The 57,671-nt window shown below is 42.2% G+C and carries 55 protein-coding genes and 1 pseudogene (1 of these 56 running past the window's edge); 53 read left to right on the top strand and 3 right to left on the bottom strand.

The window, feature by feature from the left end; translation table 11 throughout:
• From ACYQ5K_RS03860 to ACYQ5K_RS03955, 20 genes and pseudogenes are all read left to right on the top strand, one after another.
• Positions 1 to 1,157 (top strand): sugar transferase (locus ACYQ5K_RS03860; protein WP_459777273.1); only part of this gene is annotated, 1,157 nt, incomplete at its 5' end.
• A 320-nt stretch (positions 1,158 to 1,477) separates the two neighbouring features.
• Positions 1,478 to 3,151: a phospho-sugar mutase gene (locus tag ACYQ5K_RS03865; protein ID WP_173689594.1), complete on the top strand. Its 1,674-nt coding sequence runs from the start codon at positions 1,478 to 1,480 to the stop codon at positions 3,149 to 3,151.
• Between the two features lie 20 nt (positions 3,152 to 3,171).
• Positions 3,172 to 4,482 carry a sugar phosphate nucleotidyltransferase gene (locus ACYQ5K_RS03870; protein WP_173689595.1) on the top strand — a complete coding sequence of 437 codons (1,311 nt, stop codon included), beginning with the start codon at positions 3,172 to 3,174 and terminating at the stop codon, positions 4,480 to 4,482.
• Positions 4,483 to 4,503: 21 nt separating this feature from the next.
• Complete coding sequence (locus tag ACYQ5K_RS03875; protein WP_173689596.1) at positions 4,504 to 5,469, top strand: type I phosphomannose isomerase catalytic subunit; 966 nt, start codon at positions 4,504 to 4,506, stop codon at positions 5,467 to 5,469.
• Between the two features lie 28 nt (positions 5,470 to 5,497).
• Positions 5,498 to 6,622 (top strand): glycosyltransferase, encoded by a 1,125-nt coding sequence (locus tag ACYQ5K_RS03880; protein ID WP_173689597.1) that lies wholly within the window; start codon positions 5,498 to 5,500, stop codon positions 6,620 to 6,622.
• Entirely contained in the window at positions 6,623 to 7,066 is a 444-nt protein-coding gene (locus tag ACYQ5K_RS03885) for an LbetaH domain-containing protein (RefSeq protein ID WP_201856691.1), read from the top strand.
• A gap of 2 nt (positions 7,067 to 7,068) precedes the next feature.
• Positions 7,069 to 8,115, top strand: a complete 1,047-nt coding sequence (locus tag ACYQ5K_RS03890) for a glycosyltransferase family 4 protein (RefSeq protein WP_173689598.1) — start codon at positions 7,069 to 7,071, stop codon at positions 8,113 to 8,115.
• Positions 8,112 to 9,203: a glycosyltransferase family 4 protein gene (locus ACYQ5K_RS03895; protein ID WP_195231378.1), complete on the top strand. Its 1,092-nt coding sequence runs from the start codon at positions 8,112 to 8,114 to the stop codon at positions 9,201 to 9,203. The genes ACYQ5K_RS03890 and ACYQ5K_RS03895 overlap by 4 nt, the downstream gene beginning before the upstream one ends.
• A 4-nt stretch (positions 9,204 to 9,207) precedes the next feature.
• Entirely contained in the window at positions 9,208 to 10,290 is a 1,083-nt protein-coding gene (locus ACYQ5K_RS03900; RefSeq protein WP_459777274.1) for an EpsG family protein, read from the top strand.
• 12 nt (positions 10,291 to 10,302) lie between these two features.
• On the top strand, positions 10,303 to 11,316 hold the full coding sequence (locus ACYQ5K_RS03905; RefSeq protein WP_173689641.1) for a hypothetical protein: 1,014 nt from the start codon (positions 10,303 to 10,305) through the stop codon (positions 11,314 to 11,316).
• The gene (locus ACYQ5K_RS03910; RefSeq protein WP_195231377.1) at positions 11,306 to 12,745 is read left to right on the top strand and encodes a lipopolysaccharide biosynthesis protein; all 1,440 of its coding nucleotides are present in this window, start codon (positions 11,306 to 11,308) and stop codon (positions 12,743 to 12,745) included. The genes ACYQ5K_RS03905 and ACYQ5K_RS03910 overlap by 11 nt, the downstream gene beginning before the upstream one ends.
• A 50-nt stretch (positions 12,746 to 12,795) precedes the next feature.
• A complete protein-coding gene (locus ACYQ5K_RS03915) occupies positions 12,796 to 14,043 on the top strand; it encodes an ATP-grasp domain-containing protein (RefSeq protein ID WP_459777275.1) in 1,248 nt (415 codons plus the stop codon).
• A 14-nt stretch (positions 14,044 to 14,057) separates the two neighbouring features.
• Positions 14,058 to 15,104, top strand: a complete 1,047-nt coding sequence (locus ACYQ5K_RS03920; protein WP_201856669.1) for an ornithine cyclodeaminase family protein — start codon at positions 14,058 to 14,060, stop codon at positions 15,102 to 15,104.
• A 2-nt stretch (positions 15,105 to 15,106) separates the two neighbouring features.
• Positions 15,107 to 16,225 carry a DegT/DnrJ/EryC1/StrS family aminotransferase gene (locus ACYQ5K_RS03925; RefSeq protein WP_459777276.1) on the top strand — a complete coding sequence of 373 codons (1,119 nt, stop codon included), beginning with the start codon at positions 15,107 to 15,109 and terminating at the stop codon, positions 16,223 to 16,225.
• A 181-nt stretch (positions 16,226 to 16,406) separates the two neighbouring features.
• Complete coding sequence (gene rfbA / locus ACYQ5K_RS03930; protein WP_173688662.1) at positions 16,407 to 17,291, top strand: glucose-1-phosphate thymidylyltransferase RfbA; 885 nt, start codon at positions 16,407 to 16,409, stop codon at positions 17,289 to 17,291.
• An 18-nt stretch (positions 17,292 to 17,309) separates the two neighbouring features.
• Entirely contained in the window at positions 17,310 to 18,329 is a 1,020-nt protein-coding gene (gene rfbB, locus ACYQ5K_RS03935) for a dTDP-glucose 4,6-dehydratase (RefSeq protein WP_195231374.1), read from the top strand.
• Positions 18,330 to 18,383: 54 nt separating this feature from the next.
• Positions 18,384 to 19,400: an acyltransferase family protein gene (locus tag ACYQ5K_RS03940; RefSeq protein WP_459777277.1), complete on the top strand. Its 1,017-nt coding sequence runs from the start codon at positions 18,384 to 18,386 to the stop codon at positions 19,398 to 19,400.
• Between the two features lie 92 nt (positions 19,401 to 19,492).
• Entirely contained in the window at positions 19,493 to 20,566 is a 1,074-nt protein-coding gene (locus ACYQ5K_RS03945; RefSeq protein ID WP_173688659.1) for an acyltransferase family protein, read from the top strand.
• A 162-nt stretch (positions 20,567 to 20,728) separates the two neighbouring features.
• Positions 20,729 to 20,998, top strand: a pseudogene (locus ACYQ5K_RS03950) (VOC family protein); the annotation flags it as partial.
• A gap of 2 nt (positions 20,999 to 21,000) precedes the next feature.
• Positions 21,001 to 21,810, top strand: coding sequence for a hypothetical protein (locus tag ACYQ5K_RS03955; RefSeq protein ID WP_459777278.1), 810 nt, complete (start codon positions 21,001 to 21,003; stop codon positions 21,808 to 21,810).
• Between the two features lie 116 nt (positions 21,811 to 21,926).
• Here the strand turns inward: ACYQ5K_RS03955 and ACYQ5K_RS03960 are convergent, their stop codons facing one another.
• The gene (locus ACYQ5K_RS03960) at positions 21,927 to 22,469 is read right to left on the bottom strand and encodes a Uma2 family endonuclease (protein WP_173688658.1); all 543 of its coding nucleotides are present in this window, start codon (positions 22,467 to 22,469) and stop codon (positions 21,927 to 21,929) included.
• A 377-nt stretch (positions 22,470 to 22,846) separates the two neighbouring features.
• Positions 22,847 to 25,195, bottom strand: a complete 2,349-nt coding sequence (locus tag ACYQ5K_RS03965; RefSeq protein WP_459777279.1) for an NUDIX hydrolase — start codon at positions 25,193 to 25,195, stop codon at positions 22,847 to 22,849.
• Positions 25,196 to 25,570: 375 nt separating this feature from the next.
• On the opposite strand from ACYQ5K_RS03965, the gene ACYQ5K_RS03970 reads away from it, so the two are divergent.
• From ACYQ5K_RS03970 to ACYQ5K_RS04075, 22 genes are all read left to right on the top strand, one after another.
• Positions 25,571 to 26,314, top strand: coding sequence for an IS1096 element passenger TnpR family protein (locus tag ACYQ5K_RS03970; RefSeq protein ID WP_173688655.1), 744 nt, complete (start codon positions 25,571 to 25,573; stop codon positions 26,312 to 26,314).
• 43 nt (positions 26,315 to 26,357) lie between these two features.
• Positions 26,358 to 27,020, top strand: a complete 663-nt coding sequence (locus ACYQ5K_RS03975; RefSeq protein ID WP_173688654.1) for a hypothetical protein — start codon at positions 26,358 to 26,360, stop codon at positions 27,018 to 27,020.
• Positions 27,021 to 27,180: 160 nt separating this feature from the next.
• The gene (locus ACYQ5K_RS03980; RefSeq protein WP_195231380.1) at positions 27,181 to 28,767 is read left to right on the top strand and encodes an AAA family ATPase; all 1,587 of its coding nucleotides are present in this window, start codon (positions 27,181 to 27,183) and stop codon (positions 28,765 to 28,767) included.
• A 96-nt stretch (positions 28,768 to 28,863) separates the two neighbouring features.
• A complete protein-coding gene (locus tag ACYQ5K_RS03985; RefSeq protein WP_173688653.1) occupies positions 28,864 to 29,700 on the top strand; it encodes a glycoside hydrolase family 25 protein in 837 nt (278 codons plus the stop codon).
• 275 nt (positions 29,701 to 29,975) lie between these two features.
• Positions 29,976 to 31,022, top strand: a complete 1,047-nt coding sequence (gene hydE / locus ACYQ5K_RS03990) for a [FeFe] hydrogenase H-cluster radical SAM maturase HydE (protein ID WP_173688652.1) — start codon at positions 29,976 to 29,978, stop codon at positions 31,020 to 31,022.
• 661 nt (positions 31,023 to 31,683) lie between these two features.
• Positions 31,684 to 33,114, top strand: a complete 1,431-nt coding sequence (locus ACYQ5K_RS03995; protein ID WP_173688651.1) for a DUF512 domain-containing protein — start codon at positions 31,684 to 31,686, stop codon at positions 33,112 to 33,114.
• A 1-nt stretch (position 33,115) separates the two neighbouring features.
• Positions 33,116 to 33,790 carry a YoaK family protein gene (locus tag ACYQ5K_RS04000; RefSeq protein WP_201856667.1) on the top strand — a complete coding sequence of 225 codons (675 nt, stop codon included), beginning with the start codon at positions 33,116 to 33,118 and terminating at the stop codon, positions 33,788 to 33,790.
• Positions 33,781 to 34,455 (top strand): tRNA (N6-threonylcarbamoyladenosine(37)-N6)-methyltransferase TrmO, encoded by a 675-nt coding sequence (gene tsaA / locus ACYQ5K_RS04005; RefSeq protein WP_173688649.1) that lies wholly within the window; start codon positions 33,781 to 33,783, stop codon positions 34,453 to 34,455. The genes ACYQ5K_RS04000 and tsaA overlap by 10 nt, the downstream gene beginning before the upstream one ends.
• Positions 34,452 to 35,390, top strand: coding sequence for a tRNA dihydrouridine synthase (locus ACYQ5K_RS04010; RefSeq protein WP_173688648.1), 939 nt, complete (start codon positions 34,452 to 34,454; stop codon positions 35,388 to 35,390). Before tsaA ends, ACYQ5K_RS04010 begins: the two co-directional genes overlap by 4 nt.
• 344 nt (positions 35,391 to 35,734) lie before the next feature.
• A complete protein-coding gene (locus ACYQ5K_RS04015) occupies positions 35,735 to 36,256 on the top strand; it encodes a CarD family transcriptional regulator (RefSeq protein ID WP_173688647.1) in 522 nt (173 codons plus the stop codon).
• Between the two features lie 175 nt (positions 36,257 to 36,431).
• Positions 36,432 to 37,160, top strand: coding sequence for an amino acid kinase family protein (locus ACYQ5K_RS04020; RefSeq protein WP_173688646.1), 729 nt, complete (start codon positions 36,432 to 36,434; stop codon positions 37,158 to 37,160).
• 12 nt (positions 37,161 to 37,172) lie between these two features.
• The gene (locus tag ACYQ5K_RS04025; RefSeq protein WP_173688645.1) at positions 37,173 to 38,093 is read left to right on the top strand and encodes a DMT family transporter; all 921 of its coding nucleotides are present in this window, start codon (positions 37,173 to 37,175) and stop codon (positions 38,091 to 38,093) included.
• A gap of 419 nt (positions 38,094 to 38,512) precedes the next feature.
• Positions 38,513 to 39,208 (top strand): UMP kinase, encoded by a 696-nt coding sequence (pyrH, locus tag ACYQ5K_RS04030; protein ID WP_022220574.1) that lies wholly within the window; start codon positions 38,513 to 38,515, stop codon positions 39,206 to 39,208.
• A 27-nt stretch (positions 39,209 to 39,235) separates the two neighbouring features.
• A complete protein-coding gene (frr, locus tag ACYQ5K_RS04035; RefSeq protein WP_173688644.1) occupies positions 39,236 to 39,787 on the top strand; it encodes a ribosome recycling factor in 552 nt (183 codons plus the stop codon).
• A gap of 91 nt (positions 39,788 to 39,878) precedes the next feature.
• Positions 39,879 to 40,598, top strand: coding sequence for an isoprenyl transferase (locus ACYQ5K_RS04040; protein WP_173688643.1), 720 nt, complete (start codon positions 39,879 to 39,881; stop codon positions 40,596 to 40,598).
• On the top strand, positions 40,591 to 41,388 hold the full coding sequence (locus tag ACYQ5K_RS04045) for a phosphatidate cytidylyltransferase (protein WP_173688642.1): 798 nt from the start codon (positions 40,591 to 40,593) through the stop codon (positions 41,386 to 41,388). Before ACYQ5K_RS04040 ends, ACYQ5K_RS04045 begins: the two co-directional genes overlap by 8 nt.
• Positions 41,389 to 41,486: 98 nt before the next feature.
• Complete coding sequence (locus tag ACYQ5K_RS04050) at positions 41,487 to 42,632, top strand: 1-deoxy-D-xylulose-5-phosphate reductoisomerase (RefSeq protein WP_173688641.1); 1,146 nt, start codon at positions 41,487 to 41,489, stop codon at positions 42,630 to 42,632.
• 3 nt (positions 42,633 to 42,635) lie between these two features.
• Positions 42,636 to 43,664 (top strand): RIP metalloprotease RseP, encoded by a 1,029-nt coding sequence (gene rseP / locus ACYQ5K_RS04055; RefSeq protein WP_195231371.1) that lies wholly within the window; start codon positions 42,636 to 42,638, stop codon positions 43,662 to 43,664.
• A gap of 212 nt (positions 43,665 to 43,876) precedes the next feature.
• Positions 43,877 to 44,380 carry a transcription elongation factor GreA gene (greA, locus tag ACYQ5K_RS04060; RefSeq protein ID WP_008372359.1) on the top strand — a complete coding sequence of 168 codons (504 nt, stop codon included), beginning with the start codon at positions 43,877 to 43,879 and terminating at the stop codon, positions 44,378 to 44,380.
• A 22-nt stretch (positions 44,381 to 44,402) separates the two neighbouring features.
• The gene (locus tag ACYQ5K_RS04065) at positions 44,403 to 44,621 is read left to right on the top strand and encodes a DUF3791 domain-containing protein (RefSeq protein ID WP_173688639.1); all 219 of its coding nucleotides are present in this window, start codon (positions 44,403 to 44,405) and stop codon (positions 44,619 to 44,621) included.
• Positions 44,621 to 45,190 (top strand): DUF3990 domain-containing protein, encoded by a 570-nt coding sequence (locus tag ACYQ5K_RS04070; RefSeq protein WP_173688638.1) that lies wholly within the window; start codon positions 44,621 to 44,623, stop codon positions 45,188 to 45,190. Before ACYQ5K_RS04065 ends, ACYQ5K_RS04070 begins: the two co-directional genes overlap by 1 nt.
• Positions 45,175 to 45,405, top strand: a complete 231-nt coding sequence (locus ACYQ5K_RS04075; protein ID WP_173688637.1) for a hypothetical protein — start codon at positions 45,175 to 45,177, stop codon at positions 45,403 to 45,405. The genes ACYQ5K_RS04070 and ACYQ5K_RS04075 overlap by 16 nt, the downstream gene beginning before the upstream one ends.
• A gap of 2 nt (positions 45,406 to 45,407) precedes the next feature.
• Here ACYQ5K_RS04075 and ACYQ5K_RS04080 read toward each other — a convergent pair whose 3' ends face one another.
• A complete protein-coding gene (locus ACYQ5K_RS04080) occupies positions 45,408 to 46,130 on the bottom strand; it encodes a hypothetical protein (RefSeq protein WP_173688636.1) in 723 nt (240 codons plus the stop codon).
• A gap of 378 nt (positions 46,131 to 46,508) precedes the next feature.
• Here ACYQ5K_RS04080 and ACYQ5K_RS04085 point away from each other — a divergent pair, with 378 nt between their 5' ends.
• The 11 genes from ACYQ5K_RS04085 to ACYQ5K_RS04135 form a co-directional block, all read left to right on the top strand.
• Complete coding sequence (locus tag ACYQ5K_RS04085) at positions 46,509 to 47,264, top strand: nucleotide-binding protein (RefSeq protein WP_173688635.1); 756 nt, start codon at positions 46,509 to 46,511, stop codon at positions 47,262 to 47,264.
• 5 nt (positions 47,265 to 47,269) lie between these two features.
• Positions 47,270 to 48,550: a nitrogenase component 1 gene (locus ACYQ5K_RS04090; protein ID WP_173688634.1), complete on the top strand. Its 1,281-nt coding sequence runs from the start codon at positions 47,270 to 47,272 to the stop codon at positions 48,548 to 48,550.
• A 1-nt stretch (position 48,551) separates the two neighbouring features.
• The gene (locus ACYQ5K_RS04095) at positions 48,552 to 49,592 is read left to right on the top strand and encodes a nitrogenase component 1 (protein WP_173688633.1); all 1,041 of its coding nucleotides are present in this window, start codon (positions 48,552 to 48,554) and stop codon (positions 49,590 to 49,592) included.
• Complete coding sequence (gene hypF / locus ACYQ5K_RS04100; protein WP_173688632.1) at positions 49,593 to 51,923, top strand: carbamoyltransferase HypF; 2,331 nt, start codon at positions 49,593 to 49,595, stop codon at positions 51,921 to 51,923.
• Positions 51,924 to 52,242: 319 nt separating this feature from the next.
• Entirely contained in the window at positions 52,243 to 52,452 is a 210-nt protein-coding gene (locus tag ACYQ5K_RS04105) for a HypC/HybG/HupF family hydrogenase formation chaperone (protein WP_173688631.1), read from the top strand.
• Complete coding sequence (gene hypD, locus ACYQ5K_RS04110) at positions 52,452 to 53,504, top strand: hydrogenase formation protein HypD (RefSeq protein WP_173688630.1); 1,053 nt, start codon at positions 52,452 to 52,454, stop codon at positions 53,502 to 53,504. The genes ACYQ5K_RS04105 and hypD overlap by 1 nt, the downstream gene beginning before the upstream one ends.
• A gap of 99 nt (positions 53,505 to 53,603) precedes the next feature.
• Positions 53,604 to 54,623: a hydrogenase expression/formation protein HypE gene (gene hypE, locus ACYQ5K_RS04115; protein WP_173688629.1), complete on the top strand. Its 1,020-nt coding sequence runs from the start codon at positions 53,604 to 53,606 to the stop codon at positions 54,621 to 54,623.
• Between the two features lie 98 nt (positions 54,624 to 54,721).
• On the top strand, positions 54,722 to 54,994 hold the full coding sequence (locus tag ACYQ5K_RS04120) for a TM1266 family iron-only hydrogenase system putative regulator (protein ID WP_173688628.1): 273 nt from the start codon (positions 54,722 to 54,724) through the stop codon (positions 54,992 to 54,994).
• A complete protein-coding gene (locus tag ACYQ5K_RS04125; protein ID WP_459777280.1) occupies positions 54,991 to 55,758 on the top strand; it encodes a nucleotide-binding protein in 768 nt (255 codons plus the stop codon). The genes ACYQ5K_RS04120 and ACYQ5K_RS04125 overlap by 4 nt, the downstream gene beginning before the upstream one ends.
• The gene (locus tag ACYQ5K_RS04130; protein ID WP_173688626.1) at positions 55,752 to 57,092 is read left to right on the top strand and encodes a nitrogenase component 1; all 1,341 of its coding nucleotides are present in this window, start codon (positions 55,752 to 55,754) and stop codon (positions 57,090 to 57,092) included. The genes ACYQ5K_RS04125 and ACYQ5K_RS04130 overlap by 7 nt, the downstream gene beginning before the upstream one ends.
• On the top strand, positions 57,089 to 57,671 hold the 5' portion of the coding sequence (locus tag ACYQ5K_RS04135; RefSeq protein WP_173688625.1) for a nitrogenase component 1. Its footprint extends 533 nt past the window's final position; the window shows 583 of its 1,116 coding nt (coding positions 1-583); the start codon lies at positions 57,089 to 57,091; its stop codon lies off the right edge, out of view. The genes ACYQ5K_RS04130 and ACYQ5K_RS04135 overlap by 4 nt, the downstream gene beginning before the upstream one ends.

A 57,671-nucleotide genomic window follows, 5' to 3' on the forward strand; every position in this document is an offset into this window, starting at 1 on the left:
TCAAAAACTTTGATTACCCCTATTTGTTTGCAATGAAAGAGTCAAGCAATTACTCGCGAATTGTCACATTTGCATTCCTGATCATATCGATCTGCGTATTATATATAGGAAGGATTTTGTTGAAAAAATGGCTTTCCAAGCACAGAGGCCCTGCATCAGGGAAAAGAGCGATCCTTCTGATCGGTGGAAAAAAGAATTATAAAGAAATTGTGGAGGCATTTACCGGCAATCCCTACAGTGAGTTTCATGTAATGGGAATTGGAATTATTGATGCAAAAGAAAATGAAATTCCAAATTATCATGGATTCCCGGTATTTTGTGGAGAGAGTGCGATTGAAGATTTTGCACAGCTGAACTGGGTGGATGAAGCACTTTTCAGTATTCCGACAGAGCTTGCGCTTCCGGATAAACTGATTGGAAATTTCGGTATCATGGGAATTACCGTACATATCAAGCTGGCAAGAGTTGCAGATGATTCTTCCAACCAGATTGTAGAAAAGCTGGAAGGATATACGGTGCTTTCGACAAGCATCAATATGGTAAGCACTGCTCAGCTGATCTTCAAAAGGACGATGGATATCTGCGGAGGACTGGTTGGAATGCTGCTGACAGGGATTATCTTTATCTTTGTAGCACCGATCATTTATATCAAGTCGCCGGGACCGATTTTCTTCAAACAGGTGCGAATCGGTAAAAATGGTAAGAAGTTCAATATTTACAAATTCCGAAGCATGTATATGGATGCGGAAGAGCGGAAGAAAGAACTGATAGCGCAGAACAACATCAAAGATGGTATGATGTTCAAGATGGATAATGATCCACGTATCATCAAGGGAATCGGTAATTTTATCCGTGATTACTCTCTGGATGAATTTCCACAGTTCTGGAATGTACTCAAAGGCGATATGAGCCTTGTGGGAACCAGACCGCCGACAGTGGACGAGTGGGAGAAGTATGAGATGCATCACCGTTCCAGACTGGCATTCAAGCCGGGACTTACCGGTATGTGGCAGGTCAGCGGAAGAAGTAATATCACAGACTTTGAAGAGGTTGTAAGACTGGATACCGAATATATTAAGAAGTGGAGTCCGGGGTTGGATATTAAGATTCTGTTTAAGACCGTGGCAGTTGTGCTGGGGAAGGTTGGATCGAAGTAGAGAAGAAATGAAATAGATGTCAAAGAATAAATGACGAGTGCTAAACATGTGGTTTATTCTTTGACGTAAAGTACAAAATAGATAAGTTATAAATTTAAAGTTAGAGTGTGGCGAATAAATATACGCCAGAGAAATGCGGAAAAAGATGCGACTGATTTTATTGAGTAAACCAGTCTTAATAATGATGAGTGGGAAAAGACTGGGTGATGAACGCACTAGGAATTAGAGAGAAATACTATCTGTAAAGAGCAGATGCGTACATAGATATAAAGATTCTTTTAAGGGTTTGGTTCGAGAAGGACCGAAGGAGTAAATAAATTATGGATATTAAAAAGGAATACGAGCGGTGGCTGGTGAATGCAACTGCGGATGCAGATGTTGCCGTTGAACTGAAAACGCTGGATGATACAAAAATTGAGGATGCTTTTTATCGTGATCTTACTTTTGGCACCGGTGGGTTGCGTGGTGTAATTGGTGCAGGCACCAATCGGATGAACGTCTACACCGTAGCGAAGGCTTCTCAGGGTCTGGCTGATTATCTGAAAAAGAACTTCACAGAGCCGTCTGTGACCATCGGCTATGACAGCCGTATCAAGAGCGATGTGTTTGCAAAGGTGGCTGCGGGCGTGTTCGCAGCCAATGGTGTTAAGGTCAATATCTGGCCTGCCCTGATGCCGGTTCCGACCGTGTCCTTTGCGACCCGTTATCTGCACACCTCTGCCGGTGTCATGGTGACGGCTTCTCACAACCCCAGCAAGTATAACGGCTACAAGGTCTATGGTGCTGACGGCTGCCAGATCACCACTGAGGCCGCTGCTAAGATTTTAGCTGAGATTGAAAAGCTGGATGTTTTTGCAGATGTCAAGAACAGTGACTTTGAAGCAGGTATGGCAAACGGCAACATTCAGTACATTTCGGACGAGGTCTACACGGCCTTCGTGGAGCAGGTCAAGAGCCAGTCTGTTCTCTTTGGCGAAGAAGTCAATAAGGATGTGGCTATCGTATACAGCCCGCTGAATGGCACCGGTCTGAAGCCCGTGACCCGCACCCTGAAGGAGATGGGCTACACCAACATCACGGTGGTCAAGGAGCAGGAGCAGCCGGACGGAAACTTCCCGACTTGCCCATATCCCAACCCGGAAATCAAGGAAGCCATGGTACTTGGCATGGAGTATGCCAAGAAGTGTAATGCTGACTTGTTGCTGGCGACCGATCCCGACTGCGACCGTGTGGGCATTGCCGTCAAGAACAAGGCAGGAGAGTATGAGCTGCTGACCGGCAACCAGACGGGTATGCTTTTGTTTGACTACATTTGCAACCAGCGCGTAAAACACGGCAAGATGCCTGCTGATCCGGTTATGGTCAAGACAATTGTTACCATGGATATGGGCGAGCAGATTGCTACCCATTATGGCCTGCGTACCATCAACGTGCTGACCGGCTTCAAGTTCATCGGTGAGCAGATCGGCAAGCTGGAACAGCAGGGCAGGGCCCACAGCTATGTGTTCGGCTTTGAGGAGAGCTACGGCTACCTGACCGGCTCCTACGTCCGGGACAAGGACGGTGTGGACGGTGCCTACATGATTTGCGAGATGTTCAGCTACTATGCAACCAAGGGAATCAGCCTGCTGGATAAGCTGAACGAGCTGTACAAGGCCTACGGCTACTGCCTGAACACCCTGCACAGCTACGAGTTCGACGGCAGCGCCGGTTTTGCCAAGATGCAGAGCATCATGCAGGCATTCCGTGGCAATATCAAGGAGTTCGGCGGCAGGAAGGTCGTCAAGCTGCTGGACTACGCACCGGGTCTGGACGGTCTGCCCAAGTCCGATGTGCTCAAGTTCCTGCTGGAAGACAACTGCTCCATCGTGGTGCGCCCCTCCGGCACTGAGCCGAAGCTCAAGACCTATATCTCTGTCAGTGCAGAGAACAAGGAAGCCGCCGAGAAGGTGGAAGCAGAAATTCGTAAGAGTGCTGAAGAATTCTTGAAGTAAAGATAGAGGAGAAAAACAAAATGAATATTATTTTACTTTCTGGTGGTTCAGGTAAGCGTCTCTGGCCTCTTTCTAATGATGTGCGCAGTAAGCAGTTCATCAAGCTGTTCAAGAATGATGACGAGTATGAATCTATGGTGCAGCGTGTCTATCGTCAGATTACTACGGTAGATGCTGACGCAAAAATCACCATTGCAACGAGTAAATCGCAGGCAAGTGCAATCAAGAACCAGCTGGGTGAGAAGGCTTCTATTTGTGTAGAGCCTTGCCGCCGCGATACATTCCCTGCCATTGCACTGGCGGCAGCCTATCTCCACGATGAGCTGGGCGTTGATGAGAATGAAGCAGTTGTTGTCTGCCCGGTTGACCCGTATGTGGATAACACCTATTACGAAGCTGTCAAGACTCTGCAGGTGCTTGCGGAGCAGGATGGCGCAAATCTGACCCTGATGGGCATTGAGCCGACCTATCCTAGCGAGAAGTATGGTTACATTATCCCGGAAAGCGGCGAAAATGTCAGCAAGGTTAAGGAATTCAAGGAAAAGCCGGATGTGGAAACAGCTAAGAAATATCTGGCTCAGAGTGCGCTGTGGAATGCGGGTATCTTTGCGTTCAAGCTGGGCTATCTGCTGGACAAAGCACACAGCATGATCGACTTTGAGGATTATCGCGATTTGTTCAATAAATATGATACCCTAACCAAGATCAGTTTCGACTATGCTGTGGTCGAGAAAGAGTCCAGCATTCAGGTTTTGCGTTATAGTGGCGACTGGAAAGATGTCGGCACTTGGAACATGATGTCGGAGGTCATGGCAGATAAGACTAAGGGTAAAGCTATCTTGGATGAAACCTGCGAGAACACCAATGTGGTGAACGAGCTGAATATCCCGATTCTCTGTATGGGTTGCAAGGATATGATTGTTGCCGCCAGCGGCGATGGTATCTTGATTGCTGATAAAGAACGTAGCGGTTATATGAAGCCTTATGTGGAAAAAATCGAGACTGAGGCAATGTATGCTGAGAAGTCTTGGGGTACTTATACGGTTATTGATGTGCAACCGGGTTCCATGACGGTCAAGGTTTCCATGAGAGCTGGCGAACGCATGACGTATCACATGCATAACTACCGTGAGGAAGTGTGGACGGTTGTTTCTGGTAAAGGTAAGGCAATTGTTGACGGTATGGAACAGGTATTGCGCACTGGCGATGTAATTACCATTGCAGCAGGTTGTAAGCATACAGCCGAAGCTATTACGACACTGGATATGATTGAAGTTCAGCTTGGTGAAGAAATCAGCGTCGCAGATAAGATTAAATTTCCGATGGAATAAAAAACAGTGGGAGACAGAGTAATGGAAATCATGAAATTGATTCCGACGGGTAAAGATTATTTGTGGGGTGGTACTCGACTTCGGGAAGAATATGGTAAAAAGATTGATCTAACACCATTAGCAGAAACTTGGGAGTGTTCGGTTCATCCGGACGGTCCAAGTTATGTGGCAAATGGTACATATAAAGGAAAAACACTGGCTGAAGTGCTGAAAGCCCATCCGGAATACCTTGGCACAAAAGTAGAAAACGGGGAGCTTCCGGTTCTGGTTAAGTTTATCGATGCCAAGAAAGACCTCTCAGTACAAGTTCATCCTAGTGATGAGTATGCAAGAGAGCACGAAGGCGACAACGGCAAGACTGAAATGTGGTATGTCATTAATGCTGACGAAGGAGCCAGTCTGATTTATGGTTTCCAGCATGAGATGACGGAAGGAATTCTCCGGAAAGCAGTTGAAACCGGAACGTTGGATAAACATCTGCAAAAGGTTCCAGTTCACAAGGGCGATACTTACTTTGTTCCGGCTGGTACAGTACACGGCATTGGGAAGGGAATTCTTGTAGCTGAAATACAGGAAAGCTCCAATGTAACTTACCGTGTCTACGACTATGACCGTGTGGATAAGAATGGCAAAAAGCGTGAACTGCATTTTGACAAAGCTGTGCAGGTCATGAACATGAAGGTTGCACCGGATGTGAGCCAGAAACCGAGAATGGTGAAGTACTATTCTGGCTGTTCCCGCGAATTGCTCTGCCGCTGCAAATATTTTGAAATAGAAAGAATACAAGTAACGAAAGGCTTTGCATTCTCTGTTATGGATGCATCTTTTCAGGTGTTAATGTGCTTGGATGGATATGGTGAAGTGCAGACGATGGATGCGGAACAGAAGCCGATGCGGTTCAGCAAAGGTGAAACACTGTTTTTACCTGCAGGACTGGGCAGATGTTTGACCGTTGGTGATGCAGAGTTGATTAAAGTTCGATGCTGATAATTTGCGGTGAGAGGAATAGAAAATAATGAAGAAAATTTTACATATATCAAAATATTATTATCCCTTTTCAGGTGGCACTGAGCAAATTGCAAGAGATGTAATTTTAGCACTTAAGGGTGAGCATGAGCAAAAGGTTATTGCGTTTAATGATGGTAAAGAAGACAAACTCGATATTGTTGATGAAATTGAAGTAATAAAATGCGGCTGTTTTACAAAGATTGCAGCACAGTCGCTGTCAGCATCGTATGGAAAGCACTTACATAAAGTTATGAAGGAATTTAATCCTGATATTGTAGTTTTTCACTATCCAAACCCATTTGTTGCAGCTTTATTGCTGAGAGAACTGAAAAACTCGAAAGCCAAACTCGTAGTGTATTGGCATCTTGATATTGTTCGGCAGAAGTACTTGAAGTTGTTGTTTGCTCCACAAAATAGAAGTTTACTTACTCGTGCAGATAAAGTTATAGCGACATCTCCGAATTATATAGAGGGAAGCAAATGGCTTCAGTCAGTAAAAGAGAAGTGCATTGTTGTGCCGAACTGCATTAATGTAGAACGAATGACAATCACATCAGAAATAGAAAAACGTGCGGCAGAGATTCGGGAAGAAAACAAGGATAAGACGATATGCGTCGCAGTTGGACGTCACACTGAATATAAGGGGTTCACTTACTTGGTTCAAGCTAGTAAGCTTTTGGACGATAAATTCCGAATTTTTATTACTGGAAAAGGTGAATTAACGGAAAAGCTTCATGAAGAAGCGAAAGGTGACGCCAAAATTGTTTTTACAGGTCGCATTGATGATGTGGAGTTAAAAGCGTTAATTTTAGCGTCTGATATATTTTGTTTTCCTTCTATTACAAAGAATGAAGCATTTGGCTTGGCACTGGCAGAGGGAATGTACTACAAAAAACCGGTAGTTACATTTACCATTCCGGGCTCTGGTGTCAACTATGTTAGTTTGAATAAAGTGACAGGAATCGAAGTTGAAAATCGTAATGTAGAAAAGTATGCAGATGCTATGAAGACACTCGCTCAAAATAAAGAATTAAGCTTGAAATATGGCAAGGCAGGAAAAGAGCGAGTTGAAAACAACTTTTTGTCAACACAGTTTTGTAACAATATTAAGAAGCTGTTTGCAACTTTTTAAATGCAGGAGAATGATATAACGGTATTTTGGAAAATAGCGCATTCCCTTTATAAAGTGGGGGGACTGACTCCGCTTGTGCGTATGTTCGAATTTTTAAATTATTGGATATGCGCAAATGCTGTTTCAGCTAAAGCTGAGATTGGATCCGGTACAAAGTTCTGGCATAGAGGACTTGGCTACACAGTTCATTATAAGGTGAAGATTGGTGAAAGTTGCAAGATTCTCCATAATGTGATGATTGGTGCGAAGTTTAAAAATGGATTGCCAGATGAGGATGTTCCGACAATTGGAAATAATGTGTTTATTGGAACAGGTGCGGTGATAGTTGGAAAAATAGGAAACAATGTAATTGTTGCTGCAAATTCTGTTGTAACGAAGGATGTGCCAGATGATTGTTATGCACTGGGGACTCCAGCAGAAATAAAGAAGATAAGGAATATATAGCGATGAAAGTAATAATCAATGGACGTTTTTTGATTCATAGAGTTACTGGTGTAGAGCGATATGCAAGAGAAATATTATCAGAACTGGATAAAATAATTGAGCCAGAGGGTATTGAAATGGCTGTTCCACCAGAGGTTAAAGATATCCCAACTTATAAAAATATCAAAGTAGTAAAACTAGGAAAACTACACAACAGATTATGGGAACATCTCTCTTTTCCATGGTATGTTCATAAAAATAAAGGCATTTCATTGAACTTATGTAATGTTGCACCACTTCCGGCACCGGGGATTGTATGCATTCATGATGTCAAAGTAAAAGCAACCCCGCAGTATTTTTCAAAAAAATTTTTGCTGTGGTATGATTTATTGCTTGGCAATGCAACAAAAAGGGCTAGGAAAATTATTACGGTGTCAGAGTTTTCTAAGTCTGAAATTGTGAAGTATTTCCAAATAAATCCAGATAAAATTACGGTGATTCCTAATGCATGGCAGCATTATAAAAAAATCGAATATGATGAAGATGCACTTAATAAGTATGATCTGAAAAAAAATAACTACTATTTCTCTATGTGCAGCTTAGAGCCTAATAAAAACTTTAGGTGGATTGCGGAAGAAGCAAAAAGAAATCCTAACTGTGTATTTGCAGTTGCAGGATCAATTAATAAAAAAGTATTTGCAGATGGTATGGGATTTGAATGTCCCAATAATATGAAGCTACTTGGTTATGTTTCTGATGAAGAAGCAAAAACTTTAATGAGGGACTGCAAGGCGTTTTTATTCCCAACTTTTTATGAAGGGTTTGGAATTCCACCGTTAGAAGCAATGAGTGCAGGAGCAAAAAATGTTTATGTGTCTGATGCAGCTGTAATGCATGAAGTATTTGAGGATAGTGTGCACTATATTAATCCATATAAATATAATGACGTTTTTGATGACAATGTGGTAGATACGGAAGAATGCATCAGGAAAGTGTTATCAAAATATAGTTGGAAGAAATCAGCGGAGATTTTGTCTGCTGTAATTAGCACAATGAGAGGCGGACAATGAAAAAAGTAATATTTGTTATTTTAGGTCTGGATTTTTCAGGAGCTGAAAATGTCCTTATACAGTACCTTGATGGAAATAGTGAGATTGATCCATATTTTGTTTTTATATATGAAGGAAATGCAGCTCAACACTTTAGCGAAAGATTTGGAGCAAGCAAGGTTTTCCAGTTGAAGATATGTTATATCAAAAATGAATTGCGTTTTCTGCCGAAAGTCACGCAATATAGATTAAAGCATGCTTTGATGACAGTTATTGAGCAGTTGAGGCCTGACGCTTTTTATTTTAATAATACACATGAAGTGATTCTTTCTCGAAAAATTGTGAGAGAATTAAAAGTTCCCTGTATTGGACATGTACATGATATGCAGGCTTCAATCGGAACAGTTTGTAAGAGGTATGAAGCAAAAAGAGCTTTTGATGAATTAGATGTGGTTTTAACTGTATCAGAAGCGTGTAAAAAATCGTGGAATTGTAACCGAATGAAAGTTGTTTATAATGGCGTTTCAGATGATTATTTTACAACAGATAAATTAATTAAGAAAAATGATCCAATCGTAGTGGGATATGTTGGCATGATATCTAAACGAAAAGGATTTGATATATTAGTAAAAGTCATTGAATCTATGGGAGATAATATAAAGTGGAAAATTGCGTACAACCTTATAGAAGATAGTTGCCAAGATTTATTAAATTGTATCAAAGATAAAAAAAATGTGCAGTTTTTTTTAAGGCTCAATAGCTCTGAGATGAAGGCTTTTTATGATGCAATCGATATTTTGCTTGTTCCAAGCAGGCAGGATCCATTACCTACGGTAGCTATTGAAGCAATGGCACGAAAAAAACTCGTATTGGGTTCTAATACGGGTGGTATTCCAGAGCTTCTTGGTTCAAAAAGATATTTATTTAAAGTTGAAGATTCAAGTTCAATAGAAACTATGCTGTCTGAATATTGTAACAAAGATACATATGAATTCAGTAGCTATGTAGAAGAACAGTGGCAACGGGCATATGGATTGTTTAGAAGTTTTAGTAAAAGAACATATGTTAATTCAATTATTTCTGGACAATTAAAGGAGGATAGAGTATAGAACAATGATTTATTGGATATTTGCTTTTATAGCAACTGGTTTCGCTTATTTATCAGTTCATGTAAAAGGCAGAAAACTAAAAATAATAGAGGGGCAAACAATTGTTTATCCGGATAAGATTTCATTTGGATTATCTTTTTTAGTGTACTTTATCCCAGCAGCAATTCGGTATGGAATCGGACAGGATTATTTTTATACATATGCTCCTACTTTTAGGTGGATTGCGAATAAAGTCATAAATTCAGAAACTCACTCCTTAATCAGATATAATGAATGGGGGTTTACGGCACTTAATAAAATAATTGCATGTTTTACATCGGATTATCAATGGATCTTTGTAATTACTGCTTTGATTTCGCTTATCCTTGTATATCAAAGTATAAAAAAAGATTCTGTAAACATTCCATTTAGCGTTTTGATGCTAGTACTGGGTTCGTATTACTTGGCTAGTTATAATTTTGTCCGACAATGTATTGCAATTGCAATATTTGCGTATTCTTTGAGGTATGTTGAAGAACGAAAACCTATGCAATATTTTATTTGTGCAGCTCTTGCAACGACTATGCATACAATTTCAATTATATATTTTCCGTTCTATTTTCTTGGAAATATAAAGTTGAAAAAGAAAATCTATTACATATTGCCAATAGCAGTTATTGGCATTCTAGCAATCTCTCAGCCATTTGTAATAAGAATTATTTCGTTAACAAGATTCTCAAGGAATATTAGATTGGGACAACATTACAATTTATTTTTATCAGCAGTTGTATTAATAGTATATTATGCCACGATTGTTGGATTTAATGAAAAAGATAAGAGATATAGAATATATGCAAATGATTTGCTGATAGCGACGTGTTGTATCGGTATAAGTTCATTTACAGGTGCGACAGATCGTTTGATATATGCATATTATTATATAAATTTTTTAAGTATTCCATATGTTTTTAAATATGCTAAGTGGGGGAAAAATGCAAAGTTGATAAAACTGGCAATTATTATAGTGCTAATCGGTTTATGGATATTTGAACATATATATTATGACCAGTTTTCGGTGCTTCCGTATGAAAGCATAATTAAATGGTAAGGGAGAATTTATATGAAACCATATTTGATAGATGTACCGGTAAAAGTTAACATTTGGACACGTCCGGAGTGTCAGCGCAAGCAGTTTGAAGTTATTAAACAGGCGAGGCCAAGTATTCTCTTTGTAACATCAGATGGCGGTAGAAATGAAAGAGAGTGGCAGTTGATTTATCAAAACAGAAAGATTTATGATGAGGAAATTGACTGGGAATGTATAGTATACAAATTATATATGGATAAAAATTTAGGCCTTTATGCAATGGGTCAGAAACGTGAAGAGTTAATTTGGAACACTGTAGATAGATGTATCATGTTGGAGGATGATATATTACCATCCGTTAGTTTTTTTAAGTATTGTGCAGAACTTCTTGAAAAGTATAAAGACGACGAAAGAATTGAATGTATTTGTGGCATGAATCACTTGGGTAAAAGCGAAAATGTTACAGCGGATTACTTCTTTTCTAGACAAGGTTCCATTTGGGGGACAGCAGTGTGGAGAAGATCTATTATTAATAGGGGGGGATTTTCCTATTACGAAGACCCATATGTCATGAGTCTATTAAAGCAGCGAACAAAGAAAAATCCTATTGCTTGGAAGCGTCTGTGCGCATATGGACAGAATGAGAAATATGAGGGTCATGTGGCTGGATCAGAGTTTTGGTATGAATTTGATATGTACGCTCAAAATAGACTTCAAATAATTCCTAAATACAATTTAGTGAGTAATATTGGTTGCAACAAAGAGTCAATGCATATGGATGAAATTAAGCAAATGCCGAAGGGCTTTAGAAGGGTACTTAATATGGAAACACATGAAATTGAGTTTCCAATGAAACATCCACACTATATTATACCTGATGTAGATTATGAACAAAAAAGAAATAGAATAATGGCCTACAATAAACCATTGATTTCTTTGTATAGAAGAATTGAAAGAGTATATCTAAAGCTTGTTAATGGTGAAACGGATTATATAAAGAATAAGATAATTAGTAAAATTAAGAGGAAACAAATTGATGAAAAATAAAGGTGGACATATCGAAAAATCAAAATATTCATATTTGTTACAGAATACAATTTTGTTGTCTTTAGCATCTTTTGGATCAAAATTTTTATCTTTCTTCTTAGTTCCTTTATATACTAATGTTTTATCTACGGCTGAATATGGGATGGCAGATATTATTACTACGAGTTCTACTCTTTTAGTGTATGTATTGACAATTAATATTGGCTCTTCAGTGTTACGATTTGGTATTGATAAAAATGAAAAATCTGATAGGGTTTTTTTATACGGAGCAAGGATTGACAGTTTTGCCTGTGTAATATTAGCGTTTGGCTTAGTACTGATATATTTATTGCATTTATTTAATTGGGAAGGATATTATTATATATTTCTTTGGCTTGTTTTTGCAGCAGAAACATTTGAAACATTGGCAAACCAATTCCTGCGCGCAATAGATAAAGTCCGAGTGATGGCAGTCTCATCCTTGCTCGGAACAATAGTACGATTAGCATCTAATCTTCTCTTTCTTTTAGTCTTGAAATGGGGAATGTTTGGATATTTGTTGTCACTAGTGATAGGTCCAAGTCTTGCAACTGCTTATGCATTGATTCATATTTTGCCATTGAAAATTGAAAAAGTTTCGCATGAATATAAAAAGAATCTACATTCTGAAATGCGAAAGTATGCAATACCAACAATGTTTGGACAACTAGGATGGTGGATTAATAATAGTTTAGACAAGTATTTTGTTATATGGTTAAAGGGTGCGGCAATAAATGGACTGTACTCTATTTCTTATAAATTGCCAAGTATTATGTCCATGGTATGCAACATTTTTGGTCAAGCGTGGGGAATATCAGCCATAAGAGATTTTGATAAAGAAGATAAGGATGGTTTCTTTAGCAATACCTATGAATTATTTAATTTTGTGTTGGTGCTTTGTTGTTCAGGATTGATACTGAGTAATATACTTATTTCTAAGATTTTGTTTGCAAAAGAGTTTTTTATCGCATGGAAGTATGCACCAGTTTTAATTTTGGCAATGTTGTTTAGTGGATTGAGTAGTTTTTGGGGTGGTATTTTTAATGCAGTTAAGAAAAACGAAGTTATTGCATGGACAACGGTATCAGCAGGTGTTATTAATGCGATTTTTAATGCGGTCTTAATACCAACCTTTGGAGCAATGGGGGCTGCTATTGCAACGTTGCTATCATTCTATTCGATGTGGGGGTTGCGATATCTTGCATCTAAAAAATACATTAGTTGCCATAACAATATTTTAAAACATCATTTAATGTATTCGCTAATAGTAGTACAGATTATATTTGGTTATCAGGAAAATCATTTTTATATGGGGCAAATTTTAATTATTGTATTTATGGTATTACTAAACAGAACAGTAGCCACAAAAGTTTTCAAAGCTGTTTTACAGAAGTTAAAATGGATACGCTAGATGAAATAAGAGCATAACTGATTAAGTACTAATGGAAAGAGAGGAAATTTATGAAGCAAAAGCTTTTAATTCTTGGTGGAACCGCCCAACAGATAAAGTTGGTTGAGGCAGCTAAAAAGATGGGTGTATACACAATTGTTACAGATTATCTTGTAGATTCTCCTGCAAAGAAAGTCGCAGATGAAGCATGGATGCTTAATATTAAAGATGTAGATCAGATTGTTGAACGATGTAAAAAAGAGCAAATGAATGGTGTCATTTGCGGATACATTGACCCGTGTCAAAGACCTTATCAACAAATCTGTGAGGCACTTAATTTGCCGTGTTATGGAACAAAAGATCAGTTTTTCTATATGACTGATAAGCACGCATTCAAAAAAATGTGTGTGGAGAACGGCGTTGATGTTATTCCTGAGTACACGGAAGAAGAAGCCTTATCTGGACGAGCAATCTTTCCATTGTTTGTTAAGCCGGTTGATAGTAGAGGATCGCGTGGACAGTCCGTGTGCTACACGGTAGAACAACTCAAAAATGCAATTAGCTTTGCAAAAAGCGAATCTTCAAATGGGGATATCCTTATCGAAAAATATATGAAGGCTGCTCATGAGTTTCAGGTTACATATTTCTTTGTGGATGGTGAAGCTTATTTGATCAGAACGGTAGACAGTTACTGTGGTTCTGAGGAAAATCACCTTGAAAAAGTTGTGGCATGCGCTGTTTCTCCATCAAGATTTACAGATGAATATTTGAAAACGGCACATCAAAATGTCGTGAAAATGTTTAAAACAATGGGATACAAGAACGGTCCGATTTTTATGCAAGGGTTTGAAGACAATGGTAAATTTAGGTTTTTTGATCCAGGCCTGAGATTTCCGGGTGTTGATTACGAAAGAGTGTATACCAAAGAATTTGGCATTGATTTGATGGAAGCAATGGTTCATTACGCATTAGAAGGTAATTGCGGTTATGTAAAGCCGTTGGATGACGGTGTTAATCTGAATGGTAAGCGTGCAGCGGTTTTGTTCCCTACGTTAAAAGCAGGTAAAGTTGCAAAAATGCAGGGCTTCGACCGGACTGATAATTGTAAAGTGGTTTCGCTGATTCCAAGATGTGAGATTGGAAGTGAAATTTCTTGGAGTTACGACGTAAATCAAAGAATGGCCGAAGTGGATATTTTGTGCGCTGATACGGAAGATCTTAAAAGTGAGATTTCAAAGTTGCAGGATAGTATGCTGGTATTTGATGAGCTTGGTAATAATATGCAATACGAAAAGTTTTCAGTAGATAGGATTTTATGAGGGGAGGGGTTTTCTTGAAAAACGATTTAAATGTCAAGCTGATATCCATGGAAGATATTATGGAAGCAAAATGCTGTGATATTCAGGAAGTTATTAGGGTAATTGAAGAAGTTCTTGTTGATTATAAAAATGGTGGAGTTATGCTTCCAGATAAAATTTCGCAAATCTTTAATCTGGAAACGCAGGATAGAATTAACTGCATGCCATCAACATTGATGAAGGACGGTGTTTGTGGAATTAAATGGGTATCCGTTTTTCCAGAAAACCCACATAAGTTTTCATCTCAGAATGTTTCCGGCGTAATTATTTTATCAGAATTGGAGCAGGGATTTCCGATTGCGGTAATGGATGGCACGCTGATTACTGCATTACGCACGGCTTGTATGGGGGCAATTGGGGCAAAATATTTAGCTCGTAAAGATAGCCATATATATGGAACGATTGGCTCTGGAGAACAAGCAAAGGCTCACTTTGTTGCGATTAAACAGATGTTCCCGCAAATAGATACTTGTTATGTGGCATCCAGAAGTGGAAAAGGGGAAAATCAATTTATTGATATAATGAAAAAAAAGTATCCTGATGTCGATTTTATACCGTGTAATTCTGATTATGACAAGACCGCCCAAAACGCCGATATAATTGTTACAGCGGTTAGTTGCCAAGAACCTCTTCTAAAAGCAGATGCTGTAAAAAATGGAACCTATTACTGCCATGTAGGTGGATGGGAAGATGAATACGCTGTACCGCAAAAAGCAACAAAAATTGTATGTGATGATTGGCATTCTTTAAAGCATAGGGGTTCACCAACCATTGCCCGGATGTATAAAGACGGATTGCTAAAAGATAGCGATATATATGCTAATATAGCCGACATTATAGACGGAACAAAGCCTGGTCGGGAAAATGATGATGAAATTTGCTATTTCAATTCCATCGGTCTTTCTTTTGTTGATGTTAGCGTTGCATACAGTTTCTATAAGAAAGTGCTGAATAGTAATCTAGGAAAAGACTGGAAGATTCAGGAAACAGATGTTACAGATGCATTGTTAAAGAGTATCTGATTGTGGAGGGAAATATGGATAATAAAATTTTAGTTACTCGTTCATCTATGCCGACTCTTGACGAATATGTTGAAGAGATTCGTTCTATTTGGGACAGCCATTGGCTAACCAACATGGGGGTAAAACACAGACAGTTGCAGTCCGAATTAGAGGAATACTTAGGAATACCGCATGTGGCTCTTTATACAAATGGCCATTTGGCATTGGAGAATGTTATCGCAGCGCTGAACCTGCCAGAAGGCGGTGAAGTGATTACTACACCGTTTACTTTTGCATCTACTACACACGCAATTGTTCGAAATGGCTTGGTTCCAGTTTTCTGTGACGTTTATGAGAAAGATTATACTATTGATGTCACAAAGATTGAGAGCCTTATTACGGATCGTACGGTTGCTATTGTGCCTGTACATGTTTACGGAAATCTTTGTGATGTAGAGGAAATTGATAGAATTGCAAAGAAGTATGGCCTGAAAGTCATCTATGATGCTGCTCATGCTTTCGCTGTAAAATTCAAAGGTGTATCTTCTGCATGCTTTGGTGATGCATCAATGTTCAGCTTCCATGCTACAAAAGTATTCAATACCATTGAAGGCGGTGCAGTCTGCTTCAAAAATGATAGCTGGGTTCAATTGCTGAATGATCAGAAGAACTTTGGTATTCATGGACCTGAATCAGTGTGCTTTGTTGGTGGTAATGCCAAGATGAATGAGTTTCAGGCAGCAATGGGGATTTGCAATCTGCGCCATCTGAGCGATGAAATTGTAAAGAGAAGGAAAGTAGTAGAGCGTTATCGCGAGCGTCTGTCTTGTGTAGAAGGCATTCAGCTTAGTGTTATTCAGGAAAATGTGGAAAGTAACTATGCGTACTTCCCAGTTGTTTTCGACGGCTATAAGTATACTCGTAATGAAGTCTTTGCGATGTTGGAAGAGCAGGGCATCACGGCGAGAAAGTATTTCTATCCGCTAACCAATAGTTTTGAGTGCTATCGTAATTATCCGACTGCTGGAACGGAGAAAACTCCTGTGGCACAGCATTTGGCACTGCGTGTGCTGACCTTGCCGTTGTATGCAGATCTTGCACTGGAAGATGTTGATCGTATCTGCGATATCATTCTCGGTTAAGAGAAACCATAAAACACAAACAAAAATAGATGAGAACGCCTGTACGCTTTTAGATACAGGCGATGCTGCTCGAATTACATACCTCTTCGTTGTGAGCAGTAGGCAACGTAATGTCTATTACGGCAGAAATGTATTAAAGCTTAATAACAATTTGTGATTAATATAGAAAGTGGGAAAACTAATGAAGGGAATTATTTTAGCGGGGGGTTCAGGTACACGTCTTTATCCATTAACTAGGGTGACAAGCAAACAGTTGTTACCTGTGTATGATAAACCGATGATTTACTACCCGTTGTCAACATTGATGCTTGCCGGAATTCGAGATATCTTGATTATTTCTTCACCGCAAGATACACCGAGATTTCAGGAGTTGCTGGGAGATGGAAAACATTTCGGAACTAATTTATCATATGCTGTACAACCAAGCCCTGATGGTTTAGCGCAGGCGTTCATCATTGGAAAAGAGTTTATTGAAAATGATGCTTGCGCAATGGTACTTGGAGATAATATTTTCTATGGTGGATGGTTTAGAAAAAACTTGTCTGATGCAGTACATAATGCAGAAAATGGATATGCAACTATTTTTGGCTACTATGTCAAAGACCCTGAGCGGTTTGGCATCATGGAATTTGATAAGAATAAAAATGTGATTTCTGTTGAAGAAAAGCCGAAGAATCCGAAATCAAACTATTGCATTACAGGCTTATATTTCTATCCTGCTGGTGTGTCTGAAATGGCAGAGCAGGTTGTTCCTTCAGCACGTGGAGAGCTTGAAATAACCACATTGAATGACATGTATCTTAAGCAGGAAAAGCTGAAAGCACAGATTTTGGGTCGTGGGTTTGCTTGGCTGGATACTGGTACGATGGACAGCTTGATGGAAGCGTCCACCTTTGTTCAGACGGTTCAGAATCGACAGGATATGGTAATTTCTGCACCAGAAGAAATTGCTTACCATGAGAAATGGATTGATAAAGAAAAATTGCTCGAATCTGCGAATGCTTATGGAAAGTCTCCTTATGGCGAACATCTGAGAAGAGTGGCAGAAGATAGAATTATTTTTTGAAAGACGAGGAAAAAGAGAATGAATATTATTGTTACCGGCGGCGCTGGTTTTATTGGTAGTAACTTTGTGTTCCATATGCTGAAAAAATACCCGGATTACCGGATCATCTGTTTGGATAAGCTGACCTATGCAGGCAATCTGTCCACACTGGCACCTGTTATGGATAACCCGAATTTCCGCTTCGTGAAGGCAGACATCTGCGACCGTGAGGCTGTGGATAAACTGTTTGAAGAAGAGCATCCGGACATTGTGGTAAACTTCGCGGCGGAGTCCCATGTTGACCGTTCCATCGAGGATCCGGGCATCTTCCTCCAGACCAATATCATTGGTACCAGTGTGCTGATGGACATTTGCCGCAAGTATGGTATCCAGCGTTATCATCAGGTTTCTACCGATGAGGTTTATGGCGACCTGCCGCTGGATCGTCCTGACCTGTTCTTTACTGAGGAGACTCCTATTCACACCAGTTCTCCGTACAGCAGTTCCAAGGCTGCCGCTGACCTGCTGGTTCTGGCTTACCACCGTACATACGGCCTACCGGTGACCATTTCTCGTTGCTCTAACAACTATGGACCGTATCACTTCCCGGAGAAGCTGATTCCGCTGATGATTGCTAATGCTCTGGCTGACAAGCCGCTGCCTGTTTATGGCGAGGGCCTGAACGTCCGTGACTGGCTGTATGTGGAAGATCACTGCAAGGCCATTGATCTGATTATTCACAAGGGTCGTGTTGGTGAAGTCTACAACGTCGGTGGTCACAATGAGAAGCAGAACATCGAGATTGTAAAGATCATCTGCAAGGAACTGGGCAAGCCGGAAAGCCTGATTACCCATGTAGGTGATCGTAAGGGTCACGATATGCGGTATGCCATTGACCCGACTAAGATCCACAATGAGCTGGGCTGGCTGCCGGAGACTAAGTTTGAAGATGGAATCAAGAAGACCATTCAGTGGTATCTCGATAACCGTGAGTGGTGGGAGACCATCATCAGCGGTGAGTACCAGAATTACTATGAGAAAATGTACAGCAACCGCTAATTGAGGAAATGAAAATAATAATATATTGACGAAAGAAACAGGAGAGATATAATCTTGAGAGCAGAGCAGAGCAGAGCAGAGCAGAGCAGAGCAGAGCAGAGCAGAGCAGAGCAGAGCAGAGCAGAGTGGTTAGCAACGCTTAGAGGGATTGCTGCATTGCTTGTTTACATATCACATCTTAAACTGATGGTTACGCAGAACTTGTTGTTTACAATTGGTAGAGTTGGTGTAACGATTTTCTTCTTGATAACGGGATATTTAACCTATACATCCTATAAAAAAAGAACTGGAATGCAATATTTGGTAAATAGGCTATTTCGCATGTATCCGGAGTATTGGGTGCTTTTAATGGCTGCATTTATATTTCAGATAAAGAATGTTTCTGCACCGTGTTGGATGGCAAACATAACATTATTTAATGAGTTTATGGGATACGGAAACATTCTTGGAGCAAGCTGGATGATGCCGATACAAATTTGCTTTTTTGTTTTTATTTTTTTCTTTAAAAAATATGTGGTGAAAAGCAATGCTCCAAAATATTGGATTCTTTTTTGGGGGATGGTATCGTTGGGAGCAGGCTATTTAAGGTATGCTACGGGAAAACCTATACCAACAGCGTTTCCATTGCTATTCTTAGTTGCTTTATTGGGAATTGAATTCTTCATTCAAGAGAATGGTAAGAAGCAGAAAGCGGATAGTATGTGTTGTCTGGTGATATTTGAAGCTGTTTTAATTATGTCAACAAAGCTATCTTATGACAATTGGTTATATTATGTGGTTGCATATAATATAGGAATTGTACTTTTTGTATTTATGAGGAAACGAGAATGGAAGAGCAAGCTTTTAATCATGCTTGGAGAAATAGGATTTCCTTTTTTTCTTTGCTTTGACATTATATTTTCAATTATGGTTCGGTTTGGAGTATGTGAAGAAAATCAATATATGTCGGTTAGTGCATGCATAATACATTTTGTTTTGTCTCTTGCCTTTGCTGTGATCGTGACAAAATGGGTTGAAAAGCCTATATTAAGATATGGCAAAGCCTTAGAAAGAAAAATGGCATCAAAATAATAGATTGCGCAAATAAAACGAAAAGTGACATTTTGATAGAATAAAATTATTCGAGCAATATACGGTGTCAACTACAATGTGAGGAAGATTAAATGGAAACAAAATTGATTAAAGACAAAAATTTGAGGGGGGGAGTACGGAGTTCTAATATTGAACTTTTCAGAATCCTTTCAATGCTGATGATCGTAGCCCACCATTATCTTGTGAATTCAGGGTTACTTGATTGCATTGATGCACAGGCAAGTTTGCATTTTCAGGATTATTTTCTTTTGCTATTCGGATGGGCAGGAAAAACAGGTATTAATTGCTTTGTTTTGATTACTGGATACTTTATGTGTACATCGCATATTACCAAAAAGAAGTTTGGTAAATTATTGGCCGAAAGATATTTTTATGCCATTGCATTGTGGTGTATATTCTTCTTTACTGGATATGAAGCATTTTCAGCCAAAGGTTTCTTGAAGATGATATTTCCATTTTTCACGGTGGCAGATAACTTTACCAGTTGCTTTTTACTGTTTTACTTATTGATTCCGTTCTTGAATAAGTTGATTCATGCTCTAACAGAAAAAGAACATTTCTGGTTAATGGTGTGGTGTCTGGGAGTTTATGTGGTTCTGCCGTCTTTTGCAAAAGCAAATGTTGTATTCAACTATGTAACATGGTTTAGTATCCTCTTCATAATTGCATCGTATATTCGTCTTTATCCGAAAGACTGGTTTAGTAATACGAAGATTACGGGAACGCTGATGATTGCGTCGTTGATTATATCATGGGGAAGTGTTGCGGTGTTAGCTACGCTTAGTCGCATGGTAGGGAAAAACATCGGGTTCAGCTATTTCTTTGTATCTGACTCTAATAAGGTCTTAGCTTTAGCGACAGGTGTTAGTGCCTTCCTATTTTTCAAAAATATAAAAATTGGATATGACAAGATTATCAATACAATTGCTGCCTCTACATTTGGAGTATTATTGATTCACGCTAATAGTAATACCATGCGGCGATGGTTGTGGCAAGATACGTTTAACAATGTTGGTGCTTATGAGGCTGGAAATGCGGTGATTCACGCTGTTGTGAGTGTGATACTGATTTATGTGGTATGTACAGTAATTGATATATGCAGAATCAAACTGCTTGAAGCACCACTCATGAAAAAATTGAAATAATCGGAAGACACCTGGTACGGCATGAGCTACCACGAGGATGTCGCAGCAGTAAAGGATAGCTTCAAGAAGATGCTGGAGAATGGTGTGTACAAGACTGATTTATTTGCAGACTTGTGATATACTTAAACAACTATAAAAGGAAAAATATTATCACCATGCTCAGAACGAAAGGACTGGAAGCTGGATCTTCGTGTTAATGAATATACAGAGCTGGAGATTTTCGCTGAGAAAAATTCTCCGAAGCGTGTGAACTGTCCAGAGGCCTGTGGACTGCGTCATCTTGCATTTTGCGTAGACAGCGTGAAGCAGATAGTGAATGAGCTGGCGGAGATAGGCATTGAATGTGAGCCGATCCGAGTTGACGATTTTACCGGCAAGAAGATGACTTTTTTTTATGACCCAGACGGATTGCCGCTGGAACTGCACGAATAATCATGGGAGAGAAAAGAACACATAAATCTCGGAAGCCCGGTGGAGGCCGGAAGAAGCTGAAGCCAGAATACGATGCAGGAAAGAATTTGAAAGAGCAGATGGATGGTGCTATGGTTCTCTATAATTCAAATGACTCCCTGCAGGTCATCGCCGACGCTTTGAACTTGAATCCTATCAAGGTGAGGAAGCTCCTCATCACGGCTGGTGTGTATGAATCAGAAATGGCGGAGAAGGTACGGGATACCTTTGAGGAGTACCGAGAAACAGAGTGCTATAAAGAAGCAATCCTCTCAACCGCAAATACTCTTCAGCTTTCCAAAGCCTCCGTTACCTCGTACTTACCATATCAGAAAGGTGTGTACTTCTCAAGTACAGCAGCCAAAGAGCAGATCAGTGTTGGAGCTGAGCGGCAGCGGAGATACAGAGCAATGAAGCGGTGGAGGGCTGATCCGACAGAAGAAAACTTCTGGGGAGTGGTTCTGGCTTATGCCGGGGTAAAATTTAAAACCTACTCAGGATTGCCATTTTCTTATGAAATTAGAAAAGGCAGAAATGGACAATACACGAAAGAACTGTGGATTGACAGGCGGGAGAAGAGTAAAAGTCTGGCATGGAGTTCGGTGTTATTGGCACTACGGAATATTAAAAAGGTGGGGAAAGTGGTTGATCGTCCTAAAGCTCTGGGCGATATCCGAGGCGTGACTTACATATACGGAATGTTCTACCGGTTTGGTCTGATTGATGTACCGGATGAAGTGAAGAGAAGATTTTCTTGCAGGACTGTTGACGGGAAATACAGATTGGGTGGTTAAGTCAAACATGGAAGCCAGCGAGGGATTCACGGATATTATCATTGAACCACAAAGAAAAAAATAGCACTCGGAAATCAGTCACAAAGTATTGTTGATTTCCAGGTGCTATTTAAGGATTAAAGTTGAATTTGAGAGAAGTCAATAACTAAATCAGAATAAAGACCAGCTTTTACCTGATCGGAAAAAGTAAATTCGTTGTTATCATCTGTTTCAAAGTTCCAGACAGTGATCCGGTTCTTTATTGGATCCACAATCCAGTATTCTCGGACACCAGCAGATCGATATTTGAATAGTTTTATAGAATAGTCCATGCGTCTGCTGCCAGGGGATACAATCTCCATAATCCAATCCGGTGCACCTGTGCACCCATTATCTGTAAGTTTGTTTTTATCACAAATTATGCTGATATCCGGCTCAACATAGTTTTTATCATTCTCATTTAGAAAAACAGCAAATGGAGCAATATAAATTTTACAGGATCCCTTCTTTGAATCAATATAGTCTGCAATCTTACGGTATAACGTTCCGGTAATTTCCTGATGTAGTCTGCTCGGCGGTGCCATGTAATAAATATGACCGTCAATCAGTTCGGCTCTGGTTCCTTCTGGAAGCTTGTAAATATCGTCGGTTGTATAAATCTGCTCTTTTGGTAATGGCATAGAAGAATACTCCTTTCTTGAACGTATAAAATGTAAAGAATATGGCTACTCAGATTCGCGAAGAATTCTTTGCTTAATAGCTTCTTTAATATAGCCGTTAGCTGATTCGCCGGCTATTGCTGCAACCGTTTTGATTTTGTTATATAATATAAGTATAACATTTAATCAATGCTGTGTACATAGTCAAAAGCGACAAAAACTACGTATTGAAAATGTGGTAACAAATACAGTTGGAATGTTTGTTGGATGGCTGATATGGAAGATAGTATGTAAGTGCCTCAAAACATGGCAGAGTGCAAAATAGCAGTTCGTCTGCTACAATGTACCCAACATGAATTGAGGCAATTTTTTATAGATGATATTTAGAGTTAAATACTTTAGTTTATATGTGATTGATATAATGCATATGCGCTCAAAGAAAATCTATCATCAATTTTCCCCTGACGAATCCAATCATCCATTTTATTGACAGGAATTTCTATAATCTGTTTAATTCCTTCGTGAATTTGCTGGTTCTGTTGAAAAGATTCGATTTCTACCAAATATACATCAACCCTGTTGCCTGTAAGTCCGCTGTCAGAAATTACGTTTCCGAGCAGAATTGGCTCATTGACGATGGTTGCGCCTATTTCTTCTTTTAGCTCTCTTGCCGCATTTTCAGATGAAGTTAAATTATCTTCTGAAAATCCTCTTGGAAAACTATACTGCATTTTTCTTGGTGCGTGTCGATACTGATTTAGCAATAAGAAGTTATTTTTGTATTTCGGTATCATAACAACCCCGTTTTTTCCGTTTGGTGAAACAATTCGTTCGTAAGGGAAGAACTTTTTCGGAGTCTCGGAATTACTGTTTTTTATAGGATCTACAATCAGTGTATTGAAATTACTCTGATATACGACTCCGAATTTATAGCCATATAATTCTTCTAACTGCATCAGATATTTTGTTATTGATTCATCATTCACATCTGCAATCGGATATATCGAAGAATTTTTAAATAAATCTTCATGAGCCCCATTCTTTTGGTATTTGATGTATTTTTTTAGTTCAGGTGAAAGGACTAATGAAATAGGAACCGATTTATTTCTTTTTTCACCGGCCGCAATGTCTCCCATGCAGTTATTGTTGTAAATAGCTGGTTTGGCAAAAGAAATATCGATAGCATCTTTGATTAGTTTGCCTATATCTCCAAGTGCATCTGACAGAGAAGATAGTACTGGAAACACATGGGCAAGCCCAGAGGTGACCGCTTCACTGACGATCAAAAGAAACAACCATTCCAGTGCCTGACCGGCGACTGATTTTAGACCGGCAGGAATATGGATCCATTTTATGCATGGCAGTAGAGCCAGTTTCTTTGTGGTAGAAAATGCTGTCATATATATCTGAAGCTGATCCTGAAACAGATCTAAGCAACGATCAATGGCAAAAGCCAGAAACAGACATATGATTGCAAGTAACAGGTGTTTTCTTATTGAGGCATGAATTTCTTTTTTATGGTGTTGAACTTTCTTGTTGAAATTGTATTCATATCGATAAATAATGCTTTCATTTTCCGCTGTTGTTTTATATGACACGTATCCTGTGTAGCGAGCCGCTATTTTGAACCTGGGTAAAGCTTTCAGCTGTTCAAATTCTTTAAAATACATTGTTTCATCTAATAAATATTTTTCATCAGCAAGATTTCCATCATGCCAGTCCTGGTTTAAACGATTAAAAAAGTCAGAACGAAAAGTTATTTTTTCACCGCTGAAATTCTCGGACAATTCATTTACATCATAATGCTTTGTAACATTACATATACTTAGCTCGCAGGCGTAATTATAGCAGATATTGATAATTGCCTCTGCATATTGATATGGAGTTTTGCATTTGGATGCATCTTCTTTGAATTTTTGCTTTATTTTATGTAAATAAACAGATCGGTCATTATTACCATTTTGATAACATGAGAGATTCTTTATAATATGGATTGCTTTATCCCATAATGGATCTTGCGGATTTTCAAATTCAGTTACAAATGTAATAATATTTTGCATTTTTAGTTTTTTATATTCTTCGGGAGCTTTCGGAGGAATATAAATATCGTGTAATGCGCTCAAACGTAGTACGGTTGAGAGCAGCCAATATAATTTTTGCAATATATTACGCATTTCCTGTACGACAGACTCTTTTGAATGGTTGACAGTTTTTTCATCGAATAAAGAACTTTGTTTTAAAATTTTCTTTTTTTTCTGAGTTTCTTCTGAGTTTTCCGGGCTTATGGTTTCATCGTATACAAGCTCTTCAAATAGTTTGATCAGCTCATGTTCGGAGCGATTTGTACCTGTAGAATACTCAAATATTTCAGAAAGATCTGAATATAATAAACTTCGTTTGATTAAGGACAAAAGTCTTCTTTGAGAAGATTTTACAGGCAGTGCAGAATAGATAAATTGTTTTTCTGATTCAACAGAGTTGATTAAATACTGGGATAAACTTCGTATATCACCATACTGGGATATGCGGATTGCGCCATTTTCAAAAAGTCTGATAAAATATTTCTGGTATTCGGAATCTTTTAATAAACTAAAAAATCCTCTGGAATCCACTAATTGATTATAGGTTAGCACGACAATATTTCCGTTGTTGACAATTTCATTATATAAAGCTTTTTGTCCGGCTATTATTTCTTCATCTGTTTTTCTTACTGAATCGAGTTCAAATAAATATACGTATTCCCTCATAGAGTAGTCCTTTCTGCTTATCAGTTATTTTTAAGTATCTGATATACATAATTTTCGGCTATAATCTTCGGTGTGTCAACTACTTAAATATTGTTGGGATGGATATTCTGCTTGGAAAATGAGAAAATGGGATTAGTAAAAAAGAAAATTTTAAGAAAAAAGTAGTGGTTTTACGTATTTAGGGCTAGCCGACGCGCTAGCGTCTTGGTACAATCTAAGTATAACTATGGTGGAAGGCTTGGAGGCACTAAATGAAAAAGTATGCCTGCCGGACGGCGATGATACTTGCTTTTCTACCGTATAAAACGCCGTAGATGCCGACCAAGAAGGAAGATTGGATGGATCAGATTATAAAGTTGTGAAGGAGAACGTCAAATGAGAAAAAGTACGAGAGGCTATTGTAAATATTGCAGTAAAGAATACACCAGAACAGGCATGGTAAAACATTTGCAAACGTGTAAGAGAAGAATTGATTTATATGAAAAGACAACAGAAACCGAAAAATATTTTGAACTGCTGTTATATGGAGCGTACAATAAAGATTACTGGCTTATTATACAGATCAAAGAGAATGCAACATTGGATGATCTGGATCAGTTTATCCGTGATATCTGGGTAGAATGCTGTGGACATTTAAGCGCGTTTGAGATTAATGGCGTAAGCTATGAAAAGGAACCAGATGATGATTTTTGCTGGGATGAGCCGGCAGAAAGCACGGAACACAAATTAAAAGAAATACTTGAATCGGATATGTTGTTTGGATATGAGTATGATTTTGGATCTACTACGGAACTTGCGATCAAAGTATTGAATTATTATAATGCACCAAAGCAGAGTAAAAAAGTGGTGATATTATCCAGAAACAATCCACCGGAATTTCAGTGTTCGATTTGCGGGGAACACAGAGCATCCTGGATAAATGCCGTGGATATTTATGGTGAAGAACCATTTTGGTGTGACGAGTGCGCAGACAAGCTTGAAGAGGGCGAATTTGATGAAGAAATTGACAGTGAAGAGGTGTGGCTACTTCCGGTTACGAATTCTCCAAGGATGGGAGTCTGCGGATATGAAGGAAGCAGTGTGTATCCGGAGCAGTTTGAACCGGATGAAATTTGTTAGATAAATACAGATATAATTAGTTCACAAAGAGAAGGAAAAAGCTATGTCGATTAAAGAACGAGAGGAGCTTTTATTTCAAAAATTAAGAGAAAAAGATACCAGTATTGTAGCCGATGGAGTGATTTGCGAGCAGGAATTTTTAAATGCCAGATATAAGATCGTATATATCCTGAAAGAAGTAAATGGTGGAAAAAGCTGGGATCTGCGAGATTTTGTTTATGAGGGTGGAAGATCACAGACTTGGGATAATATTGCACGCTGGACGGAAGGAATTCTGTCCTGGGAAAAAGAATTTTTGTGGTCTGAGATGGAGACAGACAATGAACAAAGACGCTTGCGGGAGTTGAAGAAAATAGCAGCGGTCAATTTGAAGAAAACTTCTGGTGGACGTACTTCAAATAATGGTGAAATTTACAGGGCAGCAGTTGATCATCATGACATTATCAAGAAGCAGATTGATTTGTATAAAGCAGACTTTATTATTTGCTGTGGCACGGAGTATGTTTTTATGGATGCATGTTATAAGGACAGAGAGGTTGAATGGAAAATGACTTCAAGGGGAATCTGGTATTTCAGAGATGGCAAATCTGTTGTCATCTCATTTTCGCATCCGGAAGCAAGAGTGAAAGATGCGTATTTGTTTTATGCATTGACGGATGCGGTGAAGGAGATTATGCGCTGTGAAGAGTTTGAAGAACAACTATAGGGATTATAAGGAAAAAGTTTTGTAAAATCTGCAAGTGAAAGCAGAAGTATCATATATTGTAATTAGAATATGACAGGATACGGGCAATGATGGAGGTTTGCCATTTTAGATGGCAGATGATAATATAATCTGTATAGAGGCAGAAAGGAAGTGGATACAGATGGGGATTTTCGTAAATCCAGATAATTCGGCGTTTCAGGTTGCGTTGAATTCAGAAATATATGTTGATAAAACAGGTTTGTTGGAATATACCAACAAAGTAATGAATACATTGCAGGGATATATTTGCAATAGCCGTCCACGCCGATTTGGAAAATCTGTCACGGCAAATATGCTTACAGCCTATTACAGCAGGGGATGTGATTCGGAAAAAATGTTTTCCGGATTTGAAATTAGTAAGTACTTGGATTTTAGAACACATTTGAATCAATACGATGTAATTCATTTGGACATTCAATGGTGTATGGAGCCGGCAGGCGGCGCGGAAAAAATTGTTTCGTATATTACGGGAAAAACGCTTGCGGAATTACGGACATATTATTCAAATGAATTGCCGGAAAAGATAAATTCTTTGTCAGAAGCGCTGGCTGTAATTAACAATAAAACGGGAAATAAATTCATTATTATTATAGACGAATGGGATGTACTGATCCGCGATGCGGCTGCGGATAAAAAGGTTCAGGAAGAGTATATTAACTTTTTAAGAGGGTTATTTAAAGGAACGGAACCAACAAAGTACATTCAACTTGCATTCCTGACGGGTATTTTGCCTGTTAAAAAAGAGATATCACAATCTGCATTAAATAATTTTAAATTATATTCTATGCTTAGTGCAGGACCACTTTCTTCTTATATTGGATTTACTGAAGATGAAGTGAAAGCTTTGTGCGAGAATTATGATCGAGATTTTGAAGAAGTAAAAAGATGGTATGATGGATATCAACTTGGTCAATATCATGTCTATAATCCGAATGCGGTTGTAAATCTGATGATGGAAGGGGAATTTCAGAGTTACTGGTCTGGAACAGCTTCATATGATGGAATCGTTCCGTTGATCAATATGAATTTTGACGGTTTAAAGACTGCGATTATTGAAATGGTGTCAGGAGCAGCTGTAAAAGTGGATGTTGGATCTTTTCAAAATGATATTGTCAGTATTGTGAACAAAGATGATGTTCTGACTTATTTGATCCATTTAGGGTATCTGGCATATCTTAGTAAAACGGAAGCGGCATTTGTGCCGAATGAAGAGATAAGACAAGAGCTGATTCGCGCCACACGTAGGAAAAAGTGGAATGAATTCCTTGATTTTCAACAGACATCCGAAACATTATTAGATGCTACATTAGATATGGATGGGGATGCGGTAGCAGCGCAGATTGAAAAAATCCACAGTGATTATTGTTCTATGCTACAGTATAACGACGAAAATTCTCTGAGCAGTGTTCTGGCAATTGCATATTTGAATTCGATGCAGTATTATTTTAAACCGATTCGGGAATTGCCAACGGGACGGGGATTTGCTGATTTCATTTATATTCCTAAACCAGAATACAGGGATGATTACCCGGCACTTGTGGTTGAATTGAAGTGGAATAAGAATGCGCAAACTGCGTTAGGACAAATTAAAGATAAAAAGTATCCGGAATCTGTATTGAATTATACGGGGAATATTTTGCTGGTGGGAATTAATTACGATAAGGAAAGTAAGGAACATCAATGCTTGATTGAACAGTATGTGAAATAAAAGGATGTAGTTTTACCAGGCGATATTTTTGTGGAGCAATACACAGTTTACATTTTAGAATCTGTGGAAAATATAACGAAGAAAAATGGAAAATAGATGAAAAAAGTAAGATGGATTATTTTCGGAATGTTAGTAGCTTTGCTTACAGGATGTTCTGGAAAAAAAGCTGCAGAAACTTCTGCGGATGCAAAAAATGTGAAAAATACGCTTGATTTTGTAGATGCACACGGCGAGTGTTATACGGTGGAAATCAATGAAGCAGTTGCAAAAAATCCGTATGATAATGCACTTTTTGCAAAAACTGAAAATAAAATTAGCTATGAAGATGACAAATACACTTCGAGGCTGGGTGTGGATGTATCTGTTTTTCAGGGAGATATTGACTGGGAGCAGGTGAAAGCAGCAGGCTATGAATTTGCAATTCTACGAATCGGATATCGTGGCTATGGCGAAGAAGGTACGTTAAATGCAGACGAGAAGTTTGAACAGAATCTGAAAAATGCCCGAAAAGCTGGAATGGATGTTGGTGTTTATTTTTTCTCGCAGGCGGTAAATGAAGAAGAGGCTGATTTTGTTCTGGAACATTTGAAAGGGCAGGAGCTTCAGATGCCGGTTGTGTATGATCCGGAGCATATTCTGGAGGACGAAGCACGGACGGATGGTGTAACGGGAGAACAATTTACCCAAAATGCGAAGGTATTTTGTAAAGCAATAGAAGAAGCAGGATATGATGCCATGATTTACAGCAATATGCTGTGGGAAGCGTATGAACTGGATCTGGAGAAGCTGTCAGATTATCCGGTCTGGTATGCAGATTACGAAGAACTTCCGCAGACGCCGTATAGGTTCAGTATGTGGCAGTATTCCAGTACAGGAAGCGTGCCTGGGATTGACGGAAATGTGGATTTGGATATCCAGTTTGTAAAAAGATAAAAATTTACTGATTTCTGAAAAAGTATTTGTTGCGATTTGCAGGAAAATGTAGTACCAAATCGTAGACATTGATGGAGTGATTGCCGCGGCTGATGAAGTGTGATAGAATAAATTTTATGATGTTATAGACTGAGCATAGTATCGCTGATACTTGTATGACGAAATGTCTGATTTTAACTTTATGCAAGTTGTGTATGGATAATTGAGCACAGAGATAAACAGATTGCATAAAGTTAGAAAAATTCAGAAAAGGCACAGAAAACCAGGCAGGGAGAATGGAAAGAATGAAACCAGTTTACGAAAGATTTATCGAGAATCCGGATTTTACGAAACCGGAATTTGTCGAATTGATAAAATGTGCAGAAGATCCGGAGGCAGTCCGGAGACTGAAAGAAGAAGCAGTCCGTATTCGGGAGATTTATTACGGGAAAAAGGTATTTACCAGAGGACTGATCGAATATACCAACTATTGTAAGAATGACTGTTATTACTGTGGAATCCGCAAAAGTAATGCGAATGCAAAGCGCTACCGTCTGACAGAAGAAGAGATCATGGCATGTTGTGAGAATGGCTATGAGCTTGGATTCCGGACGTTTGTCCTTCAGGGCGGGGAAGATGCTTATTATACAGATGACCGGATGGTAGAGATTATTAAAAAAATCAAGGAAGCATATCCGGAATGTGCGCTGACGCTGTCGATTGGTGAGAAGTCTTATGAAAGTTATAAAAGGTTCCGGGAAGCCGGAGCGGATCGTTACCTGCTTCGTCATGAGACGGCGAATGAAGAGCATTACCGGAAGCTGCATCCGGAGAAAATGAGTCTCGAAGTCCGGAAAAACTGTCTGTATGATCTGAAGAAGCTTGGTTATCAGGTGGGGGCTGGCATGATGGTTGGTTCACCTTATCAGACGACAGAGGATCTTGCAGAGGATCTGGTATTTCTGAAAAAATTGCAGCCGGAGATGGTGGGGATTGGACCGTTCATCCCACACCACGACACGCAGTTTGCAAAAGAACCGGCAGGAAGTGTGGAGATGACACTGTTTCTGCTCGCTGTGATCCGGATCCTGCTGCCGAAGGTACTTCTTCCGGCAACGACAGCACTTGGGACGATGGATCCGCTTGGCAGAGAGAAAGGGCTGCAGGCAGGAGCCAATGTTGTGATGCCGAATCTTTCACCGATAAAGAACCGGAAGCAGTATGAGCTGTATGATAACAAGATCTGTACCGGAGAAGAAGCGGCAGAATGCCGTGGATGCATGGGAAGACGAGTGGCAAGTGTCGGATACGAACTGGTGACAGAGCGTGGAGATGCAGTGTAAAAAAAGTATGATGGATGGAATCGAACAGATTTTCTGTAAAAACTTGCTAAAATTATGCTTTTGATTTTAAACAGATATCACAAAGAAGAAAAATTATTTTTGCAAGAATCAAAAGAATCTGTAGAAAGAAAACACTTTTCGATACATTTCGATGGATTTCACAAGCTATCGAACCGGCATTTTCAGCGGTAAAAGAATCTCCCTTTTTACCACTAGGAAAATATACGCAGGATATGCTACTATATAGAAGTCGACAATACTTATACGCGTAAGAACAGGAGGAACTTGATTTAGCTGTTTTCTAATGAGAACCCGCAGACCTTTCTTGTACAATGCGGTATCATAAATAAAATATTTTATTTTAAAGCAAATTGAAATTGTATATAGAGAACCATATATACAAGCCGGACACAGGGGAATGGGACCGTAAAAAGTTTCGTTCCCCTGTGTTTGGTTGGAGAATGAAAGGTATCGTTTGAATTTATGTTTCAGGCTTCTGCATTTTATCCCTACCGAAACTTACAGTTTTATGGTATGATGAAAAAGTATGTAATCATCGCAGAAAAAGTCGTTTATGATAAAAATATGAGGATTACACGAAAGAGGAAGCCAGCCTGGAAAAGGTCTTGTTTCCGATTCCGAATTTTGGGAGGAATATAATTTGAGTAAGAAAAATGAGTATCAGGGACATCTGATCCGTGAGGTTTACCCGGATTCCATTGCCGAGGCGATGGAGATCGAGCCGGGAGATGTCCTTCTGCGAATAAATAACCAGAAAATAGAGGACGTTTTTGATTATCGTTATATGATCAAGGATGAGTATGTAGAAGTACTGATCCGCAAGCCGGATGGGGAAGAATGGCTTCTGGAGATCGAGAAAGAATATGACGATGATCTGGGGGTTGAATTTGAAAATGGTCTGATGAGTGATTACCGTTCCTGCAGTAACAAGTGCATTTTCTGTTTTATCGATCAGATGCCGCCGGGAATGCGTGAGACCTTGTATTTTAAAGATGATGATTCACGTCTGTCTTTCCTGCAGGGCAATTATATTACCTTGACGAATATGAAACAGAAGGACGTGGACCGTATCATTGAGATGCAGCTTGCACCGATCAATATTTCCATTCAGACCACTAATCCGGAGCTTCGCTGCAAGATGCTGCACAACCGTTTCGCCGGGGAAAAGCTGAAATTTGTGGATGATCTGTACGCCGGACATGTGGAGATGAACGGGCAGATCGTACTCTGTAAAGGAGTCAATGACAAGGACGAGCTGCGCAGGTCTATCGAAGACCTGATGAAATATCTGCCATTTATGCGGAGTGTGTCGGTGGTTCCGGCAGGACTTTCCAAATACAGAGAGGGACTTTATCCGTTGGAACTTTTCACGAAAGAAGAAGCAGAAGAGACTATTGACCTGATCGAGAGTTATCAGAAGAAAGCATATGATGAATACGGGCTTCATTTTATCCATGCAAGTGATGAGTGGTATATCCTTGCAGAGAGGGATTTCCCGGAGGAAGGACGCTATGACGGGTATATCCAGCTGGAAAATGGTGTTGGCATGATGCGGCTTCTGCGGGATGAATTTTATCATGCATTGGAGGAGTTTCTGGCAAGTGAAGAGTATCCAAAGTTAAAAGAAGAGACCGCACGGACATTTACCATTGCGACCGCAAAGCTTGCTTATCCGACCATTCAGGAATTCGCAGACCGGATCATGGAAGCATTTCCGAAGGTAAAGATCACCGTTGTCTGTATCCGCAATGATTTCTTCGGCGAGACGATCACCGTATCCGGGCTGATCACAGGACAGGATCTGGTGGCGCAGATCAAAGAGCGGCAGGAAGCAGGAGAGGATCTGGGAGACACGCTTCAGATCCCGATCAATATGCTGCGAAGCGGAGAAGAGGTCTTTCTGGATGATATGACCGTACAGGATGTGGAAGCGGCACTTGGCATGAAGTTAAAAGCCGTGGAGTCCGGTGGAAAGGATTTCCTTGACGCGGCACTGAATTTGGATTATCATACAGAACGGAACAATGAGAACTTTGTATACATCAAAGCATACGACAGAGAGGATGAGTAACTTGAAATTTTCAAAACAGATGTCTGAATCGATCAAACTCGGTGTGATCCTTGCAATCGCAGGCGGATTTATGGACGCCTATTCTTATATGTGCAGAGGAAAAGTATTTGCCAATGCGCAGACTGGAAATATTCTGCTTCTTGGAATCAATATTTCAGAGAGAAACTGGCAGATGGCACTTCATTATCTGGTACCGGTGCTGGCATTTGCCATTGGAATCGCCCTTGCAGATCTGGTGAAAATACGGACGAAAAATCTGACACTTCTGCACTGGAGACAGATTTCGGTATTCTGTGAGGCAGTGATCTTACTGAGTGTCAGCTTTATCCCACAGAATTTTAATCTGGCGGCGAATGCACTCACATCCCTTGCGTGTGGGATTCAGGTGGAAAGCTTCCGCAAAATCCATGGAAACGGAATTGCAACCACCATGTGTATCGGAAACTTACGAAGTGCGACCCAGCATATGTGCAGTTATGCGAACACGAAGGATAAAGAGTATATCAAGAAAGGACTTTTGTACTATGGAATCATCTTCTTCTTTGTGATCGGTGCAGTTATCGGAAATGCCTGTGTGGAAATGTTTGCTGAAAAGGCACTTCTGATTGCTTCTGCAATTCTGGCAATTGCTTTTGTGATGATGTTTGTTGATGGAGAAAAAGAACAATGCAAATAAAGCAGATCGCGTATATAAGATCCGATTTTGTGGAAAAATTCGGGATTCCGCGACAGAGTAATCTTGTGGATACCCGGGCAGAAATCCATTTTCTGCCGGAATATCAGAATGCGGATGCGCTGCGGGAAATAGAGACGTATGATTATCTGTGGCTGATCTGGGAATTTTCGGAGTCGATCCGGGATACCTGGAGCCCGACGGTACGTCCACCGCGGCTTGGTGGTAACAGACGGGTGGGAGTCTTTGCCACCCGTTCTCCATTTCGTCCGAATCCGATCGGACTTTCATCGGTTAAACTTACGGGTGTGGAATTTCGGGAAAAAGAAGGACCGGTGCTGATCGTAGAGGGAGCGGACCTTCTGGACGGAACCCCGATTTACGATATCAAGCCTTACCTTCCGTATGTGGACAGTCATCCGGAGGCAAGGGGCGGTTTTGCAGAAGAAAAAAAGGATTACAGACTGGAAGTGAGTTTCCCGGAGCAGTGTCTGGAACTGATCCCGGCAGAAAAAAGGACGGCGCTGATCCAGATCCTGGAACAGGATCCAAGACCTTCTTACCAGAAGGATCCATCCCGGATTTACGGTATGGACTATGCAGGGATGGGAATCCATTTCCGGGTAGAAGAAGGAACACTTATTGTGACGGAGGTAGAAAGATTATGAAAATCTATCTTGCACCGATGGAAGGCATTACAGGTGAGGTATACCGCAGGGCGTACCACACCTTTTTTGAACCCATGGATAAATATTTCACCCCTTTCCTGAACCCGAATCCTAAAGGAAAATTCAGCAGACAGGAATGGAATGAGATCCTTCCGGAAAATAATGAGGGCATGTATACCGTACCGCAGATCCTGACCAACCGCGCCGAAGATTTCATCCGCCTGGCCCGGCAGCTGAAAGGATTCGGCTATGAAGAAGTCAATCTGAATCTCGGCTGCCCTTCTAAAACAGTTGTAAACCGGAAAAGGGGATCCGGCTTTTTGTTTTATCCTGATGAACTGAACCACTTCCTTGATGAAATCTTTGATAAACTCGATATGAAGATTTCTATCAAAACAAGAAGTGGCAAATATGAACAGGATGAGTTCGAAGAACTTCTGGATATTTACAATCATTATCCCCTGGAAGAACTGATCCTTCACTCAAGAGTCCAACAGGATTATTACAAAAACAGACCCGACTGGACGACCTTCGCCTACGCCTTCCGGAACAGCAAAAATCCTCTGGTCTATAATGGAGACATTTTTTGTGTGGAAGATTACCAAACCTTCCACCAGAAATTCCCCGAAACAGAATGCATCATGCTCGGAAGAGGAATTCTGATGAACCCATTTCTTCCGGCAGTTATAAAAGGGGAATCTACATTTGACACCAAGAAGATTGCTACATTCTGCGATCATCTTCTTGATGCCTATATCGAAAAATCTCCAGAAGAAAAAAATGCAGTAGTCAAAATGAAAGAACTCTGGTGGTATCTCGGCAAAAATTTTCAAAACAGCGAAGAATATCTGACACAAATCCGCAAAAGCCAGACCATCCGGGAATACCGGATGGCGGTAGAAGGTTTATACAGAAACTGTACGTATTTACAATAATAAAAATGCAGTTTGATGAAACAGCCAAAATACTAAAGAAGAAACCTGTCCCATTCCGATGATTGTGCAATGGAGAGAAGACTCAAAAATCATTGAAGCCTCTGCTGAAAATGATTTTCGCTTTCAGAGGCTTCTCGGAATGGTTTGCACAATGGAATGGGACAGGATTCTTTTTGGGACGCATCTTGCGACAAAATCCCCTATTTTCTAGTAAAATTGCATAAAAATCCAGGCGTTAGCTTTGACTAAGATTCACAAAAATCTGAAAAACATTAGAAACTTCTACAATTATCTGATAAAATAAAGAGGTAGGGATTCGGCAAGTCTAAGAAAGAAGGAAGAAAATGTACGAAGTAGGAGATTTAATTGTTTATGGCCGGACAGGGATTTGTGAAGTGACCGAAATTACGACGCTGAAAATGGATGGAGTACCGAAGGACAAACTGTATTACATTTTGAGACCGGTACATGAGAAACACGGAAAAGTATTTACACCGGTAGACAATGAAAAAATTGTCATGCGAAGAGTCATTTCAAAAGAAGAAGCAGAAAAACTGATCCGTGAGATCCCGCAGATCGAGGGACTCTGGATCGGAAACGAGAAGCAAAGGGAAGAAAAGTACAGAGAATGCATGAAAAGCTGTAAATGCGCAGAGTGGGTGCGGATCATCAAGACACTGTATGAACGGAAAGTATCCCGCCTGAAGCAGGGAAAGAAGATCACGGCGACCGATGAACGTTATCTCCGGATGGCAGAAGGCAACCTGTATTCGGAGCTTTCCATAGCACTTGGAATTCCGGAAAGCGGAATGGAAGCATATATATCGAATAAAATAAATGAGACAGAAGAACCGGTACTTTGCTAATGCAGAGGACCGGTTCTTCCGGGTATAACGGGAGCGAAAAATGGTAACGACAGCACAGAGGGATGATTTTGCAGAATATTTGGCATTTCCGGCTGTTTTCTGAAAAATGGGTTCTTCAAATAGAAGCCATTCTATGCTATACTGTTTTGGATAAGATTGAAAATGAGGTGAAATCATGGATAAAGAATTAGAACTTGTGGAGCATAAAGCTTCGATCCTGATAGATGCGTTACCATATATCAGAGACTTTAACCAGAAAACGGTGGTCATTGAGTACGGATGTGCCGAGTGGCTCAGCGGAGTGGAAGAGCAGAGACTGATGCAGGATATCGTCCTCTTAAAGAGTGTTGGTATGCGCCCGATCGTAGTACATGATACCCGTATGGGACTGGACAAATTCCGTGAGAATAAGCGGATCGCCAAGCTCCTTGAACTCTGTGGAGTTAAGGCGATCGGTATCTGTGGTGTAGATACAGAGACTATTGGTCTGATGCTGGATAATGATTATATTCCGGTCATCGTGCCAAATGATATCGACAACGAAAGCGAATATATCGATCCGAAAGAGACTGCACTTGAGATTGCAGAGAAAATGCAGGCGGACAAGCTGGTTTATCTGTCAAAATATCCTGGAATCTACAAAGATGAAGAGAGAAAAGATATTTATTATAAGATTACCGTCCCGGAAGTAGAAAAACTGCGCAAAGAACGTAATTTCCCGAAAGAATTTGACGAGATCATCGGTTATGGCCTTCAGGCATCGAAAAATGGTGTCAACCGTGTGCATATTTTGGACGGAAGAATCCGTCACGTTCTTCTGATCGAATTCTTCAGTGTAAACGGAGCAGGAACGATCTTCATTGAAACAGAAGCAAAATTATATCTTCATGAGCTTGGCAAATAGGAGACCGGCTCGATGAAGAAAATGACAGGAAAAAATACACTGATGCTCTTTTTGACGGCATTCATCTGGGGATCTGCATTTGTAGCACAGAGCGTAGGGATGGACTATGTAGGACCATTTACATTCAGTTGTGTGCGTTCCTTTATCGGAGGAATCTTTCTGATCCCGTGTATCTGGTTCCTGGATCAATGGCGCGCCAAAAATGACGGGACAGAGGGAGGAAAAAAGGCAGTTTCCAAAGAAGAAAAAAAGATGGAACTGCTCGGTGGAATCTGTTGTGGTCTTGCACTATGCGTGGCAACCAATCTGCAGCAGATCGGAATGCAGTACACAACGGTAGGAAAAGCCGGATTCATCACAGCTCTTTACATTGTGCTTGTGCCGATCTTTGGAATTTTTCTGAAAAAGAAAGTAGAAGCAAGAATCTGGGTAAGTGTCATGATTTCTGTTGTGGGCTTATATCTGCTCTGTATCACCGACAAGCTGGTGCTTGGAAAAGGGGACACACTGGTTCTTCTGTGTGCGGTCGTATTTACGATCCACATTCTGGTGATCGATTATTTTTCACCAAAAGCAGACGGTGTGCGGATCGCCTGCATCCAGTTCTTCATAACCGGAATTCTGTCGGCAATCCCAATGTTTTTATTTGAAACACCACGTCTGTCAGATATTTTCGCAGCAGCAGTACCGGTACTTTATGCCGGAGTCCTCTCAAGCGGTGTAGCCTACACCCTCCAGATCGTAGCCCAGAAAGATGCCGACCCAACCGTGGCATCTCTCATCCTCAGCCTGGAATCCGTCTTCTCCGTCCTCGGAGGCTGGATGATTCTCGGTCAGAAACTAAGTATCCGAGAAATAGCAGGATGCATTCTGATGTTCAGCGCCATCATCCTCGCCCAACTGCCCGGAAAGCCGGAAAATAAAGAAGCATAGCTCCTCAATTGGTTGAAATTGTGGTGTCAAAACCAAACCACTCAGTGAGCCAAAGCTACCGCTTTCCGTTCATTACATTGAACACACACCAAAACATATAAATCAGGGAAAACCAGCAGAATGTACAAATGATTTTGTTTCAATTCCAATTGTTGTGCAATGGAGAGAAGACGCAGGGAATTGTGGAAGCCATTGCTGACACAATCCCCGCATTCAGCGGCTTCTCGGAATGGTTTGCACAACGGAAGTGAAACAAAATCATTTGTACATTCTGCGTCAATTCCTCCAATTCTACAAAATTTTGCGCTACCCACCCTCAATGTAACAAACTTAGAACTTCCATTTTAAACCCAGGTATGCTATACTAAACCCAGGTATGCGAAAGTATCTTAAAAACCAAGAGACAGGAGCAAAGACAGATGAAAAGAGTTCTTTTAAAATTAAGCGGAGAAGCACTTGCAGGAGACAAAAAGACAGGTTTTGATGAGGCAACATGTATTGGCGTTGCAAAGCAGGTAAAGCAGATCGTAGATCAGGGAATCCAGGTTGCAATCGTAACCGGAGGCGGTAATTTCTGGAGAGGAAGAACCAGCGAGACGATCGACCGTACCAAAGCGGACCAGATCGGAATGCTTGCAACAGTGATGAACTGCATCTATGTATCCGATATTTTCAGACATGTAGGTATGAAGACAGAGGTTTTCACTCCATTTGTCTGCGGAGCATTCACTTCCCTGTTTTCAAAAGATGCAGCAGTGGAAGCACTGAACGAAGGAAAAGTAATCTTTTTCGCAGGTGGCACAGGACACCCGTATTTCTCAACGGATACAGGAGCTGTTCTCCGTGCAATTGAGATTGAAGCAGATGCAATGCTTCTTGCAAAAGCGATTGACGGAATCTATGACAGCGATCCGAAGGTGAATCCGGAAGCGAAGAAGTATGATGAGATTTCTATTCAGGAAATCATCGATAAGAAGCTTATGGCAGTAGATCTGACCGCATCGATCATGTGCCTTGAGAATAAGATGCCGATGCTGGTATTCGGACTGAACGAAGAGAACAGTATCGTAGAGACAATGAGCGGTAATTTCAACGGAACAAAGGTGACTGTATAAGCAGCACCCATTAAGGGAGGATAACATATGAACGAAAAATTAAAAATATACGATGAAAAGATGCAGAAAACCATCCATGCACTGGATACAGAGCTTGCTTCTATCCGTGCAGGACGTGCAAACCCGAATATTCTGAACAAATTAACTGTAGAATATTATGGAACACCGACACCGATCCAGCAGGTGGCAAACATTTCTGTTCCGGAAGCACGTATGATCCAGATCCAGCCATGGGAAAAGAAGATCATCAAAGATATTGAGAAAGCAATCCTGATGTCTGATATCGGAATCAATCCAACCAACGATGGTACAGTAATCCGTCTGGTATTCCCGGAACTGACTGAGGAACGAAGAAAAGAACTGGTGAAAGATGTTAAGAAAAAAGGAGAAGCATCCAAGGTTGCAATCCGTAACATCCGCCGTGATGGAAATGATGCATTCAAGAAGCTGAAAGGAACAGACGTTTCGGAGGATGAAATTCAGGACCTTGAAGATCAGATCCAGAAGATGACTGACAAATACATCAAAGAAGTTGATGCAGCAGTCGATGCAAAGTCAAAAGAAGTTATGACAGTATAAGAAGGAAAGATAAGGGGCGGCGAGATGTTTGGCGCCTCTTTTCCTTTTTTATATCAGCAAATTTAGTATCAATGCAAGAGAGGGTTAAAAGATGAATGTACCGCAGCATATAGCCATCATCCTTGACGGTAACGGACGATGGGCGAAAGCAAAGGGGATGCCGAGAAACTACGGGCATGCGCAGGGCAGCAAGAATGTGGAAAAGATCTGTGAGGCTGCTTATAAGATGGGTGTCAAATATCTGACGGTCTATGCGTTTTCCACAGAGAACTGGAGCCGTCCGCAGAGTGAAGTGGATGCACTGATGAAGCTTCTTCGTAACTATATGAAAACCTGTCTGAAGACGGCGGAAAAGAACCGGATGCGTGTCCGCGTGATCGGAGACAAGACAGGTCTGGATGAAGATATCCGTACCAGAATTAAGGAACTGGAAGAGGCATCAAAAAATAATGACGGACTGAATTTCCAGATTGCGATCAATTATGGAAGCAGAGATGAGATGGTCCGTGCCATGCGCAAGATGACAAAAGACTGTGCAGATGGTAAATTTGCACCGGAAGAGATTACAGAAGAACTGTTTGAAGGATATCTGGATACACATGGGATTCCGGATCCGGATCTTCTGATCCGTACCAGCGGGGAACTCAGGCTTTCCAATTATTTGTTATGGCAGCTTGCTTATACAGAATTTTATTTTACAGATGTTCCGTGGCCGGATTTTTCAAAAGAAGAATTAGAAAAGGCAATTGGGCAATATAATAGCAGAGACAGAAGATATGGCGGAATCAAGGAGGACGAAGAAAATGTTTAAGACGAGATTACTCAGCGGAATTGTACTGGTTATCATTGCATTTGCAACGATCTTCCTTGGCGGGGATGTCCTGTTTGCAACACTTCTGATCATCAGCCTGATCGGAGTTTCCGAGCTTTACAAGGTTGTAAAGATTGAGAAAGCACCACTTGGAATCGTAGGGTATGCAGGCGTGATCGCGTATTATTTTCTGATACGTGCACAGAAAAAAGAAGATTTGATGATGTTTGCGATCATTTTACTGGTTCTTATGATGGCAGTTTATGTATTTGCCTTCCCGAAATATGTGTCCGAACAGGTCATGACCGCATATTTTGGCGTATTTTATGTGGCAATTATGTTATCCTATATTTATCAGACACGTCTGCTAAAAGATGGACTTTTCCTTGTGGGACTGGTATTTTTATGTTCCTGGGGATGTGATACCTGTGCGTACTGTGTGGGTGTGCTGATCGGAAAGCACAAGATGGCACCGAAGCTCAGCCCGAAGAAATCCGTGGAAGGCGGAGTTGGCGGACTGGCTGGAGCAGCACTTCTTGGCGCGCTTTATGCCCTTGCGATCAACAAATGGGGCGGTGCTTCGGCAGGAGTCGGCGAATATGCGCTGATCTGCTTTGTCGGTGGTATCATTTCCATGATCGGGGATCTTGCGGCATCTGCGATCAAGAGAAATCATGAGATCAAGGATTACGGAAAACTGATTCCGGGACACGGTGGGATCCTGGACCGTTTTGACAGTGTGATCTTTACCGCACCGGTGATCTATTATCTGGCAGTTGCACTGATTTAATTTACAAACCAGCAGGAGTGTGTTTTACAGGGATGCACTTTGGTTGTAAGACAGATTGAAAATGCGTCAGTGAAAATTTTGCTGACAGGAGGTTTCAAATGAAAAAAATAGCAATATTAGGTTCAACAGGTTCGATCGGAACCCAGACTCTGGAGGTTGTCCGTGAGAACAAAGATATCGAAGTGACAGGGCTTGCGGCAGGAACAAATGTGGAGCTTTTAGAAAAGCAGATCCGTGAATTTCAGCCGAAGCTGGTTGCAATGTGGACAGAGGAAAAGGCGAAAGAACTGAGAGACCGGATCCGGGATCTGGATGTAAAAGTAGTTGCAGGGATGGATGGACTTCTGGAGATCGCAACGATGGAAGAAAGCGAAATCCTTGTTACTGCAATTGTCGGAATGATCGGGATCCGTCCGACGATCGCTGCGATCAAAGCAGGGAAGGACATTGCCCTTGCAAATAAAGAGACACTGGTAACAGCAGGACATATCATTATGCCACTTGCAAAAGAATGTGGTGTGAAGATCCTTCCGGTGGACAGTGAGCACAGTGCCATTTTCCAGTCTCTGCAGGGAAGCCATGGAAAGAAAGAACTGAAGAAGATCCTGCTTACGGCATCCGGTGGTCCGTTCCGTGGAAAGAAGCAGGAGGATCTTCTGAACATCCGTGTGGAAGATGCTTTAAAGCATCCGAACTGGGCGATGGGACGTAAGATTACCATTGATTCTTCGACCATGGTCAATAAAGGTCTGGAAGTTATGGAAGCCAGATGGCTTTTTGATGTGGATATTGATGATGTGCAGGTGGTTGTGCAGCCACAGAGTGTGATCCATTCTATGGTAGAGTATGTGGATGGAGCCGTGATCGCACAGCTTGGTACTCCGGATATGAAGCTGCCAATCCAGTATGCACTCTATTATCCGGAAAGAAGATTTCTTCCGGGAGAACGTGTGGATTTCTGGAGTATTGGACATCTTGATTTTGAAAAGCCGGATATGGATACCTTCTACGGACTTGCACTTGCTTACGAGGCAGGGCGGTGCGGTGGAACACTTCCGACGGTATTTAACGCAGCAAATGAACTTGCAGTCAGCCAGTTCCTGAACCGGGAGATCAAATATCTGGAAATTACAGAGATTATCGAAGACTGCATGAAAGCACATAAGACAATCGCGAATCCGACTGTGGAACAGATTCTGGACACAGAGCAGGAAACGTATGACAGAATCAGAAGCAGGAGGTAGCAAATGGGAATCGTACTGGCGATTTTACTTTTTGGATTCATCGTGTTTTTCCATGAACTGGGACATTTTCTTCTGGCGCGGATTAATGGAATCAATGTGTATGAATTCTGGATCGGAATGGGACCGACACTGGCACATAAAAAGATCGGAGAGACAGACTACTGTCTGAAAATACTGCCGATCGGCGGTGCGTGTGTGATGGGGGAAGATGAAAAAGACGATCTGTCAGAGGGAAGCTTCAACAGCAAATCGCCGTGGCGCAGGATCTCGGTCATTGCCGCAGGTCCGGTATTTAACTTTATTCTTGCCTTTATCGGAGCATTTATCATCATCTGTTTTGTGGGTGTGGATAAGCCGGTTATTGGAGCCGTGAATGCAGGAACACCGGCAGCAGAAGCAGGACTTCAGGCAGGCGATGAGATTGTGAAGATCAATGACAAAAGCATTCACATTTTCAAGGATATTTCCACGTACAACCAGTTCCATCAGGGAGAGACGATGGAGATCGTGTACAAAAGGGATGGAGAAAAGAATACGGTTTCCGTAACTCCGGAGAAGAATGAAAATGGATACTATCTGATTGGAATTACAAGCAGTAATTATGTGAAGACCAATGTGTTTGAAACTGCTGCGTACAGTGCGTATAATGTGAAATACTGGATCGATCTGACGGTTGACAGCCTGAAACAGCTTGTGACAGGACGGATCGGAGTGGATCAGTTATCCGGACCGGTGGGCGTTGTGAGTGCAGTTGATACAACCTATAAAGAAAGCAAGTCGGGAGGAGCGCTTCTGATATTCCTGAACTTGTTGCAGATGACGATCCTGCTTTCAGCCAACCTTGGAGTGATGAATTTACTTCCGCTTCCCGCACTGGATGGAGGCCGGCTGGTATTTCTGATCGTGGAAGTGATCCGTGGAAAGCGGGTGCCGCCGGAAAAAGAAGGGTATGTGCATCTGGCAGGAATGGCACTTCTGCTTTGTCTGATGGTATTTGTGATGTATAATGATATCCGGAGGATTTTCTTTTAGCTTCAGGTTGGTACAGCAGATTAGAGTAAATAAAAGATGAAAAGCATCTCGGTTGGGTTCAATTGAGGTGCTTTGTGTTAAGTGCAAAGAAACAGTCTATAGAAAATGTCTGGCAAGAGTGACATTATTTCATACAGGGAAAAAGCCGCAGGGACAGGCATTTAACCATGTTATGGATATGAAAATAAGTTTACAGAAAGAAGGATGGAAAGATGCGAGAGCAGCTTACAGAAAGTGATGTAAAGAAGATCGAAGAGGAGATCCAGCACCGCAAGCATGTCATCCGTAAGGAAGCGATTGAAGCGGTCAAGGAAGCGCGTGCACAGGGAGACTTAAGTGAGAACTTTGAATATCACGCAGCAAAAAAATATAAAAATCAGAATGAAAGCCGGATCCGGTATCTGGAAAGAATGCTGAAAAATGCGGAGATCGTATCCGATACTTCTGAAGAAGGTGTTGCCGGGATCAATAACCGTGTAACCGTATATTTCCCGGAGGATGATGAAGAAGAGACTTATAAACTGGTGACTTCTATCCGCGGAAATTCAATTCACAATTATATCAGTACCGAATCTCCGATCGGGAAGGCAATCTTTGGACATAAGGCAGGGGAGACTGTGAAGGTGAAGGTCAGCGATGATTATTCGTATGAGCTTGTGATCCGGAAGATTGAAGATACGACGGATGATGAGGAGGATAAGATCCGGGCGTTTTAGTTTGAAGAAGGGGGCTGTGGATGTGAGTGAAAAAGCAGAAATTACATTCATGCAGACAAGGCTGATAAGGCTTGCGTCAGAAGAATGGAAGATGCCATTAGAAAGAGTTCTTGAAATATTTAAGGAAACAGATGTATTTGGTTACATCGAAAAAGGTTATGGGATTTTTCATTGCGAGGGTGATGAAGCAGTGCTGGAAGATATTGAGGAATTTCTTGAAAGTAAAGGGGGGAAGGTCTGATGCTGGAATTAGCTGATGGAATGATATTATATCATGGGAGCTATTGTAAAGTTGCAAAACCAGAGCTTGAAAAGTGTGCAAAGAGAAAAGACTTTGGCAGGGGATTTTATCTGACTTCTTCAAAGGAACAGGCGGTTAGTTTTCTGAAGACTTCTATTTTAAAAGCAGCTGCGAGTGGAAAAATAGGAACAGATCAGACATGGGGATATGTGTCAAAATTTAGAGTTGACTTAAAAAAAGAACTTAACAGTTATATTTTTCAAAACGCAGATGTGGATTGGTTACATTGTATTACGGCACATAGAAAGAGAAACTCATTTAATGCGATTGAAAAAGAAATGTCGCAATACGATGTGATTATAGGAAAAATAGCAGATGATGCGACAAATGCAACGCTGACGGCTTATATTGCAGGTGCATTTGGTAAAATAGGAGACAGAGAGGCAGATGAATTTTGTATTGGACGTTTACTGCCTGAAAAATTGCAAAACCAGTATTGTTTTAAAACGGTAGAAGCACTTGAGTGTCTGAAATTTATGGAGGCTGAGAAAATATGGCTGAAGAAATGATTTCAAAGGAGCAGATGGATTATACAATTGATGTATTGATTGCAATGGTTGTGGAAGAACTTGCGGAAGATTTGCATGAGGAGCCGAACAAGGTATTATATGATTTCCTTCAGTCAAAAATTGGAAAAGCACTTTACGATGAATCTACAAAGCTTTGGTGGAATGGCCCTTCCTATATAGCGGATATGTATAAAGAAGAGATTTCTAAAAAGTAATTTCAGTGTGAAGAACAAATATGGATCAGGATATTCCAGAACCCATATAAAATACCAGCCCCGAAGATCGTTGCGAGAATGTATACCAGAATTGCAAGATTATTTCCGCAGAGTTCACCAATTTTTACGAAGAAAATCTGTGTCATCTGGTAGTCTGGATTGATGTAGAAAAGATTGATCTCTCCAAAGGAATCCAGAATATGATTCAGATATTCGGCGATGAGGGCAAACAAAATATAGAGCAAGGTAATACGCGAGAAAGAAGGCAGCAGATGATGTGAAGAAGCGTCAGTCGGCTGTCTTTTAATATTTTTTGCACAAGAAAGAGGAGTCATTGGTACAGATTTCTGCACCAGAAGTATACCGGACAGGATTCCTGTGATAATTAGTAAAATATGCCAGAGATAGGAGTGGACTGTCAGAATCAGAAGTGGATAGTGCATACCGCTTGTGTCGAAGAATACAGCAATTCCACCAAGGAGATTATAGGTTGCGAGAAAACCGAGAATGGTATTTCGGGCAGACTCGGTGTGGAAAAATGGATAGAGGACAAGAAGATACATCGGAAGACTGCAAAGCTGGAATGGGAAATACCACAGGTTGTAGTGCCCGTCATCCACGACGAAAGTCAGAAGTAATTGTTTCAGGATTTCGCCGGCGAACAGAAAACTGCCGATAAAGAATAAAATTTTTTCTATGCAGTGTGGTGAAAGTTTTCTTATCATATGGACTCCTCAAAATTTACTTTTGACTCTCACATCATTTTATAGGTGTAGTATACGCTGGAATCAAGTGTATTACAAGATTTATAGAGAATTTAAACAGTTATTTATAGAAATAGCCTGAAAAATTATAGAAAAATACCATGATAATATATAGTTAGAATTGACTGACCTATGTGCATGGAGATATAATTAAATATAATGATGCAGACGGAGTGGAAGATTCCTATCTGAATGCTGAATGGAGAATAATTTTATACAATAGACTTTGACGGCAAGGTGGATCCGAGCGGGAAACAGTTGGTGATATACGAAGGTGTATAGTGGGACTCGTCTACCGTTTTGGCAGACGGGTCTTTTGTGTAGAAAGGAATAAAGGTTATGTTAAAGGTAGCGATTTATGGAAAGGGCGGTATCGGAAAGTCGACGATCACGTCCAATCTGGCGGCTGCATTTGCGGCGATGGGGAAAAAGGTAATTCAGATCGGTTGCGATCCGAAGGCAGATTCTACGATCAATCTGCTTGGCGGTGAGCCACTGAGGCCGGTGATGAATTATATGAGAGAAGAAGATGAGGAACCAGAGAAGCTTTCAGATATTGCAAAAGAAGGTTATGGCGGCGTGCTCTGTATTGAGACAGGCGGACCGACACCGGGGCTCGGATGCGCGGGACGTGGGATTATTGCCACATTCCAGCTTTTAGAAGATCTGCGGTTATTTGAAACATACAAACCGGATGTGGTACTTTATGATGTCCTTGGAGATGTAGTTTGTGGCGGATTTGCAGCGCCGATCCGGGAAGGGTATGCAGAGAAGGTTCTGATCGTAACTTCCGGAGAAAAGATGGCGCTTTATGCGGCGAACAACATTTCCAGTGCGGTAAGAAATTTTGAGGACAGAAGTTATGCCAGAGTATTCGGAATCGTGCTTAATCACAGAAACGTGGAAAATGAAACAGAGAAGGTACAGGCATTTTCGGAAAAAAGCGGGATTCCGATCGTTGGGGAAATCCCGAGAAGCGATGAGATCATCCGCTATGAGGATCAGGGAATGACGGTGATCGAAGGAGACAAGGCTTCGGCGATCAGCAGAAGATTCTTTGATCTGGCAGAATTATTACTAAAGAGTGAGGAATAGAAGGTATGGCAAAGGAAGCATATTATTGTACCGTAAAAGAACTAAATGAACTGGGAAGAGATGCAATCCCGGCACAGCTTCGGTCGAATACACATCTGATCTACAGCTCACCGGCAACGCTTGCATTTAACTCACCGGGAGCCGAGGGCTTTGGAGTAAAAAGAGCCGGACTTGCCGTACCGGATTCGATCATGCTGATCGTGGCACCGGGCTGCTGCGGAAGAAATACGTCCCTGATCAGCTCCATGCGGGAATATGACAACCGCTTTTTTTATCTGATGATGGACGAGACCGATATCGTAACGGGGCGTCATTTGAAAAAAATCCCGAAGGCAGTAGAAGAGATCTGTAAATGCTGTGAAAAAAGACCATCCGTTGTGATGATCTGTATCACCTGTGTAGATGCCCTTCTGGGAACGGATATGGAGCGTGTGTGCAGAAAGGCAGAAGAAAGAGCGGGACTTCCGGTTCGTCCGTGCTACATGTACGCACTTACAAGAGAAGGAAGAAAGCCGCCGATGGTGCATGTACGTCAGTCCTTATACTCCCTTCTGGAGCCAAAGAAGAAAAAAGGAAATGTGGTTAATCTTCTTGGATTTTTCTCACCGCTGGTCGATGAGTGTGAGCTGTATGATCTGCTTGGCAGCGCAGGAGTCAGGACGGTTCATGAGATTTCCAGATGTAAGGATTATGAAGAGTATCAGACTATGTCTGAGGCAAATTTTAATCTGGTACTTCATCCGGAAGCCAGATTTGCGGCAGAGGATTTCCACAACCGTCTGCAGATTCCATTTATTGAACTGAGAAGGCTCTATCAGACGGACAAGATTGCCAGCCAGTATCAGGCATTTGGGAGAGTGCTTGGGGTGGAATTTTCCGATGGGGCTTACCGCAAAAAAGCAGAAGATGCCGTGGCAAAATTCAAAGAAAAACGGCCGGATGCAAGCTTTGCGATTGGCGAATGCATGAACGGGGATCCATTTGAAATGGCACTTGCAATGATCAAATATGGATTCCGGGTGCCGGAGATCTATGGAACACTGACAGCGGAGAACTTCATTTACCTGAACCAGTTGTCCAAGCTCAGTCCGGAGACAAAAGTTTTTTCAAACATGGAACCGACCATGCTGTACTACGATCCGGAAAAGAGCGGCGTGAATATGACCATTGGAAAGGATGCAGGATACTATCATCCGGAACAGCCGAACGTGGTCTGGAATCAGGACAGACAGCCTTATGGTTATGCAGGCGTGACACGGCTGTTTGAAAACCTTTTGGAGGTGTAACATGAGAGGACTTAGAAAATATCTGACACCATTCGCACCGGATCAGTCGGGAGCGGTGTCTGTGTTATATGAACTTGGCGGAATCATCGTCATCTGCGATGCGGGAGGATGTACGGGAAATGTCTGTGGATTTGATGAGCCGAGATGGTTTGAACGGAAAAGTGCAGTATTCAGCGCAGGACTTCGTGATATGGATGCAATCCTTGGAAGAGATGATCGTCTGGTCGCGAAGCTGACGGATGCTGCAGAGAAGATCGACGCCGGTTTTGCGGCGATTGTCGGGACTCCGGTTCCTGCAGTAATCGGAACGGATTACCGGGCACTCAGACGTATGTGTGAGAAGAAGACAGACCTTCCGATCCTTGCTATCGATACGGATGGAATGGAGCTTTATGATAAAGGTGAAGAAAAAGCATATCTTGAATTATTTACCGTATTTGCAAAGGAAAAATACGAGGTATGTGAAGAAAAAGTCGGCATCCTTGGAATGACGCCACAGGATGTAAGCGATCTGAAAGCAGCAGATAAAGTAAGAGAGGAACTGAAAAAAGAGGGAAAAGAAGCCATCTGTTATGGAATGGGCGACGGACTTGAGGCGGTAGAAAAGGCAGCGCAGGTAAGTAAAAATATTGTCGTATCTGCAGCTGCACTGGAAGCTGCAAAATATCTGGAAAAGACTTTCGGGACGCCATATGAGACGGATTATCCCGCAGTAAAAGAACTGGTTCCGGATCTGGACTATGAGGGGAAGAAGATCCTTGTGGTACACCAGCAGGTGATGGCGGAAGCAATCCGGCAGGAAATCCTGCGCAGAGATGCTTCTGCAAAAGTGCAGACAGCAACCTGGTTTATGATGAAGAAAGAGCTTGCCTGTCCGCAGGACGTGTCTTTCCGCGAGGAAGATGATTACATTGATCTTGTAAAAAATGGTGGATTTGATATCATTTTCGCAGATGCATGTATGGAAAAAATGGTTCCGGATTTTCAGGGAACCTTCGTAAATACAAGACATTTTGCAGTGTCAGGGAGACTGTGTGAATAGATGAAAAATGAAGTGACAAAACAGATCCGCGTCTATGGAATCGTACAGGGTGTAGGATTTCGTCCGACTGTGAGCAGGCATGCGGCTACGTATCAGATCCGGGGCAGCGTGTCCAATAAAGGTCCGTATGTGGAAATCTTTGCGCAGGGACCGGAAGAGGCAGTGGATGGATTTATCTCGGATATTGAGAATAAGCCGCCGAAGCGGGCAGCAATTTTGAAAATGAATATTGAGCCGGTAGAAGAAGCAGAAGACTTTCCGGAGTTTGCGATCATTGAAAGTGAAAAGACGAAAGGAGAGATTTTTGTCTCACCGGACATTGCAATTTGTGATGAGTGCAAAGAAGAAATGTTTGATCCAAAGAACCGCAGGTATCTGCATCCATTTATCAACTGTACCTGCTGTGGTCCCAGACTTACGATCCTGGATGCCCTTCCGTATGACCGGGAGCGCACCAGCATGAAAGAATTTCCGATGTGTCCGGATTGCGCAAAAGAATATTATGATCCGGCGACCCGGAGATACGATGCACAGCCGGTCTGCTGTAATGAGTGCGGACCGGAGGTCTATCTGATCGGAAGAGAAGAACGCGGGCGGGATGCGATCATTTATACCAGACGGATCATCGCAGAAGGAGGCATTGTAGCGATCAAGGGAATCGGAGGCTTCCATCTGTGTTGTGATGCAACAAATGAAAAAACGGTGAGACGGCTTCGGGAACTCAAAAAGCGTCCGGCGAAGCCATTTGCAGTCATGGCGAAAGATCTGGAGTCGGTGAAAAGAGAATGCCTGGTCAGTGAAGAACAGGAAAAGATCCTGACCGGACATCAAAAGCCGATCCTGCTTCTGGACAAAAAAGAAGACGGAAAAGAAACGCTTTGCGAAAGTATTGCACCGGGCAATCCAAAGGTTGGTGTGATGCTGCCTTATGCTCCGGTGCAGCTTCTGATCTTCGCCTATGATGATGGAATCCAGATGCCTTCTCTTCTGGTTATGACCAGTGGGAACACATCCGGTGCACCAATCTGCAGGGAGGATAAAGAAGCCATTCAGGAGCTTTCCCATCTGTGTGACTGTATGCTTTCCCATAACCGGAAGATCCGGATCCGTGCCGATGATTCGGTGATGGATTTTTATAAAAATGAGCCATATATGATCCGCAGATCCAGGGGTTACGCACCACTTCCGACCATGGTTCAGATGCCGTGGAAAGGCCAGGTGCTTGCTACTGGAGGAGAACTGAAAAATACGTTCTGTATTGGCGTAGATAGCAGATTTTATCAGTCCCCTTACGTTGGAGATCTGGAAGATCTGCGTACCGTGCAGGCTTTGACAGAAACGATCGGCAGACTGGAAACGCTTCTGGAGGCAGAACCAAAGGTTGTGGCGTGTGATCTGCATCCGAAATACAATGCGACAGTCGTTGCTGAAGAACTTGGACTTCCTGTCCTGAAGGTACAGCATCATTTTGCACATATCCTGTCCTGCATGGCGGAAAATGACTGTGAAGATCCGGTGATCGGCGTTTCCTTTGACGGAACCGGCTATGGAACGGATGGGACCATCTGGGGTGGAGAAATCCTCCGTGCTGATTACGATGGATTTGAAAGACTCGGAAGCATCAAACCCTTCTGGCAGGTGGGAGGAGATGCATCCGCAAAGGAAGGCTGGCGAATTGCCGGAGCTCTTCTTTATGGAGAACTGAAAGATAAAGAAAAAACGATCGAATGGATGAAAAAGCTGGAGCTTTGTACCGAAGCGGAAGCAAAAGTGCTGGTGACAATGACCGGGCGGCATCTGAATGCTGTTCTTTCTACCAGTGCCGGCCGCCTTTTCGACGGAGTCAGCGCGATCCTCGGAATCCGGAAAAAATCTACTTTCGAGGGAGAAGCATCTACGGCATTAGAGTTCGCGGCAGAAGCTTACGAGAAAACAATGCAGCAGCCATACACCCCCCTCATGCTTAAGTCATTTACAGAAACGGCGGAAGACCGCCTGATTTTAAATACCGGCGAATTAGTCAAAAACCTCGCCGAGAAACGACTTGCCGGAGAAGACGCCGGAAAACTGGCATACCAGTTCCATCAGGAACTTGCAAGACAGATCATATCCGCAGCCCTCACAGCAAGTCATCAGACCGGAATCCGGAAAGTTGCCCTAAGCGGCGGCGTTTTCCAGAACCGCTTACTACTACGTCTGGTAGAAGAAGGTCTGGTTAAGCAAGGCCTCATCACCCTGCACCATCACCTCATTCCACCAAACGACGGAGGACTGGCACTCGGTCAGGCAGCCTACGCAATGGCATATTTACAGAAGCATGAGATAAAGTAAAACCAGACTTTATAGATTTAGAAAATTAAAATCAGACATAAAAAATTTTAAACAAAGTTAATCTAAAGCTATTAGAACTTACAAATAAAAGAGGAAAAGGACCACCAGAGACAAGCAAATCAGGAATTGACAACAAGGCACTGCCTTGTCAATTCCCCCTTTGTCAACACGTTAAATTTTAGGAAGCGCCAGCAGGGAGAGAAAACAATTGGGACCGGCTGCATTTGCAGGAGCCCGAGCGTTCTCTTGGAAACTGCAGCCGGTCCCAATTGTTTTCACTCCCTGCGTCCCTTCCCCAAAAAAAGGAGGAATTACCCACATGTGTGTCGGATTATCAGCAAAAGTTGTAAAAATCAGTAACGGAACCGCTGTCGTTGATGCAGGCGGTGCAAAAAGAGAGGTCTCATCCCAGCTCCTGGAAAATCTGGAACCGGGCGATTACGTCATGGTTCACGCCGGAGTTGCGATCGCAAAGATCACCGATGAGGATGAAAGCGAGACCGATCAGCTTATGGAGGAACTGCTGTAATGGAAGAACAGAAGAAACGAACAGCCAGAGAGATCATAGAAAATTATGACGGACCATCAGTGCGGATCATGGAAGTTTGTGGAACCCATACCCATGAGATTTTCCGTCTGGGGATCAGGAAACTTTTGCCAAAGCAGGTAGAACTGATCTCGGGACCGGGATGTCCGGTCTGCGTGACACCGGTCAGTTTTATCGATGAAGCAATTTATCTGGCATTAGAGAAAAATGTGACGATCTGTACCTTCGGCGATCTGGTCCGCGTACCGGGAAGCCAGATGAGCCTTGCCGGAGCCAGAGAAAAAGGTGCAAAGATCCATATCGTCTACTCCCCGGCAGATGCTGAAAAATACGCCAAAGAGCATCCGGAAGAACAGGTGACATTCCTGTCAGTTGGATTTGAGACAACCACACCGGCTGGATGTCTTTCGGTTAAACAGGCAAAGGAAGATGGGATTTCCAATTATTCCCTTCTGGTTGCCAATAAGACTATGCCGGGAGCTTATGAGGCACTCAAAGGAAGTGCCGATGTATTCTTATATCCGGGCCATGTCAATGCAATCACAGGGACCGAACTCTGTGAACAGCTGACAGAAGAAGGTGTCAGCGGAGTGGTAGCCGGATTTACCGCAAAAGAACTGCTTACCGCACTTGCGGTTGCTCTGGTGCGTTTTCAGGAAGGAAAGCCGTTCTTCGTAAACTGCTATCCGAGAGTTGTCACCAGAGAAGGAAGCCGTGAGGCACAGAGACTGGTAGATGAACTGATGGAAGGCTGCGACAGCGAGTGGAGAGGTCTTGGAATTATTCCGGGATCTGGCATGCAGCTGAGAGAAGAATGGGAAGCTTTTGATGCAAGAAAGAAATACAATATGCCAAAGATCGAAGGAAAAGCAAATCCGGCATGCCGCTGCGGAGATGTACTGCAGGGAAAATGCAAACCGTCCGACTGCAAGGTATTTGGCAAGGTATGTACACCACAGCACCCGGTAGGAGCCTGCATGGTATCCGGCGAGGGCGCATGTTCGGCTTATTTCATGTATGATACCAGGGGATAAAAGTCAGAACAATCCGGTATCAGGGAAAAGAAGGAATGGAACACCGGAACAATCCGGTATCATATATGCGGAAACAACTAAGAGAGAAGGAATTTTAAAATGGAAAATAAAATAGAAACCCAGACAGTAACCATGGCACACGGAGCCGGCGGAAAGCAGACTTCAGAGCTGATCGATAAAGTATTTGCAGCACATTTTGCCAATCCGGATCTGACTGCAGATGATGCAGCAGTTCTTGTACCTCCGGTCGGAAAGATGGCAGTATCCACAGATGGATTTATCGTATCGCCTGCATTTTTCCCGGGCGGAAATATCGGAAAGCTTTCCATCTGTGGTACCGTCAACGATCTGGCATGCATGGGAGCAAAACCGCTTTATCTGACCTGCGCATTCGTCATTGAAGAAGGATTCCCGATGGAAAAACTGGAAGAAATTGCAGCAGCCATGGAGAAAACAGCAAAAGAAGCCGGTGTCCGCATTGTATCCGGAGATACCAAGGTAGCAGGAAAAGGACAGGTAGACGGTGTATTTATCACAACAACCGGAATGGGACAGATCGAGGACGGCGTAAAAGTCGGAGGAGAACTGGCACAGCCGGGAGATGCAATTATCGTAACCGGAGATGTGGGACGCCACGGATGCACGATCCTCCTTGCAAGAGAAGACTTCGGAATCGAAGCTGATGTGACCAGTGACTGCGCACCACTGTGGCATACCGTAGAAGAAGTGATGCATGCAACCCATGACCTGCATGTGATCCGCGATGCGACAAGAGGCGGAGTTGGAACGGTACTCTATGAGATTGCAGGACAGAGTAATGTTGGAATCCGTCTGGATGCTGAAAAAGTTCCGGTTGCACCGGAAGTGAAGGGAGTTTGTGGAATGCTCGGTCTGGAGCCACTTTATCTTGCATGCGAGGGAAGAATGGTTATCATGGCACCGAAAGCAGAGGCAGAAAAAATCGTAGAAGCCCTGCACAAATGCCCGTACTCACAGAATGCAGCGATCATCGGAGAAGTGACGGCAGAGCAGCCGGGCAAAGTTGTTATGACTACAGAAATCGGAACGCAGGCACTTCTGCCACAGCCGGGCGGAGAGCTGCTTCCTCGGATTTGTTAAACAATCTGAAATGCGGAGAGTAAAAAGCGAAGCGGAATCGAGCTGGCATTTCAAAAAAGAATCGACCTGACATTTCAGAAAAGAAAGGAGACATTTTCATGGACACCAGGGTAGCAGTCATTTCGATCATTGTGGAAAATCCTGCCGCGATTGAGGAACTGAACCATTACCTGCATGAAGCAGGAGAGTATATCATTGGAAGAATGGGAATTCCATATCGTCAGAGGGGAATCAACATCATCAGTATTGCCATTGATGCACCGCAGGATACGATCAGTGCCCTGTCTGGTAAGATCGGGCGTCTGAATGGGGTATCCACAAAAACGGCGTACTCGAACGTCATTACGAAAGCGGAGGAAAAAGCGGAATGAAAAAGATAGCAGTGTACGGAAAAGGCGGGATCGGAAAATCCACAACCGTATCCAATCTTGCGGTGGCACTTGCCGAAAAAGGATACAAGGTCATGCAGATCGGCTGTGATCCGAAGGCGGATTCGACCATCCAGCTCCGGCACGGAAAGGAGATTCCGACCGTACTGGAAATGTTCCAACAGAAGAAACAGAATCTGAAACTGGAAGATATGGTTACGGTTGGCTATGCAGGTGTGGTCTGTGTGGAAGCAGGTGGACCGACACCGGGACTTGGATGTGCAGGACGCGGGATCATCACCGCCCTTGAGAAGCTGGAAGAAACCGGTGCTTATGAGACCTACCAGCCGGATATCGTGTTATATGATGTACTTGGTGATGTAGTCTGCGGTGGCTTTTCCATGCCGATGCGAAAGGGCTATGCGGATCAGGTATTCATCATCACATCCGGTGAAAATATGGCGATCCATGCCGGGGCCAATATTGCAATGGCAGTAGAGAATTTCAAGAACCGGGGATATGCCTCCCTTGGCGGTATTATTTTAAATAAAAGAGAGGTTCCGAGAGAGGAAGAAAAGGTGCAGGAGCTTGCAGGGGATTTTCACACGCAGATCATTGGACGGCTTGACCGGAGCGAACTTGTGATGGAAGCAGAAGAAGACGGCAAGGTTCTGCTGGAATACGCACCGGATTCCCAGATGGCAGAGGAATACCGGAAGCTGGCAGATCAGATCCTTGCAGTGTGCGGAGAGGAGAAGCCATGTTAAAACGGGTAGGACATCCGGTGGATGAAAAAGGCGCGGCAGTAGCCATCAAGGATGCCGCATTTCCGGTTCCATTTGCACCGGGGCTTGAATTTAACTCGCCGGTTCACGGCAACTGGAACATCGTGCATACCGGAATGCTGATGCCGGAGGCAAGACAGATCTATGTCTGTGCGGATAACTGCATGCGGGGTGTGGTGCTGACAGCGGCGGAAATGAATGCGGCTGACCGGTTTTCCTTTGTGATCGTAAAAGAAGAGAATCTGTTAAATGGAAATCTGGAGGACATCACCATCGAAGGCGTGACAGATGTGCTGAATAAGCTGGAAGAAAAACCGAAAGCAGTTCTTTTATTTACCGTCTGTCTGCATCATTTTCTGGGATGCGACCTGGAACGGGTGTTTCAGGAACTGGAGGAGAGGTTCCCGGAGATTACGTTTATCCGCTGTTATATGGATCCGATCATGCAGAAACATGGACCTACACCGGATCAGAAGCTGAGAAAGGCGATTTATGAACCACTTCCAAAGCGAAAAGCAGATGAAAAAGCCGTGAGTTTTCTAGGCAGTGATTTCGAACTGGGAAAAAATGCAGATCTGAAACGAATCGTCCGGGCACATCAGGGAAGCTTCCGGGAACTGCCGGGATGTAAAAACTGGGAAGACTATCTGGCACTTTCCGAAGGAAAACTTTTTGTATCTTCTTATCCACCATCTAAGTATGGTGCGGAAGTGCTTTCAAAGCGTCTGAAACGGCCATACCTGTATCTGCCGGGCAGTTTTGATTATGAAGAGATCACAGCACAGCTGGAAAATTTCTGCCAGGCAATGGGCTATGGAAAGCTGGAGGAAACGATTTCAGTAGAAGAGGAAATTGCTGCCTGTGAAAGGGCACTGGAAAAGGCGCATGAGGTGATCGGAGACACTGCGGTTGCCATTGATTATCTGTACCATCCGCGTCCACTGGGACTTGCAAAGCTTCTGCTTACTCATGGTTTCCGGGTGACACGGATTTATCTGGACTCCATCAGTCCGGAAGAAAAAGAGGAGTTTGGGTGGCTGAAGGAGCATGCACCGGAGATTCAGCTGATTGCAACGATCCAGGTGAAAATGCGTGTACTCCCACGAAAATCGGATGAAAAAATACTGGCGATCGGACAGAAGGCGGCGTGGTTCACCGGAAGTCCGTATTTTGTCAATATGGTACAGGGCGGCGGTCTTTACGGATTTGACGGGATCCGCAGGACAGCAGAGCTTATGGTCGAAGCATTTACCGAAGAAAAAGACACGGAAGATCTGGTTGTGCGAAAAGGATGGGGGTGCGAAAGCTGCATATGAGACAATCTTATCGAATCATACCAATTTATACAGCGGACGTATCCGGCGTGTGTTCGGCACTTTATGAGCTGGGTGGCATGACGGTCATGCACGATCCGTCCGGATGCAATTCGACCTACAACACTCACGATGAGATCCGCTGGTACGATCAGGACAGTCTGATCTATATTTCCGGTCTGACAGAAATTGATGCGATCATGGGAAATGATCAAAAATTTCTGGATGATATCAAAGAGGCAGCAAGGGAGCTGCATCCAAAATTTATTGCCCTTGCAGGGTCCCCGATTCCGTATATGAATGGAACCGATTTTCCGGCACTGGCGCAGGTACTGGAGGAAGAAACCGGAATTCCTGCATTTGCAGTACCGACGAACGGAATGCATGATTATGTGTATGGGGCAGGAATTGCATTAGAAGAGATCGCGAAGAGATTTACCGGGGAAAAGACAGGACGGATTCAGGCGCGCACCGTCAATCTGCTTGGTGTGACACCGCTGGATTTTGGACCGGTATCTCATGTAGAGGTGCTGAAAGAGAACCTGAAAGCCTGTGGATGGAAGGTGCTGTCCACCTGGGCAA

This window comes from Allocoprococcus similis (assembly GCF_054660775.1).

What these genes read in the sequence shown, in the direction of transcription:
- ACYQ5K_RS03865 (WP_173689594.1), top strand. Translation starts at nt 1,478, where the DNA reads ATGGATATTAAAAAGGAATACGAGCGGTGGCTGGTGAATGCAACTGCG.
- ACYQ5K_RS03870 (WP_173689595.1), top strand. Translation starts at nt 3,172, where the DNA reads ATGAATATTATTTTACTTTCTGGTGGTTCAGGTAAGCGTCTCTGGCCT.
- ACYQ5K_RS03875 (WP_173689596.1), top strand. Translation starts at nt 4,504, where the DNA reads ATGGAAATCATGAAATTGATTCCGACGGGTAAAGATTATTTGTGGGGT.
- ACYQ5K_RS03880 (WP_173689597.1), top strand. Translation starts at nt 5,498, where the DNA reads ATGAAGAAAATTTTACATATATCAAAATATTATTATCCCTTTTCAGGT.
- ACYQ5K_RS03885 (WP_201856691.1), top strand. Translation starts at nt 6,623, where the DNA reads ATGCAGGAGAATGATATAACGGTATTTTGGAAAATAGCGCATTCCCTT.
- ACYQ5K_RS03890 (WP_173689598.1), top strand. Translation starts at nt 7,069, where the DNA reads ATGAAAGTAATAATCAATGGACGTTTTTTGATTCATAGAGTTACTGGT.
- ACYQ5K_RS03895 (WP_195231378.1), top strand. Translation starts at nt 8,112, where the DNA reads ATGAAAAAAGTAATATTTGTTATTTTAGGTCTGGATTTTTCAGGAGCT.
- ACYQ5K_RS03900 (WP_459777274.1), top strand. Translation starts at nt 9,208, where the DNA reads ATGATTTATTGGATATTTGCTTTTATAGCAACTGGTTTCGCTTATTTA.
- ACYQ5K_RS03905 (WP_173689641.1), top strand. Translation starts at nt 10,303, where the DNA reads ATGAAACCATATTTGATAGATGTACCGGTAAAAGTTAACATTTGGACA.
- ACYQ5K_RS03910 (WP_195231377.1), top strand. Translation starts at nt 11,306, where the DNA reads ATGAAAAATAAAGGTGGACATATCGAAAAATCAAAATATTCATATTTG.
- ACYQ5K_RS03915 (WP_459777275.1), top strand. Translation starts at nt 12,796, where the DNA reads ATGAAGCAAAAGCTTTTAATTCTTGGTGGAACCGCCCAACAGATAAAG.
- rfbA (WP_173688662.1), top strand. Translation starts at nt 16,407, where the DNA reads ATGAAGGGAATTATTTTAGCGGGGGGTTCAGGTACACGTCTTTATCCA.
- rfbB (WP_195231374.1), top strand. Translation starts at nt 17,310, where the DNA reads ATGAATATTATTGTTACCGGCGGCGCTGGTTTTATTGGTAGTAACTTT.
- ACYQ5K_RS03945 (WP_173688659.1), top strand. Translation starts at nt 19,493, where the DNA reads ATGGAAACAAAATTGATTAAAGACAAAAATTTGAGGGGGGGAGTACGG.
- ACYQ5K_RS03955 (WP_459777278.1), top strand. Translation starts at nt 21,001, where the DNA reads ATGGGAGAGAAAAGAACACATAAATCTCGGAAGCCCGGTGGAGGCCGG.
- ACYQ5K_RS03960 (WP_173688658.1), bottom strand. Translation starts at nt 22,469, where the DNA reads ATGCCATTACCAAAAGAGCAGATTTATACAACCGACGATATTTACAAG.
- ACYQ5K_RS03965 (WP_459777279.1), bottom strand. Translation starts at nt 25,195, where the DNA reads ATGAGGGAATACGTATATTTATTTGAACTCGATTCAGTAAGAAAAACA.
- ACYQ5K_RS03970 (WP_173688655.1), top strand. Translation starts at nt 25,571, where the DNA reads ATGAGAAAAAGTACGAGAGGCTATTGTAAATATTGCAGTAAAGAATAC.
- ACYQ5K_RS03975 (WP_173688654.1), top strand. Translation starts at nt 26,358, where the DNA reads ATGTCGATTAAAGAACGAGAGGAGCTTTTATTTCAAAAATTAAGAGAA.
- ACYQ5K_RS03980 (WP_195231380.1), top strand. Translation starts at nt 27,181, where the DNA reads ATGGGGATTTTCGTAAATCCAGATAATTCGGCGTTTCAGGTTGCGTTG.
- ACYQ5K_RS03985 (WP_173688653.1), top strand. Translation starts at nt 28,864, where the DNA reads ATGAAAAAAGTAAGATGGATTATTTTCGGAATGTTAGTAGCTTTGCTT.
- hydE (WP_173688652.1), top strand. Translation starts at nt 29,976, where the DNA reads ATGGAAAGAATGAAACCAGTTTACGAAAGATTTATCGAGAATCCGGAT.
- tsaA (WP_173688649.1), top strand. Translation starts at nt 33,781, where the DNA reads ATGCAAATAAAGCAGATCGCGTATATAAGATCCGATTTTGTGGAAAAA.
- ACYQ5K_RS04010 (WP_173688648.1), top strand. Translation starts at nt 34,452, where the DNA reads ATGAAAATCTATCTTGCACCGATGGAAGGCATTACAGGTGAGGTATAC.
- ACYQ5K_RS04015 (WP_173688647.1), top strand. Translation starts at nt 35,735, where the DNA reads ATGTACGAAGTAGGAGATTTAATTGTTTATGGCCGGACAGGGATTTGT.
- ACYQ5K_RS04020 (WP_173688646.1), top strand. Translation starts at nt 36,432, where the DNA reads ATGGATAAAGAATTAGAACTTGTGGAGCATAAAGCTTCGATCCTGATA.
- ACYQ5K_RS04025 (WP_173688645.1), top strand. Translation starts at nt 37,173, where the DNA reads ATGAAGAAAATGACAGGAAAAAATACACTGATGCTCTTTTTGACGGCA.
- pyrH (WP_022220574.1), top strand. Translation starts at nt 38,513, where the DNA reads ATGAAAAGAGTTCTTTTAAAATTAAGCGGAGAAGCACTTGCAGGAGAC.
- frr (WP_173688644.1), top strand. Translation starts at nt 39,236, where the DNA reads ATGAACGAAAAATTAAAAATATACGATGAAAAGATGCAGAAAACCATC.
- ACYQ5K_RS04040 (WP_173688643.1), top strand. Translation starts at nt 39,879, where the DNA reads ATGAATGTACCGCAGCATATAGCCATCATCCTTGACGGTAACGGACGA.
- ACYQ5K_RS04045 (WP_173688642.1), top strand. Translation starts at nt 40,591, where the DNA reads ATGTTTAAGACGAGATTACTCAGCGGAATTGTACTGGTTATCATTGCA.
- ACYQ5K_RS04050 (WP_173688641.1), top strand. Translation starts at nt 41,487, where the DNA reads ATGAAAAAAATAGCAATATTAGGTTCAACAGGTTCGATCGGAACCCAG.
- rseP (WP_195231371.1), top strand. Translation starts at nt 42,636, where the DNA reads ATGGGAATCGTACTGGCGATTTTACTTTTTGGATTCATCGTGTTTTTC.
- greA (WP_008372359.1), top strand. Translation starts at nt 43,877, where the DNA reads ATGCGAGAGCAGCTTACAGAAAGTGATGTAAAGAAGATCGAAGAGGAG.
- ACYQ5K_RS04070 (WP_173688638.1), top strand. Translation starts at nt 44,621, where the DNA reads ATGCTGGAATTAGCTGATGGAATGATATTATATCATGGGAGCTATTGT.
- ACYQ5K_RS04075 (WP_173688637.1), top strand. Translation starts at nt 45,175, where the DNA reads ATGGCTGAAGAAATGATTTCAAAGGAGCAGATGGATTATACAATTGAT.
- ACYQ5K_RS04080 (WP_173688636.1), bottom strand. Translation starts at nt 46,130, where the DNA reads ATGATAAGAAAACTTTCACCACACTGCATAGAAAAAATTTTATTCTTT.
- ACYQ5K_RS04085 (WP_173688635.1), top strand. Translation starts at nt 46,509, where the DNA reads ATGTTAAAGGTAGCGATTTATGGAAAGGGCGGTATCGGAAAGTCGACG.
- ACYQ5K_RS04090 (WP_173688634.1), top strand. Translation starts at nt 47,270, where the DNA reads ATGGCAAAGGAAGCATATTATTGTACCGTAAAAGAACTAAATGAACTG.
- ACYQ5K_RS04095 (WP_173688633.1), top strand. Translation starts at nt 48,552, where the DNA reads ATGAGAGGACTTAGAAAATATCTGACACCATTCGCACCGGATCAGTCG.
- hypF (WP_173688632.1), top strand. Translation starts at nt 49,593, where the DNA reads ATGAAAAATGAAGTGACAAAACAGATCCGCGTCTATGGAATCGTACAG.
- ACYQ5K_RS04105 (WP_173688631.1), top strand. Translation starts at nt 52,243, where the DNA reads ATGTGTGTCGGATTATCAGCAAAAGTTGTAAAAATCAGTAACGGAACC.
- hypD (WP_173688630.1), top strand. Translation starts at nt 52,452, where the DNA reads ATGGAAGAACAGAAGAAACGAACAGCCAGAGAGATCATAGAAAATTAT.
- hypE (WP_173688629.1), top strand. Translation starts at nt 53,604, where the DNA reads ATGGAAAATAAAATAGAAACCCAGACAGTAACCATGGCACACGGAGCC.
- ACYQ5K_RS04120 (WP_173688628.1), top strand. Translation starts at nt 54,722, where the DNA reads ATGGACACCAGGGTAGCAGTCATTTCGATCATTGTGGAAAATCCTGCC.
- ACYQ5K_RS04125 (WP_459777280.1), top strand. Translation starts at nt 54,991, where the DNA reads ATGAAAAAGATAGCAGTGTACGGAAAAGGCGGGATCGGAAAATCCACA.
- ACYQ5K_RS04130 (WP_173688626.1), top strand. Translation starts at nt 55,752, where the DNA reads ATGTTAAAACGGGTAGGACATCCGGTGGATGAAAAAGGCGCGGCAGTA.